Origin of the sequence: Halomonas aquatica, assembly GCF_040196335.1 — a bacterium.
In the GTDB taxonomy this organism is placed as follows: Bacteria; Pseudomonadota; Gammaproteobacteria; order Pseudomonadales; family Halomonadaceae; genus Halomonas; species Halomonas aquatica.
This window is the reverse complement of sequence record NZ_JBEGCJ010000004.1, coordinates 1-57151: the sequence shown is the minus strand read 5'-3', so window position 1 is coordinate 57151 and position 57151 is coordinate 1. Positions and strand designations below refer to the sequence as shown.

47 protein-coding genes and 1 pseudogene are annotated in these 57151 nt (G+C 66.2%); 24 read left to right on the top strand and 24 right to left on the bottom strand.

The genetic code is table 11. The features are described from left to right. The first annotated feature begins 238 nt into the window (after window positions 1-238). Window positions 239-700 carry a DUF3592 domain-containing protein gene (locus ABE960_RS09260; RefSeq protein ID WP_349761980.1) on the top strand — a complete coding sequence of 154 codons (462 nt, stop codon included), beginning with the start codon at window positions 239-241 and terminating at the stop codon, window positions 698-700. A 450-nt stretch (window positions 701-1150) separates the two neighbouring features. Here the strand turns inward: ABE960_RS09260 and ABE960_RS09255 are convergent, their stop codons facing one another. Genes ABE960_RS09255 through fabI form a run of 3 tightly spaced genes read right to left on the bottom strand, consistent with a single transcriptional unit; the run spans window position 1151 to window position 4575 of the window. Then, window positions 1151-2362, bottom strand: coding sequence for an acetate/propionate family kinase (locus ABE960_RS09255; protein WP_349761979.1), 1212 nt, complete (start codon window positions 2360-2362; stop codon window positions 1151-1153). A gap of 1 nt (window position 2363) precedes the next feature. Further along, window positions 2364-3791, bottom strand: a complete 1428-nt coding sequence (locus tag ABE960_RS09250) for a bifunctional enoyl-CoA hydratase/phosphate acetyltransferase (protein WP_349761978.1) — start codon at window positions 3789-3791, stop codon at window positions 2364-2366. A 10-nt stretch (window positions 3792-3801) separates the two neighbouring features. Next, window positions 3802-4575 carry an enoyl-ACP reductase FabI gene (gene fabI, locus ABE960_RS09245; RefSeq protein WP_349761977.1) on the bottom strand — a complete coding sequence of 258 codons (774 nt, stop codon included), beginning with the start codon at window positions 4573-4575 and terminating at the stop codon, window positions 3802-3804. 159 nt (window positions 4576-4734) lie between these two features. Between fabI and ABE960_RS09240 the strand changes: the two genes are divergently transcribed. Continuing rightward, window positions 4735-5325 (top strand): DUF4202 domain-containing protein, encoded by a 591-nt coding sequence (locus ABE960_RS09240; RefSeq protein WP_349761976.1) that lies wholly within the window; start codon window positions 4735-4737, stop codon window positions 5323-5325. 16 nt (window positions 5326-5341) lie between these two features. Here the strand turns inward: ABE960_RS09240 and ABE960_RS09235 are convergent, their stop codons facing one another. Both ABE960_RS09235 and ABE960_RS09230 read right to left on the bottom strand, forming a co-directional pair. Continuing rightward, the gene (locus tag ABE960_RS09235) at window positions 5342-6397 is read right to left on the bottom strand and encodes a C45 family autoproteolytic acyltransferase/hydrolase (protein WP_349761975.1); all 1056 of its coding nucleotides are present in this window, start codon (window positions 6395-6397) and stop codon (window positions 5342-5344) included. 159 nt (window positions 6398-6556) lie between these two features. After that, window positions 6557-7321: a dienelactone hydrolase family protein gene (locus ABE960_RS09230; protein ID WP_349761974.1), complete on the bottom strand. Its 765-nt coding sequence runs from the start codon at window positions 7319-7321 to the stop codon at window positions 6557-6559. Window positions 7322-7480: 159 nt separating this feature from the next. Here ABE960_RS09230 and ABE960_RS09225 point away from each other — a divergent pair, with 159 nt between their 5' ends. Then, window positions 7481-8686: an ABC transporter substrate-binding protein gene (locus ABE960_RS09225; RefSeq protein WP_349761973.1), complete on the top strand. Its 1206-nt coding sequence runs from the start codon at window positions 7481-7483 to the stop codon at window positions 8684-8686. Window positions 8687-8827: 141 nt separating this feature from the next. Here the strand turns inward: ABE960_RS09225 and ABE960_RS09220 are convergent, their stop codons facing one another. From ABE960_RS09220 to typA, 7 genes are all read right to left on the bottom strand, one after another. Then, window positions 8828-10126, bottom strand: coding sequence for a branched-chain amino acid ABC transporter permease (locus ABE960_RS09220; RefSeq protein WP_349761972.1), 1299 nt, complete (start codon window positions 10124-10126; stop codon window positions 8828-8830). Further along, on the bottom strand, window positions 10126-11130 hold the full coding sequence (locus tag ABE960_RS09215; RefSeq protein WP_349761971.1) for a branched-chain amino acid ABC transporter permease: 1005 nt from the start codon (window positions 11128-11130) through the stop codon (window positions 10126-10128). Before ABE960_RS09215 ends, ABE960_RS09220 begins: the two co-directional genes overlap by 1 nt. 30 nt (window positions 11131-11160) lie before the next feature. After that, entirely contained in the window at window positions 11161-11865 is a 705-nt protein-coding gene (locus ABE960_RS09210; protein ID WP_349761970.1) for an ABC transporter ATP-binding protein, read from the bottom strand. Between the two features lie 100 nt (window positions 11866-11965). Beyond that, window positions 11966-12733 carry an ABC transporter ATP-binding protein gene (locus tag ABE960_RS09205; RefSeq protein WP_349761969.1) on the bottom strand — a complete coding sequence of 256 codons (768 nt, stop codon included), beginning with the start codon at window positions 12731-12733 and terminating at the stop codon, window positions 11966-11968. A 24-nt stretch (window positions 12734-12757) separates the two neighbouring features. Then, window positions 12758-14203, bottom strand: coding sequence for a sodium-dependent transporter (locus tag ABE960_RS09200; RefSeq protein WP_349761968.1), 1446 nt, complete (start codon window positions 14201-14203; stop codon window positions 12758-12760). A 129-nt stretch (window positions 14204-14332) separates the two neighbouring features. Further along, entirely contained in the window at window positions 14333-14653 is a 321-nt protein-coding gene (locus ABE960_RS09195; protein WP_349761967.1) for a hypothetical protein, read from the bottom strand. A 124-nt stretch (window positions 14654-14777) separates the two neighbouring features. Next, complete coding sequence (gene typA, locus ABE960_RS09190; protein WP_349761966.1) at window positions 14778-16604, bottom strand: translational GTPase TypA; 1827 nt, start codon at window positions 16602-16604, stop codon at window positions 14778-14780. A gap of 547 nt (window positions 16605-17151) precedes the next feature. On the opposite strand from typA, the gene glnA reads away from it, so the two are divergent. From glnA to ABE960_RS09160, 6 genes are all read left to right on the top strand, one after another. Then, complete coding sequence (gene glnA, locus ABE960_RS09185; protein ID WP_349761965.1) at window positions 17152-18558, top strand: glutamate--ammonia ligase; 1407 nt, start codon at window positions 17152-17154, stop codon at window positions 18556-18558. A 361-nt stretch (window positions 18559-18919) separates the two neighbouring features. Further along, window positions 18920-19498 carry a DUF4124 domain-containing protein gene (locus ABE960_RS09180; RefSeq protein ID WP_349761964.1) on the top strand — a complete coding sequence of 193 codons (579 nt, stop codon included), beginning with the start codon at window positions 18920-18922 and terminating at the stop codon, window positions 19496-19498. A gap of 585 nt (window positions 19499-20083) precedes the next feature. After that, the gene (gene glnL / locus ABE960_RS09175; protein WP_349761963.1) at window positions 20084-21130 is read left to right on the top strand and encodes a nitrogen regulation protein NR(II); all 1047 of its coding nucleotides are present in this window, start codon (window positions 20084-20086) and stop codon (window positions 21128-21130) included. Next, a complete protein-coding gene (gene glnG, locus ABE960_RS09170; RefSeq protein WP_349761962.1) occupies window positions 21123-22535 on the top strand; it encodes a nitrogen regulation protein NR(I) in 1413 nt (470 codons plus the stop codon). Before glnL ends, glnG begins: the two co-directional genes overlap by 8 nt. Window positions 22536-22634: 99 nt before the next feature. After that, window positions 22635-23261, top strand: a complete 627-nt coding sequence (locus tag ABE960_RS09165; RefSeq protein WP_349761961.1) for a hydroxymethylglutaryl-CoA lyase-like TIM-barrel protein — start codon at window positions 22635-22637, stop codon at window positions 23259-23261. A 64-nt stretch (window positions 23262-23325) separates the two neighbouring features. Further along, window positions 23326-24675 (top strand): deoxyguanosinetriphosphate triphosphohydrolase, encoded by a 1350-nt coding sequence (locus ABE960_RS09160; protein WP_349761960.1) that lies wholly within the window; start codon window positions 23326-23328, stop codon window positions 24673-24675. A 70-nt stretch (window positions 24676-24745) separates the two neighbouring features. Here ABE960_RS09160 and ABE960_RS09155 read toward each other — a convergent pair whose 3' ends face one another. Continuing rightward, a complete protein-coding gene (locus ABE960_RS09155) occupies window positions 24746-25654 on the bottom strand; it encodes a nuclease-related domain-containing protein (protein WP_349761959.1) in 909 nt (302 codons plus the stop codon). Between the two features lie 157 nt (window positions 25655-25811). On the opposite strand from ABE960_RS09155, the gene ABE960_RS09150 reads away from it, so the two are divergent. Continuing rightward, entirely contained in the window at window positions 25812-26693 is an 882-nt protein-coding gene (locus ABE960_RS09150) for an NAD-dependent protein deacetylase (RefSeq protein ID WP_349761958.1), read from the top strand. Here the strand turns inward: ABE960_RS09150 and ABE960_RS09145 are convergent. Beyond that, complete coding sequence (locus ABE960_RS09145) at window positions 26674-27048, bottom strand: translation initiation factor Sui1 (protein ID WP_349761957.1); 375 nt, start codon at window positions 27046-27048, stop codon at window positions 26674-26676. The genes ABE960_RS09150 and ABE960_RS09145 overlap by 20 nt on opposite strands. A 107-nt stretch (window positions 27049-27155) precedes the next feature. Then, the gene (locus ABE960_RS09140) at window positions 27156-27839 is read right to left on the bottom strand and encodes an HAD family hydrolase (protein WP_349761956.1); all 684 of its coding nucleotides are present in this window, start codon (window positions 27837-27839) and stop codon (window positions 27156-27158) included. Window positions 27840-28093: 254 nt separating this feature from the next. Between ABE960_RS09140 and ABE960_RS09135 the strand changes: the two genes are divergently transcribed. Next, on the top strand, window positions 28094-28477 hold the full coding sequence (locus ABE960_RS09135; protein WP_349761955.1) for a DUF6394 family protein: 384 nt from the start codon (window positions 28094-28096) through the stop codon (window positions 28475-28477). Between the two features lie 66 nt (window positions 28478-28543). Continuing rightward, entirely contained in the window at window positions 28544-30304 is a 1761-nt protein-coding gene (locus tag ABE960_RS09130) for a potassium channel family protein (protein ID WP_349761954.1), read from the top strand. Between the two features lie 140 nt (window positions 30305-30444). Here ABE960_RS09130 and fba read toward each other — a convergent pair whose 3' ends face one another. From fba to ABE960_RS09115, 3 genes are all read right to left on the bottom strand, one after another. After that, window positions 30445-31509 carry a class II fructose-bisphosphate aldolase gene (fba, locus tag ABE960_RS09125; RefSeq protein ID WP_349761953.1) on the bottom strand — a complete coding sequence of 355 codons (1065 nt, stop codon included), beginning with the start codon at window positions 31507-31509 and terminating at the stop codon, window positions 30445-30447. Window positions 31510-31609: 100 nt separating this feature from the next. Continuing rightward, window positions 31610-32776 (bottom strand): phosphoglycerate kinase, encoded by a 1167-nt coding sequence (locus ABE960_RS09120; RefSeq protein ID WP_349761952.1) that lies wholly within the window; start codon window positions 32774-32776, stop codon window positions 31610-31612. Window positions 32777-32813: 37 nt separating this feature from the next. After that, entirely contained in the window at window positions 32814-33878 is a 1065-nt protein-coding gene (locus ABE960_RS09115; protein WP_349761951.1) for a type I glyceraldehyde-3-phosphate dehydrogenase, read from the bottom strand. A 233-nt stretch (window positions 33879-34111) separates the two neighbouring features. Between ABE960_RS09115 and ABE960_RS09110 the strand changes: the two genes are divergently transcribed. After that, on the top strand, window positions 34112-35164 hold the full coding sequence (locus ABE960_RS09110; RefSeq protein WP_349761950.1) for a class I fructose-bisphosphate aldolase: 1053 nt from the start codon (window positions 34112-34114) through the stop codon (window positions 35162-35164). Window positions 35165-35260: 96 nt separating this feature from the next. Here the strand turns inward: ABE960_RS09110 and tkt are convergent, their stop codons facing one another. Continuing rightward, the gene (gene tkt, locus ABE960_RS09105) at window positions 35261-37291 is read right to left on the bottom strand and encodes a transketolase (protein WP_349761949.1); all 2031 of its coding nucleotides are present in this window, start codon (window positions 37289-37291) and stop codon (window positions 35261-35263) included. Window positions 37292-37522: 231 nt separating this feature from the next. Between tkt and metK the strand changes: the two genes are divergently transcribed. The 3 genes from metK to ahcY all read left to right on the top strand — a co-directional run bounded on the left by metK (window position 37523) and on the right by ahcY (window position 42038). Beyond that, window positions 37523-38743: a methionine adenosyltransferase gene (gene metK / locus ABE960_RS09100; protein ID WP_349761948.1), complete on the top strand. Its 1221-nt coding sequence runs from the start codon at window positions 37523-37525 to the stop codon at window positions 38741-38743. A 90-nt stretch (window positions 38744-38833) separates the two neighbouring features. Then, entirely contained in the window at window positions 38834-40564 is a 1731-nt protein-coding gene (gene ligB / locus ABE960_RS09095; protein WP_349761947.1) for an NAD-dependent DNA ligase LigB, read from the top strand. A gap of 64 nt (window positions 40565-40628) precedes the next feature. Then, window positions 40629-42038 (top strand): adenosylhomocysteinase, encoded by a 1410-nt coding sequence (gene ahcY / locus ABE960_RS09090; RefSeq protein ID WP_349761946.1) that lies wholly within the window; start codon window positions 40629-40631, stop codon window positions 42036-42038. 21 nt (window positions 42039-42059) lie between these two features. Here the strand turns inward: ahcY and ABE960_RS09085 are convergent, their stop codons facing one another. Next, window positions 42060-42995: an AEC family transporter gene (locus ABE960_RS09085; RefSeq protein WP_349762347.1), complete on the bottom strand. Its 936-nt coding sequence runs from the start codon at window positions 42993-42995 to the stop codon at window positions 42060-42062. Between the two features lie 140 nt (window positions 42996-43135). Here ABE960_RS09085 and metF point away from each other — a divergent pair, with 140 nt between their 5' ends. After that, window positions 43136-43984 (top strand): methylenetetrahydrofolate reductase [NAD(P)H], encoded by an 849-nt coding sequence (metF, locus tag ABE960_RS09080; RefSeq protein ID WP_349761945.1) that lies wholly within the window; start codon window positions 43136-43138, stop codon window positions 43982-43984. 236 nt (window positions 43985-44220) lie between these two features. On the opposite strand, the gene ABE960_RS09075 is transcribed toward metF, so the two are convergent. The 3 genes from ABE960_RS09075 to prlC all read right to left on the bottom strand — a co-directional run bounded on the left by ABE960_RS09075 (window position 44221) and on the right by prlC (window position 48362). Continuing rightward, window positions 44221-45939: a Na/Pi cotransporter family protein gene (locus ABE960_RS09075; RefSeq protein ID WP_349761944.1), complete on the bottom strand. Its 1719-nt coding sequence runs from the start codon at window positions 45937-45939 to the stop codon at window positions 44221-44223. 5 nt (window positions 45940-45944) lie between these two features. Beyond that, on the bottom strand, window positions 45945-46190 hold the full coding sequence (locus ABE960_RS09070) for a YheV family putative zinc ribbon protein (protein ID WP_349761943.1): 246 nt from the start codon (window positions 46188-46190) through the stop codon (window positions 45945-45947). A 123-nt stretch (window positions 46191-46313) separates the two neighbouring features. Next, on the bottom strand, window positions 46314-48362 hold the full coding sequence (prlC, locus tag ABE960_RS09065) for an oligopeptidase A (protein ID WP_349761942.1): 2049 nt from the start codon (window positions 48360-48362) through the stop codon (window positions 46314-46316). Between the two features lie 136 nt (window positions 48363-48498). Between prlC and ABE960_RS09060 the strand changes: the two are divergent. The 3 genes and pseudogenes from ABE960_RS09060 to ABE960_RS09050 form a co-directional block, all read left to right on the top strand. Beyond that, window positions 48499-48649, top strand: a pseudogene (locus ABE960_RS09060) (sodium-dependent transporter); the annotation flags it as partial. Window positions 48650-48745: 96 nt separating this feature from the next. Then, window positions 48746-49294, top strand: a complete 549-nt coding sequence (locus ABE960_RS09055; protein ID WP_349761941.1) for a gamma carbonic anhydrase family protein — start codon at window positions 48746-48748, stop codon at window positions 49292-49294. Window positions 49295-49374: 80 nt separating this feature from the next. After that, on the top strand, window positions 49375-50046 hold the full coding sequence (locus tag ABE960_RS09050) for a metal-dependent hydrolase (RefSeq protein ID WP_349761940.1): 672 nt from the start codon (window positions 49375-49377) through the stop codon (window positions 50044-50046). 117 nt (window positions 50047-50163) lie between these two features. Here the strand turns inward: ABE960_RS09050 and ABE960_RS09045 are convergent, their stop codons facing one another. Beyond that, window positions 50164-50937: a GntR family transcriptional regulator gene (locus ABE960_RS09045; RefSeq protein WP_349761939.1), complete on the bottom strand. Its 774-nt coding sequence runs from the start codon at window positions 50935-50937 to the stop codon at window positions 50164-50166. A 346-nt stretch (window positions 50938-51283) separates the two neighbouring features. Between ABE960_RS09045 and ABE960_RS09040 the strand changes: the two genes are divergently transcribed. Genes ABE960_RS09040 through ABE960_RS09025 form a run of 4 tightly spaced genes read left to right on the top strand, consistent with a single transcriptional unit; the run spans window position 51284 to window position 57049 of the window. Beyond that, window positions 51284-52039 (top strand): (Fe-S)-binding protein, encoded by a 756-nt coding sequence (locus ABE960_RS09040; protein WP_349761938.1) that lies wholly within the window; start codon window positions 51284-51286, stop codon window positions 52037-52039. Beyond that, on the top strand, window positions 52036-53541 hold the full coding sequence (locus ABE960_RS09035; protein ID WP_349761937.1) for a LutB/LldF family L-lactate oxidation iron-sulfur protein: 1506 nt from the start codon (window positions 52036-52038) through the stop codon (window positions 53539-53541). The genes ABE960_RS09040 and ABE960_RS09035 overlap by 4 nt, the downstream gene beginning before the upstream one ends. After that, window positions 53538-54203 (top strand): LutC/YkgG family protein, encoded by a 666-nt coding sequence (locus ABE960_RS09030; protein ID WP_349761936.1) that lies wholly within the window; start codon window positions 53538-53540, stop codon window positions 54201-54203. Before ABE960_RS09035 ends, ABE960_RS09030 begins: the two co-directional genes overlap by 4 nt. 2 nt (window positions 54204-54205) lie before the next feature. Further along, window positions 54206-57049, top strand: a complete 2844-nt coding sequence (locus tag ABE960_RS09025; protein WP_349761935.1) for an FAD-binding and (Fe-S)-binding domain-containing protein — start codon at window positions 54206-54208, stop codon at window positions 57047-57049. The last annotated feature ends 102 nt before the right edge of the window (window positions 57050-57151 follow it).

The following is a 57151-nucleotide window of genomic DNA, read 5'->3' as shown; positions in this document are numbered from 1 at the left end:
CACACTGCGTTCCGGCAGGGTCGTCGGGGCGAGGGGCCATCATGCCGAGGTGGCCGATGGAATCGCAAGCCGGGTATGGCGTCTCTGCCTTGGCAGGCCGGCCCGTTGGTGGCGGGATTAGTGGCGGGTTGCTCGCCTGGGCATGCGACACGTCGACTCCATTCATGCCCCTTCCCAGTTGCCGCGTCAGCGACCATGATGTGGCTGGTCTGACTCGCTGATCCGGATACACGAGACCATGCCCGATATCCCCCTGCTGATCGCCATCGCCGCCCTGGCCGGTGCCGCCTTCTCGGCGCGCAGCGTGTGGCAGCGGCGCTGCGTGAGCCGCTGGCCCGTGGCAACGGCCACCGTGATCGATACCGAGCTCGTCGAGCTCGGCTCGCCCGTGAAGAACCGCGAGGGTCCGGATCAGGAGCGCCGCTACCTGGCCCGGGTGCATGTCGTTTTCCGGGTCGATGGCCGGGAGATCACCTCCGACAACGGCCGCTTCGATGGGGCGCCCACCTTTACCGCCCGGGGGGCGGCCGAGGCATACCTGGCCGACTATCCCCCCGGCCTGACGCTATCGATCCGCCACGACCCAGAGGCACCGTCACGGACCCAGTTCGGCTCGGCGGGCATACCGACCCGGCTCATCGGCCTGACGCTGTTCCTGCTGGGGGTGGCGGGATTCGCGCTGTTCCTCTCCCTGCGTTGATGCTCACGCACCATATCGCCTACCGGCCGTGACAGGTGTCGGAGTCGAGGAAGATCAACGGTATCGGCAATGGTCGCCTCGCCGGTATACGGCGCAGCGGACTGCTATGTAAAGGTGAGGTGTGGGTCTATGGGGGTGAGGCGTGGGCCGTGATGACGCATCGGCCGCCGTACCAGAGTCGCTATGGTGCAGGTATGGTGCAGGTGCGAAGAGCGGGAGCGATGGCCACACGAGCCATGATGCCCCGTTTATGTGTAGCCAACTGTTTTATATGGTGATTTGTAGTTATTGGCCTGTTTCTCGCATCATTCATTACAGGATCGCCATTGATGTGGCGATGCAAAAAGTGAGCTGGCGTGCTCCACAACTGGCCCCCTTCGGGGGGTCTTTTTTATGCCTGCATGAATATTAACAGCCTAGATCGCCATGGCTCTGGGCAACAACTCGACGTTAGTGGCACGCCGCCAGTCGAGCGCTGTACCAGGCGATCATGCGTTCCTCGTCGGTGGGGATGACCCAGGCGCCTATCGGGCTGTCGTGGCGGTTGATCTGCGTGGCGTGGCGCTGGTTGGCAGCGTCGTCCAGAGTCAGGCCGAGCCACTCGCAGGCCTCGCATACGGCCTGGCGCACCGGGGCGGCGTGCTCGCCGATGCCGGCAGTGAAGACCAGGTGGTCAAGGCCTCCCATGGCGGCGGCCAGGCTGCCGATCTCTCGCGCAATGCGATAGACGAACAGTTCCACGGCCTCGCGGGCAGACGCGGCGTCGCTGGCCAGCAGTTCGCGCATGTCGCTGCTGATGCCCGATACACCCAGCAGGCCCGAGCGGTTGTAGAGCAGGTCTCCGACAGCGCCCACGCTCATGCCTTCCTCGGCGAGCAGGTGCAGCACCAGGCCCGGGTCCAGACTGCCGCAGCGGGTGCCCATGGGCAGGCCTTCGAGGGCGGTGAAGCCCGTGGTGGAGGCTACGCTCCGGCCATCCTGTATGGCGCAGAGACTGGCGCCGTTGCCCAGGTGTGCCGCGATTACCCGGCCGCCGGTGTCGCCGCCCAGCCGTTTGGTCAGCATGCAGTTGATGTAGTCGTAGGAGAGGCCGTGGAAGCCATAGCGGATCAGGCCCTTCTCGGTCAGTTCCCGAGGCAGGGCGAACTGCTGGGCGATCTTGGGCTGTGTGGTATGGAAGGCGGTATCGAAGCAGGCCACCTGCATGAGCTCCGGACGCTGCCTGGCCAGACTCTTCACCGGTTCCAGGCTGTAGGGCTGGTGCAGCGGCGCCAGGGGCGAGAGTGCTTCCAACTCGGTGAGGGTCGCGTCGTCGAGGATGACGGGGGCGTGGTAGTGCTGGCCGCCGTGCACCACGCGATGGCCGACCACGGTGATGTCCTCGAGCTCGGGTGTTGCCTCGATCCAGCCGAGCAGCCGGATCAGGGCGTCGTGATGGTCCAGGTGATCGGGGAGATCGTCCATGGCGACGGATGACACACTCTTGCCGTCTGCGTCCTTCAACTTCAGGCCGGGCAAGCTCCTGCTTCTTCCTCCCAGGCCGAAGAACTGGCCCTGATAGCGCATGGCCAGGTCGGACAGGGAGGCATCGGCATGGTCAACGTCGTAGAGCGCGAACTTGATGCTCGATGAGCCGCTGTTGAGCACCAGGATACGGTTCATGTCAGGTGTCCCCCTGGCCTGAGAGCCTCTGTTGCTTCTGGTAGTCGTTGAGCAGCAGCGCCATGGCGCATGACGCCATGCGCGTGATGGCCTCGTCGGCTCGGCTGATGAGCACGATGGGTACCCGGGCGCCCAGCACCAGGCCGGCGCCGGTGGCATCGGCCAGGTAGGTAAGCTGCTTCATCAGCATGTTGGCGGCTTCCAGGTCGGGAGCGACCAGGATGTCGGCGTTTCCGGCCACCGGCGAGACGATATGCTTGGCTTTTGCGGCTGCCTCGGAAACGGCGTTGTCGAAGGCCAGCGGGCCGTCCAGGGTGCCACCGGTGATCTGGCCGCGTTCGGCCATCTTGCACAGGGCGGCCGCATCCACGGTGGAGGTGATCCGCGGGTTGATGGTCTCCACCGCCGAGAGGATGGCCACCTTGGGGTCAGCGATGCCCAGGGCGTGTGCCAGCCCGATGGCGTTCTGGGTGATGTCGCGCTTGTTGTCGATGTTCGGATAGATATTGATGGCGGCGTCGGTGATGAACAGGGGGCGCGGGTAGGTCGGCACGTCGAAGGCCATCACGTGGCTGATACAGCGTTCAGTGCGCAGGCCGCCATCACGCTTGAGCACTTCGTGCATCAGCTCATCGGTATGCAGGGCGCCTTTCATCAGCGATTCGGCGTGCCCCTCCCGCACAAGGGCCACGGCTCGTGCCGCTGCGGCGTGGCTATGTGGAACGTTCACCAGCTCAAAGTCGCTGATGTCGATTTCCGCCTCGGCGGCTGCGGCCTGGATCTTGTCGGCAGGGCCCACCAGGATCGGCGTGATCAGGCCGTGCTCTGCCGCTGCCTTGGCGCCGAGCAACGACTCGCGGTCCACAGGGTGAACCACCGCCATGGTGATCGCCGGTGGATGATCGGCAGCACTGAGGATATCGTGCAGGCGGCCGCGCTCGGTCAGGCGCACCTGGGGCAACACGGTTCGCGGGCGGCGGATCTTCTCGGTGGGGGCGATCACGCTTGCCTCGCCATCGATCACCAACTTGCCTTCCTGGTTCTCGCAGCGACACTCGAGCGTCAGCCGGTGGCGCCTCTCATCCTTGGAGGTGACCCTGACCCACACCTTGAGCACGTCGCCCAGAGTGACGGGGAGACGGAAGCTCAGGGTCTGACCGAGATAGATGGTGCCAGGCCCGGGGAGTTGGGTACCCAGCACCGTGGAGATCAGCGCGCCCCCCCACATGCCATGGGCGATCACTTCCTGGAAACGCGTGCTGCGCGCGAAGTCGTCGTCCACGTGCGCCGGATTGACGTCGCCTGACATGATGGCGAACAGCTTGATGTCTTCCATGGTCAGGCGTTTCTCGAGATGGGCCTCGTCGCCTACCTGGATCTCGTCGAAGGTACGATTCTCGATGAAGCGGTCGTCTTGTGGTGTGGCCATGGCAGCTTCCTCAGTAACGGATATGTTCGCCGGCGTCGATATAGTGAGTAGTGCCGGTGGTGGACGAACCGGCCGGCGAGGCGAGATAGACGACCGCGTTGCCGACATCACGAACCTTGACCAGTCGTTGCAGCGGCGCATGGGCCTCGCTGTGTCGGGCCAGCTCGTCGAAGTCCTTGAGGCCTGAGGCTGCCCGAGTGGGGATGGGACCGGCCGAGACGGCATGCACGCGAATCCCTTTGGGGCCCAGTTCGGTAGCCAGGTAGCGGCATGCGGATTCGAGGGCTGCCTTGACCGGCCCCATCAGGCCGTAGTGGTCCACGGCGCGTTCGGCGCCCTGGTAGGACATGCACAACAGCGTTCCACCGTCGGTCATCAGTGGCTCGGCATGCCGGGCCATGCGCAGGAAGGAGTGGCAGGACACATCCATGGCCAACTGGAAGCCCTCTCGGGAGCAGTCAACGATCCGCCCGTGCAGGTCGGCGAGGGGCGCAAAGGCGATGGAGTGGATCACGAAATCAAGGCGCCCCCAGCGCTCCCTGGCCCTGGCAAAGAGCGCTTCCAGCTGTTCGTCATCCTGCACGTCGCAGAGGTGCATCTCCGGGTAGCCCATGTCCTTGGCCAGGGGCATCACGAAGCGTTCGTGCCGAGGGCTGGCATAGCTGACCAGCATCTCCGCACCGGCATCGTGGAGCGCCTGGGCACATCCGAACGCGATGCTGTTCTCGTTGGCCAGGCCGGTGACGATGCCGACCTTGCCTTGCAGGGAAAAAGGGCTGGGCATGATGCATGGCTCCTGATGAAGTGGCGCTGCGGTGCAGCAAATTCTCCATCCAGCCTACCGCAGCCACGGTCGGCTTGCATGCCGTATCGGTGATGGACTCCTCGGCTGTTAAACTGCGGATCCGTTAATGCCATGTCCGCCGACCGGGAGGAATCCCCCATGCCCCTCGAGACCCGCTACGAGACGACCCTTGCCGCCCTGGATGCCCTTCATGGACAGGACCCTCGTGGCGTAGTGGTCGATGGCGAGTCCGTCCCCCAGGAGTTGTGGCATGCGGGGCGCATGAGCGCCTGGCTGGAGCGGCTGCACGGCGCGCCGGACGAGCTGGTGCGACTGGCGGTGCGCGGCCAGCACCTTCAGCGCTGGCAGGTGCCGCGCAGCGACTACCCGGAGGGACGGGTGGGCTACCTGACCTGGCGCCGCGACCAGGGGCAGCGTGCCGGGGAGACCACCGCCCGGCTGATGCGCGAGGCGGGCTACGGCGATGAGCAGGCCGAGCGGGTGGCAACGATGATCCGCAAGCAGGGCCTGGGGCGTGATGAGGGGGTTCAGGCGGTGGAGGACTGCGCCTGCCTGGTGTTCCTGGAGAACTACTTCGGCGACTTCTCGAAGCAGATCGATCATGACCACCTGATCCGCATCGTGCAGAAGACCTGGCGGAAGATGTCGCCGCGCGCCCACGAGCTGGCCCTCGAGCTGCCCATGACGGCCGATGCGCGGGCGCTGGTGGAGGAGGCGCTGGCGGGGTGAGGCTGCCTTTCGGCCCTCACTCGTCGCCGAACTGGATCGTCAGGCTCTCATCGCTCTCGCAGGGCTTGCCGTGACGCAGCGTCAGGCGTCGCTTGGTCAGGTTCATGACCACCGAGAACAGCGTCTCCATGCGCTCTTCCGGGGGCTGTTCGGGGTTGAAGTGGCGGCAGATGGAGAGCGGTTCGCCATCGTGGTCGCCGAGAATCGCGAACAGCTCGCCCTCGTCGATCTCGCCTCGGGGCGGCAGTCGTTCGAGCAGCAGGGCATCCAGCCGTGCCAGACGCGTGCGTGAATCGGGGCGCGGGAAGTCCTCGACCCGTGGGCTGACGGTGCGGGCATAGAGGTGGTTGGTGTGGGTGACCATACCGCGCTCGGGGGGCAGCCGCCCGGGCTCGCCGGGCTGCACCTCCAGGCCGACGGCCTGGCTCTCCTGGCTGGCGACCAGGAAGTGGGCCGGCGAGCAGACCCGGTCGCGGGTGGCCACGGCCACGGCGCTTTCCATGTCCCGGCTCTCGAGGATCTTGCGCAGGGCGATGTGGATGGGCAGCCCCTCGCCGCAGGTCCGCGAACGGATGGCGTTGAGGCACACGCCCAGGCCGTGCTCATTCATGCCGATCTTGGCCACCATGCCGGCCTCGCCGATGCTGATAAGCGCCGGGGCGTCGTGGCCGCTGATCTCGAGTGCCACCACGTTGTGCAGCTGGTCGGTCCGCCAGTCCCAGTTCTGGGCCAGCCACTGGGTGCCGTCACGGTTCAGGGCGAAGGCGGAGCAGCCGCCGCTGGCCTGGGTCAGCGAGATCTCGCTTCGGCAGTTCAGGGTCAGGATGTCCTCGAAGTCGAGTCCGGCGCCACGGGCGATGCCGTCCATCTCCTCGAGGATGGCCGGGAAGCCGCGCTCGATCATGGGCAGGAAGCGGCCGGCCTCGCGGCGCGCCCGGGTCCAGTCCAGGCCCACGAAGTCCTGGAACAGCCGGTCATAGACCTCGAGGCTGTGGGTGATCAGCCCGGCGTGGGCGCGGCCGTGGGCCTCGCCGATCTCGGCCCGGCTGCCGGAAAGGGGCGTGATATGCATGGTGACCTCGTGACTCGATGGGCATCGACAGGACCACTGTAGCACTCGGCAGGGCTGGCAGAGACCGAGTTGGCGGAGACTGAGCTGGCAGGGGCTAAGCTGGCGGGGGTGAAAAACGGCGGCGCCGGACCGGGTCCGGCGCCGCGCCTGGACGGAGGATTACAGCACGTCGTCGAGCAGTCCGATGAAGGCGGCCCAGGACTTCTCGTCGGCACGCTGCTGGTAGCGGTCGCTGCCGAAGACGGTGAAGGCATGGGGCGCGCCGGAATACACTTCGAGCTGGTAGGTGGCGCCGACGGCCTCCAGTTCCTTGCCCAGGTTGGCGACGTCGTCCAGGGAGATGGACTGGTCGGCGCCGCCATGGGCCACCAGGATCGGCGCGGTATCGGCACTGTATGACTGGCCCTCGGGGGTGGCCAGGCCGCCGTGGAAGGTGGCGTAACCGGCCACGTCCTCGGCCTCGCCGGAGCGAGCGAGCTCCAGCACCACGGCGCCCCCGAAGCAGTAACCCATCACCACGGCGGACCCGGATGCGCCCTGTGAGCGGGCCTCGGCCAGGCCGGCCAGGGTCAGGGTGCGCATGCGCTCACGATCCTGGTAGAGCTTGGCGGTCTCGGCCTTCTTGGCGGCGGTCTCCGCCGGGCGATTGCCCTGGCCATAGAGGTCGATGGCGAAGGCATTGAAGCCCTGATCGGCGAGCATGTCGGCTCGCCGCCGCTCGTAGTCGTCCAGGCCGTCCCAGTCGTGGATCACCAGCACGGTGCCGCGGGCTTCCCCCTCGGCGGTGGCCAGGTAGCCCTCGAAGGCCTCGCCGCCGACGTCATAGCTGACGTCCTGGCCGGCGGGTTCGAAGGCCTGGGCGGTGCCGATGGCCAGGCCCAGGGTGGCAGCCAGCGTCAGTTGGACATGAAACGGCTTGGTCATGATGTGTCTCTCCAGAGTCGGTGAACGCCTGTCAGTATAGGCACCCTTTCCATGGTCACCCTTTTGCCCACCGTTGGTGCTGCGGGCTTGTGTTCTGCGGACAAGAGTTACAGATTAGGACAGTGTGTTATCCGTGCAATCTGAACGAGACAAACAACCATGAAAAAACGCGTACTGGCGATGGCGGTCGCCGCGTCTACGGTAGCTCTTTCCGGAATGGCCCAGGCCGAGGTCAAGATCGGCTTCCTGGGTGGCTTCACCGGCGGTATCGAGAGCCTCACGCCACCGATCTTCGATGGTGCCCAGTTGGCCGTGAACCAGGTCAATGCGCAGGGTGGCATCCTGGGGGGTGAGGAGCTGGTGATGCCCACCGGTGACACCACCTGCTCCGATGCCTCGGCCGCCTCGAACTCCGCAGACCGCATGGTCAACACCGAGCAGGTGACGGCCATCGTCGGGGCACTGTGCACCGGTGCCACCATCGCCGCGGCCAACAACGCGGCCATCCCCGGCGGCGTGACCATGGTCTCGCCGGCCTCGACGGCGCCGGCGGTATCCGACCTCGACGACAACGACCTGGTGTTCCGTACCGTGCCCTCCGATGCCTTCCAGGGCGAGATGCTAGCCAAGCTGCTGATCTCCAAGGGCATCGAGGATGTCGTCGTCACCTACGTGAACAACGACTACGGCCGCGGCCTGTCCGATGCCTTCACCACGGCCTTCGAAGCCGAGGGTGGCATGGTGCCGGAGAGCCTCGCCCACGAGGACAACCGCGCCGACTACCGTTCGGAGCTGGGGACCCTCTCGGCCAGCGGCGTGCCGACCCTGGTGGTGCTGGCCTATGCCGACACCTCCGGCCAGACGGTGCTGCGCCAGGCCTACGAGAGCGGCATGTTCACCCAGTACGTGGGCGGCGACGGCATGGTGGGCGACAGCCTGATCGAGGCCATCGGGGCGGACGTGCTCGAGGGCATGATCGCCACCCGTCCGGGTAGCCCCGAATTGCCGGGGACCGACATGTTCAAGGCACAGGCCGAGGAGGCCGGCATCGATCCCAGTGCGGTGTTTGCCGCCCAGGCCTACGATGCCGCCTTCCTGCTGGCGATGGCCATCGAGCAGAACGGCAGTGCCGAACGCGAGGGGGTCAGTGAGGCCCTGCGCAGCGTGGCCTCCGCTCCGGGTGAAGTGATCCTGCCCGGCGAGTGGGAGAAGGCGGTGGAACTGATCGCCGCCGGCACCGAGATCGACTACCAGGGCGCCTCCGGCAACCATGAGTTCAGCGCGAAGGGTGACGTGCCCGGCGTGGTGCTGGTGATGGCGGTCGAGGACGGCACCTTCACCAGCAAGGGTCACGTCGACCTCTGAGGAATGTGACGCCTCCGCCGGCCGGAGGCGCATATGAAAAGGCGAATGAACGAAGGCCCCGGCGGGTAACCGCCGGGGCCTTTTTCGGTTCATCACCGGTCAGGCTGGCACCGGTGCTCTTCGTGGCGATGCGGCTCTGCTTCAGCCGTGGTGCTTCACCTTCTCCGGCAGCAGCCCCTTGGGCGCGTAGCGCAGCACCAGGGTGATCAGCAGCCCGATCACGAACACCCGTGCCTGCAGCGCCCGGCTGTCCATGTTGGTCGGTGTTTCCCAGCCAAGGCCTGCGCCCAGGGCCATTGCCAAGTCCATCAGGTACAGCGCCATGGGAGCCGACATGATCCAGATGATATAGACCGCCACGGCGCCGAAGATGGTGCCCAGATTGTTGCCGGGCCCGCCGAGGATGACCATCACCAGCACCAGGAAGGTGTGGTTGAGCGGCAGGTAGCCCTGGGGGTCGAACATGCTGTTGAAGCTGGCCAGCGCGGCGCCGCCGATGCCCATCAGGATGCAGCCCAGCACGAAGATCTCCAGGCGACGCTTGTTGATGTCCTTGCCCATGGCGGCGGCGGAGATCTCGTTGTCGCGGATGGCACGTATCATCCGCCCCCAGGGGGCATGGTAGGCGCGGGTGAGCAGGAAGAAGATCGCCGCGATCATCACCGCGGTCACCGAGAGGTAGAGCGCCCGGGCCAGGGTGAAGCCGACGGCCTCAGCCCCCGGTACCGGCCAGGGCAACGGCGAGACGGTGGCGGTACCGCGTGTCAGCCAGTCGGAGTTCTTGAGGAAGGCCTTGATGATCTCGGCGATGCCCAGGGTGGCGATCGCCAGGTAGTCGCTGCGCAGCCCCAGGCAGACCCGACCGATGAAGAAGCCCACGACGCCGGCGAGCGCGCCGCCGACGACCCAGCCCACGCCGACCGGCAGGCCCAGGCCGCCGATGAAGCCGGCCTGGGACTCGATCTGGTCGGTCACGCCGCGGAAGGCATTGATCACCACCAGATAGAGCACCACCCCGAGCACCACGGCGATGATGGTGCGCAGCATCTTCGGCACGCCGAGGCGGTCGAGCCGGGTGGCGCCGAAGACCAGCAGAGCGGCGGCGATCATGTAGAGCAGCACCATGCCCAGTTCTCCGGGCAGTTCGCTGCCCCAGAAGTCTGGATTTATCGGGATGCTGAAGAACATGGCGCAGAAGCCGCCCAGGGCCACGAAGCCCATCACGCCGGCGTTGAACTGCCCCGCATAGCCCCACTGGATAGTCAGGCCCAGGGCCAGGATGGCGTAGCAGGAGGCTTCCACCAGCATGCGGGTGCTGTAGGCGCTGCCCATGACGGCGTAGACCCCCAGCACGGCAACCAGCAGGGCGACGAGGAGGACCAGTTCCCGCACGGGGAAGCGGCCAGGGGCGGCGACGGTATCGGTTCGTCTCGTGTTCATCAGATCACCTTGCCCTTGAAGATGCCGGTGGGGCGCCATACCAGGATGACGACCAGGATGAAGAAGGGCACCACGATCTTGTATTCGGTGCCGACGAAGGCCAGGTTGCCGCCCTGGGTCAACCATTCCGGCAGGCTGTCACGGAAGGGCCGCAGCATCACGCTCCAGTTGAACACCGCCAGGGTCTCGGCGAAGCCCACCACGAAGCCGCCGGCGACGGCGCCGAACGGGTGGCCCACGCCGCCGACGATGGCGGCGGCGAAGATCGGCAGCAGCAGGAAGAAGCTGAGGTCGGGCTTGAAGGTCACATCCAGCGACAGCAGGGTGCCAGCGATGGCGGCGAGCCCCCCGGCGATCACCCAGGTCACGGCGACGATGGTGTTGGTGTTGATACCCGAGGCCTGGGCCAGGTCGGGGTTGTCGGACATGGCGCGCATCGCCTTGCCGAGCCGCGAGCGGGTCAGGAAGAAGTGCAGACCCACCACGGCGAGCACGGTGATCACGAAGAGATAGAGCTGCGGCTCGGTGATCACCACCGGGACCCGCACGTTCTCGAAGGGGAGAGCGAGGCGGAAGATCTCCTTGCGGTCATCGACGTAGAGGCTCTGCCCGCCGGTACCCGAGAACAGCCGGATCAGGCCCTGGAGCATCAGGGTCACCCCCAGCGAGCCGATGACCAGCACAATGGGCTTGACCCCGTGGGCGCGCAGCGGCTTGTAGAAGGCGCGGTCGATGCCCACGGCGAGCAGGGCGGTGAGCGCCATGGCCACGGGCAGCAGGACCAGGGCTGCGGGTACACCGAAGGCGTCGCCTGCGCCGGGGAAGGCGGTGCTCAACAGCAGCACCATGAAGGCGCCGAAGGTCATCATGTCGCCATGGGCGAAGTGGGCGAAGCGCATGATGCTGAAGATCAGCGTCACGCCCACCGCGCCGATGGCGTAGATCGAGCCGGTCACGCTGCCGGCAATCACCACGTTGTTGATGAAGAAGACGAGTTCGTTCACGACATTGTTCTCCAGTACTGGCTCCGGGGACTAGCCACCGAGGAAGCTCTTGGCGACTTCCGGGTCGGCCAGCAGGGCGGCACCGGTATCGGTGAATCGGTTCTGGCCGGCGGCCAGCACGAAGCCCTTGTCGGCGATGCCCAGGGCCTGCTTGGCGTTCTGCTCGACCATCAGGATGCCCACGCCGGCCGAATTGACCAGCTTCACCTGCTCGAAGATCTCGTTCATGTAGAGCGGCGAGAGGCCGGCGGTGGGCTCATCGAGCAGCAACAGGCTGGGCTCGGCCATCAGCGCCCGGCCCATGGCCACCATCTGTCGCTGGCCGCCGGAGAGTTCGCCGGCCGGCTGGTGGCGTTTGTCATAAAGCGGCGGGAAGAAGTCGAAGACCTGCTTCAGCATGCGTTTGACGTTGCCGGGCTTGAGGAAGGCTCCCATTTCCAGGTTCTCCTTCACCGAGAGGCTCGGGAAGACGTTGTTCTCCTGGGGCACGAAGCCCATGCCCTTCTGCACCAGCTTGTTGGTGGGCAGGTTCTGGATCGGCTCGCCACGCAGCAGGATCTCGCCCTGATTGACATGGAGCAGGCCGAAGACGGCCTTGAGCATGGTGGATTTGCCGGCCCCGTTGGGGCCGACGATCACGCCGATCTGGTCGGCCTCGATGGTCATGTCCACCCCATTGAGGATGTTCATGCCTCCGTAGCCACCGTACACGTCGCGTGCGTCGAGTAATGGCATGGTCAGACGTTCTCTGCGTTCGTTTTCGGGATGCGCTTCATGGGCGCGTGTCGCCGAGAGGCGTTGGTGCCGCCGGCCCCGTCAGGGCGCTGGGCTCCCATCAGGATGCTGCACCAAAGTAGGCCTCGATGACCTCGGGGTTGTTCTGGATCTCCTCGATGCTGCCCTCGACCATCACGCTGCCCTGGGCCAGCACGATCACCGGGTCACAGAGCCGCGCGATCATGTCCATGTCGTGTTCGATGACCAGGAAGGTGTAGCCCATCTCGCGGTTGAGCCGTTCGATGTTGGTCACCAGGTCGCCGAGCAGGGTGCGGTTGACGCCCGCGGCGATCTCGTCGAGCAGCACCACCCGGGCGTCGGTCATCATCGTGCGGCCGAGCTCGAGGAGCTTCTTCTGGCCCCCTGAGAGGTTGCCGGCGAGCTCGTTGCGCACATGGTGCAGGCCGATGAAGTCGATCACCTCAAGTGCGCGGCGGCGCACCTCGGCCTCCTGATGGCTTACCAGCGAGGGCTTTAGCCAGGCGTCGAAGAGGCTCTCGCCGGCCTGGGCCGGAGGCACCATCATCAGGTTCTCCAGCGCCGTCATGTGGGAGAACTCGTGGGCGATCTGGAAGGTGCGCAGCAGACCCTTGTGGAACAGCTCGTTGGCGGGACGGTTGGTGATGTCCTCGCCGTCGAGCAGGATCCGGCCGCTGTCCAGCGGCAGGGCCCCGGCCATGATGTTGAACAGCGTCGACTTGCCGGCGCCGTTGGGCCCGATCAGGCCGGTGATCGAGCCCTCCTCTACCTGGATCGAGCAGTCATTGATGACCTTGAGGCCCCCGAAGGCCTTGTGGACGTGTTGTACGTCGATGATCGCTGCCATGTCGGATTCCGTTGGTTGTTGTTCTCACAGCTCCTGGCTGTCATCGGCGAGGAAGGTGCGGCCCGCGGCGAAGGCACCGACGATCACCATGGCGCCGATGGCCGGGATCAGGTAACCCTCCACCTGAGGGATGCTGCGCAGGAAGACGAAGGCCACTGCCGCCGGCGCCACGAAGCGGACCAGGAAGCGCCAGCTGAGGAACCAGCGCTCGTTGGTATGCATCTCCTTCATCACCTCGGAGTGGGTCAGCGCCCAGCCGGCGAACAGCGCGATCAGCAGGCCGCCCAGCGGCATGAAGATGTTGGTCAGCAGCTCGATGAAGCCGAAGGCGCTGCGCCCGAAGAGGGCGTGGAAGATCGTGCCCTCGGCCCAGAGGTTGAAGCTGACCACGGTGAGCAGCCCCAGCGCCCAACTGGCGATGACCATGATGGTCACGGCCTGGGGGCGGGTCATGTCGAAGCGCTCGACCAGGAAGGCCGCCACGGGCTCGATCAGCGAGATCGACGAGCTGATGGCCGCGCCCAGCACGAGGATGAAGAAGACGCCACCGACCAGGGCCCCGCCAGGCATCTCGGCGAACGCCAGCGGCAGGGTGACGAACATCAGCCCGGGTCCCTCGCCGGGGTTCAGGCCGGAGCCGAAGACCAGCGAGAAGATCGCCAGGCCCGCCACCATGGCCACGGCGGTATCGACGATGGCAATGGCGAAGGCGGTGCGGGTCAGCGAGGACTCACCCGGCATGTAGGCGCCATAGGCCATGATCGCGCCCATGCCGAGGCTCAGGGTGAAGAAGGACTGCCCCATGGCCTGCAGCCAGCCCTCGAGGCTCAGGTCGGCGAGGTTGAAGGTGAACAGGAAGCCGGCCGCGGCGCCGATATCGCCGACGATGGCGCCATAGCCCAGCACCACCAGCAGGATCACGAACAGCGAAGGCATCAGCAGCCGCAGGCCGTTCTCGATGCCCTTGTGGATACCCAAGGCGACGATCAGTGCCGAGGCGGCGATGAACAGGGTGTGGTAGAGGGTCAGCAGCGAAGGTGAGGCGAGCAGGTCATCGAAGCTCTGGCGAGCCCCGGCGGCATCGATCTCGGTCATCCCGCCGGTCAGCATCAGCCCGGTATAGTGGATCGCCCAGCCGGCGATCACCGAGTAGAAACTCAGGATCAGGAAGGCCGAGGCGGCGCCCAGCCAGCCGATGGACTCCCAGGCCCGGGAGGTCTTGTGGGTGCGAGTCAGAAAACGCATGCCCATGATCGGGCTGCGGCGGCTGTTGCGCCCGAGCATGATCTCGGCGATCAGGATGGGGATGCCCACGGCGAAGATGGTCAGGGCATAGACCAGGATGAAGGCGCCCCCGCCGTTCTCGCCGGTCAGGTAGGGGAAACGCCACAGGTTGCCAAGTCCGACGGCCGAGCCGACGGCGGCTAGAAGAAAGGTGCCCTTGTGGGTCCAGACGTTGTGCGTGCTCATGTGAATCCAGGGTTGCCTTGGTTGGCCTTGTGGGCCTGCGTCGCCAACTTTGCGGCACAAGGGCCTTGGCTGGCTAGCTGGCCAGCGTTTAGGGGACGTTGGCGCCGGTGGTGGCCACCGACGCCAGGATCAGTCTTCCTGCTCGTCCGGCTCCTCTGGATATCGAGGCTCCAGGGCACGGTAGGCGTCGGGAAGGCGCACCGTGTCGCCGAGCGAGAGGTCGCCGACGCTCTGCTTGCGCCGGCCGTTGTCGTTGGCAATCAGCGCCACCACCTCGCCGATATTGGTGTCCTCGACCCGGGCCTCGACCTTCACTCGGACCGTGAACTCCCGGTAGAGGGCCGAGAGGATGCTGCCCGGCTGAGGCGGGCGGTAGTCGTCGGGATGGTCGGCATAGTAGCTCAGGACGCTCTCGGCGCCGGGGTCGTCCCATTCCACGTGCTTGTGCATGACGGCTCTCCTTGGTTGGGTGAATCCCGCCTCCAGCATAGCCGCCAGCGCTGCGTAAGGCAGCACGCCGAGGCTGGAAACGACAGAGCCCGCCGGGGCGGGCTCCGGAGGGTGGCGGGCCGGCTTACTTCTTGCTGGCGCGCTTGCGCTCGTTTTCGGTCAGGTGCTTCTTGCGCAGGCGGATGAAGTGGGGAGTGATTTCCACCAGTTCATCGTCGTCGAGAAACTCGATGGCCTGCTCCAGGCTGAACTTCACCGGCGGGGTCAGCACGATGTTCTCATCGTTACCCGAGGCGCGCATGTTGTCGAGCTTCTTGCCCTTGGTGGGGTTCACCACCATGTCGTTGGCCCGATTGTTGATGCCGATCAGCATGCCCTCGTAGACCTCGGTGCCATGGTCGATGATCAGCTTTCCGCGTTCCTGCAGGGCATAGAGGGCATAGGCCAGGGCCTTGCCGGGGACCATGGAGACCAGCACGCCGTTGCGCCGCTCGATGGAGGCGTCGGGCTTGAGGGGGCCGTAATGGTCGAAGCGGCTGGTGAGAATGCCCGTGCCGGAGGTCAGTGTCAGGAACTGGCCGCGGAAGCCGATCAACCCGCGGGCGGGGATGATGAAGTCCAGGCGCACGCGGCCCTTGCCGTCGGGGTTCATGTTGACCAGTTCGCCCTTGCGGTAGCCGATCTCCTCCATGACGGCGCCCTGGTGCTGCTCCTCGCAGTCGATGATCACTTCCTCGTAGGGCTCCCGCTTCTCCCCGTCGATCTCCCGGATGATCACCTCGGGGCGGCCCACGGCCAGCTCGAAGCCTTCGCGGCGCATGGTCTCGATCAGTACCGAGAGGTGCAGCTCGCCACGACCGGAAACGATGAACTTTTCCGGGCTCTCGCCCTGCTCGACCCGCAGCGCCACGTTGTGGATCAGTTCCTGCTCGAGGCGATCCTTGATGTTGCGGCTGGTGACGAACTTGCCGTCCTTGCCGGCGAAGGGCGAGTCATTGACCTGGAAGGTCATGGAGACGGTCGGCTCGTCCACGGAGAGCGGCGGCAGTGCTTCGACGGCGGCCGGATCGCAGAGAGTGTCGGAGATCGCCAGGGCGTCGATGCCGGTGATGCAGACGATGTCGCCGGTGGCGCCTTCGTCGGTTTGCACGCGCTCAAGGCCCAGGTGGGTCATGACCTGGCCGATCTTGCCCTTGCGGGTATTGCCTTCCTTGCTGATCACGGTGACCTGCTGGTTCGGCTTGACCGTGCCGCGGGTGATGCGACCCAGGCCGATGACACCCACGTAGCTGGAGTAGTCCAGGGCGGAGATCTGCATCTGGAAGGGGCCGTCGAGCTCTACCTTGGGCGGCTCGACGATGTCGACGATGGACTGGAACATCGGCGTCATGTCCTCGGCCAGTTCATCCGGATCCGGTCCGGCGATGCCGTTGAGCGCCGAGCAGTAGATGATCGGGAAGTCGAGCTGGTCGTCGCTGGCGCCGAGGTTGTCGAAGAGGTCGAAGATCTGGTCGATGACCCAGTCAGGACGCGCGCCTGGGCGATCGATCTTGTTGACCACGACGATGGGCTTGAGGCCCTGATCGAAGGCCTTCTGGGTCACGAAGCGGGTCTGCGGCATGGGGCCGTCGACGGCATCGACCAGCAGCAGTACCGAGTCCACCATGGACATGACGCGCTCGACCTCGCCGCCGAAGTCGGCGTGTCCGGGCGTGTCGACGATGTTGATGTGGTAGCCCTGGCCGTCGGGGGCCTGCCAGTGGATCGCCGTGTTCTTGGCCAGGATGGTGATGCCGCGTTCCTTCTCCTGGTCATTGGAGTCCATGATGCGCTCCTGCCCCTCGGCCTTGCGGTCCAGAGTGCCTGACTGGCTGAGCAGTTTGTCGACCAGGGTGGTCTTGCCATGGTCGACGTGAGCGATGATGGCGATGTTGCGAAGATTCTCGATCACGACGGGATCCTGCTGACAAAATTGGGGGCGCATTATAGAGGCAGGGCGATGACGGCTACCAGCCTTGTCGCCGTGAATCTTGTGCTGCGACCGTATATCAGTGGCTTGGGAGCTCGCCGAGAGCGTAAAAGTCATCGTTCGGTTCAATCTATGCCGGAAGCGACCCTCGCCTTACGTGCAGGGTATGATCGGCTGGTGCTGAGCCTGCTGTTCCAGCATGGTGCAATATTCGAGCTATTCGCACTATTGAAGTGCTTATATATGGTTAAGTCTTAGGCATGCCGGGGTGAAATGGCGATACTGGTGCATGATGTCACGGGGAGGGTGAAACTAAAGATATTTTCTATCAACAAGTTGCCATGAACATGCCGTGCGGTGGTGCAAAACTGGCACGCTGCCTGCATGATGCTTGGCAGTGCCATGCTTTCGCATGGCGGCCGTGGGCAGTGGCCCGTCGGCATGCTACAAACACGTGCTGGACTCGCCAGCACCATTGCATTACAACAGCTCAACCTTTCAAGCCTAGCTTACACAGTGGAGGACTCTAATGTCTGTCAAGACGCTCGCCCTGATTGAAGAACATGACGTGAAGTGGGTCGACCTGCGCTTCACCGATACCCGCGGCAAGGAACAGCACGTGACCATTCCGGCCCGTGATGTCGACGAGGAGTTTTTCGAGAACGGTCAGATGTTCGACGGTTCCTCCATCAACGGCTGGAAGGGCATCAACGAGTCCGACATGATCCTGCGCCCCGAGGATGGTTCCGGCTTCCTCGACCCCTTCACCGAGGACGCTACCCTGGTGCTGCGCTGCGACATCATCGAGCCGGCCACCATGCAGGGCTACGAGCGCGATCCCCGCTCCATCGCCAAGCGCGCCGAGGCCTACCTGCAGTCCACTGGGCTTGGCGACACCGCCTTCTTCGGCCCGGAGCCCGAGTTCTTCATCTTCGATGAGGTGCACTGGAAGGCCGACATCGAAGGCGCCATGTACAAGATCTCCTCCGAGGAAGGCGCCTGGGCCACCGACCGCAACATCGAGGGCGGTAACCTCGGCCACCGTCCGCGGGTCAAGGGCGGCTATTTCCCTGTCCCGCCTGTGGACAGCTTCCACGACATCCGTGGCGCCATGTGCAACACTCTGGAGGCCATCGGCCAGAGCGTCGAGGTGCACCACCACGAGGTGTCCAACGCCGGCCAGAACGAGATCGGCGTGAAGTTCAATACGCTGGTCAAGAAGGCCGACGAGGTCCAGGAGCTGAAGTACGTCATCCACAACGTGGCTCACGCCTACGGCAAGACCGCCACCTTCATGCCCAAGCCCCTGGTCGGTGACAACGGCAGCGGCATGCACGTCCACCAGTCCTTCTGGAAGGATGGCAGCAACCAGTTTGCCGGTGACGAGTACGCGGGCCTCTCCGAGATGGCGCTCTACTACATCGGTGGCATCATCAAGCACGCGCGTGCCCTGAACGCCTTCACCAACGCCTCCACCAACTCCTACAAGCGTCTGGTGCCGGGCTTCGAGGCGCCGGTGATGCTGGCCTACAGTGCCCGCAACCGCTCCGCCTCCATTCGCATCCCCTACACCGCGAGCCCCAAGGGCAAGCGCATCGAGGCCCGTTTCCCGGACCCGACCGCCAACCCCTACCTGTGCTTCGCGGCGATGCTGATGGCCGGCATCGACGGCATCAAGAACAAGATTCATCCCGGCGACGCCATGGACAAGAACCTCTATGACCTGCCGCCGGAAGAGGGCAAGTCCATCCCGACCGTGGCCGAGAGCCTGGACCAGGCCTTGGAGGCACTGGATGCCGACCGCGCCTTCCTGGTCGAGGGTGGCGTCTTCACCGACGACATGATCGATGCCTACATCGAGCTCAAGGAAGAGGACGTCGAGCGTATCCGCATGACGACCCATCCGGTCGAGTTCGACATGTACTACAGCTGCTGATCCCGCGGCGCCATGGCGCCGCGTCCAGCACCAGAAGAGGCACGCCCCTGGGGCGTGCCTCTTTTTTTTGCTACGGCAGCAGCATATGGCCGGCGATGCCCAGGGCAAATTCCATCACCGCGCCCAGCGGCGGCCCCCAGTGGCATCGCCATGCCGGCCATCAGCGTGAGGGCGACCACTGTCTGCCATGCTTCCATGCTGAATCCTCCTCGCCTTGTGGTGTCGGAAGGGTATCCTATCCACATTGGCTGTGATGTCGCATGCGGATTCCGTGACGGCCCCTGCTGGTTTAGTCTGAACGCATGTGGACGCCGCATTGCTAGGATGGTGTCTGGATGTCGATGATCCCCGGGAGGGACGCATGAAAAAGGCAGTCGTGTTACTGGCGCTGGGCCTGTCGGTGAGCGTGGTGGCTCACGCTCAGACTATCTATCGCTCCACGGATGCTCAGGGCAACGTGGTATTCACCGACAATCCGGAGGGTGGAGGCGAGGAGATGACCCTCGACCCGCTTACCGTGGTGCCCAGTACCAGCGAGCCGGCTCTCATGGCACCAGAGGTCCAGGGTGCCGAGGGAGGCGGCGGCACAGCATCGCCGGGGCAGCCGTTCATGCCCTACGATAGCTTCGGTATCCTTTCGCCTCGACAGGATGAGACCCTGCCCACCGGAGCGGCCGGGAATGTGCAGGTGAGCCTGGGGATCCAGCCGAGCCTGCGCGAGGACCATCGTGTGCGGCTGCTGGTGGACGGTCAGATCAGCCAGTCGGCCATGAACACCGATACCTTCCTGTTGAACAACCTGGAGCGCGGAGAGCACCTGCTGCAGGCCGAGCTGCTGGACGCCAGCGGGGCGGTGCGACATCGCACCTCGCCGGTGACCCTCTATGTGCAGCGAGCCAGTGTCAACCTGCCCGGGAATCCCAACAGCACAGGTAATTAGCTTTCCCGTCGCCGGCCACATCGGCCGCTTTGTCCGGACGGCACTCAAAGGCCCTGCGAGCCCCCGTCTCGAGAGGAGGACCACTTCGATGCCTTCGATCATGCCGACAGGGTGAAGGAGGGTCGCGCCTTTGATGCCCGCAGGCGGCTGCATGGGGGAGTTGCCTGGCGACGCCGTTCCTCGGTGCGCGAATGGCGTCCGGAACCGCCCCGCCGTTTGCCGTCCCACCGCCAGCCGAGCTATCACCAGCCGAGCTATCACCAGCCGAGCTATCACCAGCCGAGCTATCAGCATCCGGCCAGCCCCCAGCCCCCAGCCCCCAGCCGCCTCGCCATACGCCGCCCCAAGTCGTCTCACCACCCGAAGAGCCCCGAGGTTGATAGCGCCTCGTCCTTGCTCGGATGCACGGGAGCGGGCGCTCGGCATCTTTATGCACTAAAATGGTGCATAGTTATGGTGCGGCCTTGCCCTACAAGGGCACCAGGGGATGCGTCATGAAGTGGCGCGTTTCTTGCAGGTCTTCCTTCGATGGATGCTCAAGGCGCTTCTTCTGGAAGCGGGAAACGGATCGTGCGGGACGTCCCCATGTATCAACGCTTGATGGAACACCTCACCACTGCGGTGCTGCTGCTCGATGGCAAGCTTCGGCTGTGCTGGATGAATCCGGCCGCCGAGGCGTTGCTGGCGGTCAGCCTTGGCCGCCTGAAGGGGCAGCCCCTGCCGTCTCTGGTGACCGGTGATGAGGATATCGGGGCCCTGCTCGCCAAGGCGCTAGACGAATTCCATCCGTTCACCCAGCGCGAGGCGCGCCTGACCCTGGTCACCGGCGAGGTGCTCACCGTCGACTACACGGCCTCGCCCCTGTCCGCGGATGAACTGTTGATCGAGGTGGAGCCCCGCGACCGGCTGCTGCGGATCTCCCGCGAGGAATCGTTGCAGAGTCGCCAGGAGACCATCAAGGTGCTGGCCCGCGGGCTGGCCCATGAGGTCAAGAACCCTCTGGGCGGCATCCGTGGTGCGGCCCAGCTGCTGGAGCGAGACCTCGATGATCCCGGGCTTCAGGAGTTCACCCACATCATCATCGAAGAGGTCGACCGCCTGCGGGACCTCGTCGATTCGATGCTGGGTCCCAACCGGGTGGTCCACCACGAGCCCCTGAACATTCACAAGGTCCTGGAGCGGGTCCGCTCGCTTTTGCTCGTCGAGCATCCGTCGGTATGGATCGAGCGCGACTACGATCCCAGCCTGCCGGACCTGTCCGGCGACGAGTCGCAGATGATTCAGGCGGTCCTCAACGTGGCTCGCAATGCCGTGGAGGCGATGACCGAGTCCAGCACCACGTCGCCGCGGCTGGTGCTGCGGACCCGCGCCCGCCGCCAGTTCACCCTGGGCGCCGAACGTCACCGGCTGGTCTGCGAAGTGGCGATCATCGACAACGGCCCGGGGATCCCCAGGTCGCTGCGCGAGACGCTCTTCTACCCCATGGTCTCCGGCCGCGCCGAGGGCAGCGGCCTGGGGCTCTCCATTGCCCAGTCGATCCTGCACCAGCACCAGGGGCTGATCGAGTGCGATTCCGCGCCAGGGCACACCCAATTCCGACTGCTGATACCGCTGGAGAAGCGTCATGACTGATGTCGCACGCGTCGTGGTCGTCGACGACGATCGCGCCATTCGCTGGGTGCTGGAGCGTGCCCTGGCTCAGCCTGACCTCGAGGTCGAAGCACACGAGCGTGCCGACCATGCCCTCGAACGCCTGCTCGAGGACCCGCCGGACGTGCTGGTCACCGATATCCGCATGCCGGGGATCGATGGTCTGGACCTGATGGCCCGGGTGCGCGAGGTTCATCCGGAGCTCCCGGTGATCGTGATGACCGCACACTCGGACCTCGACAGCGCCGTGGCCTCCTATCAGGGAGGCGCCTTCGAGTACCTGCCCAAGCCCTTCGACGTGGATGAGGCACTGGCCTTGGTGCGCCGTGCGGTGGCCCATGCCCGCGAACGGCGGCGACCGGTCAGCGTCCCCGAGGGGCTCGAGGCCGAGATCATCGGCGAGGCGCCTGCCATGCAGGAGGTGTTCCGCGCCATCGGCCGACTGTCGAAATCGCACATCACGGTGCTGATCAACGGCGATTCCGGTACTGGCAAGGAGCGTGTCGCGCAAGCCTTGCACCAGCACAGTCCGCGTGCCGGCAAGCCCTTCATCGCGCTGAACATGGCCGCGATTCCCAAGGATCTGATCGAGTCGGAGCTGTTCGGCCACGAGAAGGGCGCGTTCACTGGTGCCACGGCCCAGCGTCAGGGGCGGTTCGAGCAGGCGAACGGCGGCACCCTGTTGCTCGACGAGATCGGCGACATGCCCGCCGATACCCAGACCCGCCTGCTCCGAGTGCTGGCCGATGGCGAGTTCTTCCGGGTGGGCGGCCACACCTCGGTGAAGGTGGACGTGCGGATCATCGCCGCCACTCACCAGAATCTCGAGACCCTGGTGGAGAATGGGCGTTTCCGCGAGGACCTGTTCCATCGCCTCAATGTGATACGCGTGCACCTGCCCAATCTGGCCGAGCGTCGGGAGGACATCCCGCGGCTGGCGCGCCACTTCCTGTCCGAGGCGGCCAAGGAACTCACCACCGACATCAAGGTGCTCACGGCCGAGGCCGAGGCCCATATCACCCGGCTGCCCTGGCCGGGTAACGTTCGTCAGCTTGAGAATACCTGCCGCTGGCTGACCGTGATGGCCTCCGGTCGCGAGGTGCTCATCCAGGATCTGCCGCCGGAGCTGCGCCAGCCCGGGGCCACCGAGGGCAACGTAGGTGACTGGCGAACCGCCTTCCGGGACTGGGCCGACAGGGCGCTGGCCGCCGGCCATACCCACCTGCTCGAGGAGGCCGTGCCGGACTTCGAGCGGATCCTGATCGAGACCGCGCTCAAGCACACCGGGGGTCGCAAGGGGGAGGCCGCCGAGCTGCTGGGCTGGGGCCGCAATACCCTGACCCGGAAGCTGAAGGCGCTGCTGCCGGCGCTGGCCGATGGTGAGTGAACCATCGAGGGGAGGCCGGGTACCCAGAGCGATGGCCTAGCCTGGAAGCAGATTGTCTAGCCCGGAAGCCGATGGCCGCCGACCGGTAGGCAGTTCGAGTTGACCTCCTTCGTCAGTCCCCGGGCCGTGCCGGCTCTGGCCGATGCCCGCGAGCTGATGTCTTCCCTGCGAGATACGCCAGATGTCCATTTCTTTGCGCTGGTGCCGAACCTTCGCGTTGCCGAGCGTGCCCTGGAGGCGGGGGTCGACTCGGTGGTGTTGTTCGTCTCTGCCTCGCAGACTCACAACGCCAAGAACGTCAATTGCCGCGTCGAGGACTCCTTGGCGGGTTTCGAGCAGATCGCCCGCCACCTCGAGGGCAGCGGCATCGAGGTCCGTGGAGCCATGACCACTGCCTTCGGCTGCCCCTTCGAGGGGGATATCGATGTACAAGTCATTGGCCGTATTGCCAGCCACTTCGCCGACCTTGGAGCGAACCGGCTGTCGCTGGGCCACGGGGTGCTGGGCTATTCGCTGCGCAAGCTGGAGATTCCCACGGTGCCGGTGGTGCTGGGCCTGCTGGGTGGGCAGATGGAGTTCAACCTGCGGCGTGCCATGGCGATCTCGGCCGGGGAGTGGAACATTCTGTGGAGCAGCGGTATCTCGATGGGCATCTACCTCTTCGCCGTCACCCTGATCGTCGCCGGCCTGGTCTACTCCTGGGTCGTCAGGGCGCGTCTTTCCTAGGCCGTCGGGGCTGGGCGCCGGCCCCCGGGGCTGCCAGAATGGGTCCTCCAAGGAGAGATTGCCCATGACGCAGATGAGCTGGGAGCGGTTGCTCGATCCGGGACGGCTGCATGACCGCCGCGACTCACGCCCCGGCAATGGCCGTGGCGAGATCGGCCGCAGCCCCTTCCACAAGGACCATGACCGGATCGTCTTCGCCGGCTCCTTCCGCCGCCTGGGGCGCAAGACTCAGGTACACCCGCTGACCGACAACGACCATATCCACACCCGCTTGACGCATTCGCTGGAGGTGGGCTGCGTAGGCCGCTCGCTTGGCATGATCGCCGGTGAGCTGCTGCGCGACCGCCTGCCCGACTGGATCACACCGGCAGACCTGGGGGTGATCGTCCAGGCAGCGTGCCTGGGGCATGACATCGGCAACCCACCCTTCGGTCATGCCGGCGAATACGCCATTCGCGACTGGTTCGCCCGCGCCGAGGCCGATGGCAGCGGGCTGCTGGAGGGGTTGTCGGCGCTCGAACGCCAGGACCTGCTGACCTACGAGGGCAACGCCCAGGGTTTTCGCATCGTCACCCAGATTGAATACAACCAGTTCCGTGGCGGCATGCGTCTCACCACCGCCACCCTGGGTACCCTGCTCAAGTATCCCTGGACGGTGGAGCACGGCGGGGCGGCCGGTAAGTTCGGCTGCTACCAGAGCGAGCGCGAGCTGCTGGAGGAGGTGGCCGACCGGCTCGGCCTGTTGCCCCGGGGCCAGGGGCGCTGGTGCCGTCACCCGCTGGCCTGGCTGGTCGAGGCCGCCGACGACATCTGCTATGCGCTGCTCGACCTCGAGGATGGCCTGGAGATGGGTATCCTGGGGTTCAACGAGGTGGCCGAGATTCTTACCCAGATCGCCGGCGGCGTTCCCCAGGATTATGCCGAGATGGAGCGTGATGGGGTCTCCCAGCGCCGTCGCATCGCCGCGCTGCGTGGGGCGGCCATGGAGCGGGCGGTGAACGACGTCGGTGCGGTCTTCGTGCAGCACGAGGCGGAACTGCTGGGCGGTCGCCTCAAGGACGACCTGCTGGAGCTCTGCCACCCGGACCTGGGCTGGGGGGTGAAGACGGCCAAGCAGCTGGCCCGCAAGCGGATCTTCCAGAACGAGCGCAAGGCCAAGCTGGAGATCGGCGCCCATACCACCCTGGGGATCCTGCTGGAGGCCTTCATCGGCGCCGCCCATGAACTGCATCACCATGGCCGGTCCACCTTCAAGCACCAGCGGGTGCTGGCGCTGATCGGCGAGAACACGCCGCGACCCTCATGGAGCCTCTACGACAGTTACCGGCGCATGCTCGACTTCATCGGTGGCATGACCGATCACTTCGCGGTGGACCTGGCCCAGGAAATGGGCGGTCGCCTGCGGCGGGATTGATCATGGGGCATGCAGCCTTGCACGGCTGTTGCGACAAGCCTGCAGTCGCTGCGCGACCCCCTTCGATGGATCAGCTCGAGCGATCCACCGGGGGAAGGTCCCGCCGGCTGGCGCGCTGGTGAAGGGCGACGATCACGGCGTCGTGGGCGGCGGTGTCGAGCTCTCCCAGGCGGGCCGCGGAGAGGCGCATGGCCAGGTCTCCACCACCGACCACCAGCAGGTCATCCGGCGCCGCGCTGGTGTCGATCTCCCATCCGGGCAGGGCCAGTACCCCCTTGACCGGCACTGCCGTACCGACCTGGTGTTCCAGCCAGGCCGTCAACCAGCGAGTGGCCTGGCGGGTCTTGCCCAGCGGGAGACGCTCGCTCCACCCGGGGAAGCGCAGGCGCTCGGCTTCCACGACGACGCGATTGTCCTCCTGGCCACCGGGGGTGATGGCCGGCGTGCGGGCGCGGGTCTCGACCACGAAGATGCCGTGGGGGGTGACCGCCACATGGTCGATGGTATAGCCGTCGCCCGGGACGTCGTGGAAGACGAAGTAGGGGTGCTCCTCGGGGCGGATCAGCCGCTCGAGCTCCTGGCCCACGGCGAGTTCACAGGCCAGCCCCAGCTTGAGCCGGCGGATGCGCTGGAAGTCGCGGATCAGCAGGAAGCAGAATACCAGCGCCAGCAGGGTGCAAAGCGCTCCGTAGAGCGCCCACTCGATCCAGTCCTGCTCGCTGGCGAAGAGCATGCGACCCATGCCGTAGACCAGTGGTGCCAGGGTGACGATGGGCCCGAGGGCACCGTCGAGGAACAGGTTGGCGAAGGCGCGATCGAGGCGGTCGCGCAGACTCTGGCCGGGCTCGCGCAACGGGTGAGCGTCGAATGGTGAGTGCACCCGTGCATCGTGCAGGTTGCGCAGCGCCAGCACGATGACGGCGGTGGCCGCCAGCGGAAACAGGAAGATCAGGGGTAGCAGGTATTCCAGCCAGGCCATCGGGGTTCCTTGCCCTGAAGGGGAATCCCCATTCTAGACAACCTCCCCCCCGGGGAGCCATGCTCTTTCGTCGTGATCGGCGGGGAGCCCGAAGTGAGGCGCGAGCAGTGAGGCGCAAGCAGTGGGCAGCGAGGAGGTCGGCGTGAGACACAGCAGCATGAGAACGAGCACCCTGGCAGTCAAGGACCATGACCTGGAGGCGCTGCTGGCGTTCTTCGACCGGCACCCGCGGCTCGCCGTGCTCACTGGCGCCGGCATCAGCACCGCCAGTGGCATTCCCGACTACCGGGACGATCATGGCGACTGGAAGCGGCCGCCACCGATGCAGCACCAGGTGTTCATGGCCAGCCATGCGGCGCGACAGCGTTACTGGGCGCGGGCCCTGGTGGGCTTTCGCACCCTGCAGGAGGCCAGCCCCAATGCCGCCCATGCGGCCCTGGCCCGGCTAGAGGCGCTGGGGAAGGTGAATGGAGTGATCACCCAGAACGTCGACGGCCTGCACCAGAGGGCCGGCTCCCGGCGGGTGATCGACCTGCACGGCCGGGCCGACAGGGTGCGCTGCATGAGCTGTGGCACCCGGCGCATGCGCCATGACCTGCATGCCGAACTGGCCGACCGCAATCCACACTGGCAGCAGGTCGGTGCCCGGGCGGGGCCGGATGGCGATGCCGATCTCGAGGCCGACTTCTCCGCTTTCCGGGTGCCCGGCTGCACGCGCTGCGGTGACGGCATCTACAAGCCCGATGTGGTGTTCTTCGGCGACAGCGTGCCGCGGGCCAACGTGGAGGCCGCCTTCGCCCTGCTGGGGGAGAGCGATGCCCTGCTGGTGGTGGGCTCTTCGCTGATGGTCTTTTCCGGTTTCCGCTTCGCTCGGGCCGCGGCCAGGGAGGGGCGCCCCATCGCCTGCCTCAACCTGGGCCGAACGCGAGCCGACGACCTCTATACCCTGAAGGTGGAGGCCCCGGCCGACGCCCTGTCATCGCTGTGCGAGACGCTGGAGGGCGATGCTTGCCCGGCGGTCAGCCGCCGGCCAGCTTGACCCGGTAGCCGCGCTTCTCGAGTTCGCACTTCAACAGCTCGCGATGGTCGCCCTGGATCTCGATGATGCCTTCCTTGATGGCGCCGCCAGTGCCGCAGCGCTTCTTGAGCGCCTTGGCCAGGGTCTTGAGCTCTCCTGCCGGCAGCGGGATGCCCTCCAGGGTGGTGACGCCCTTGCCCTTGCGGCCGCTGGTCTCGCGGCGAATGCGTACGGTGCCATCGAGCTCGGCAAGGCGGTCCTGCTCGGCCCGCTCGGCACAGCAGCATTCGGTCAGGGGGCGGCGGCAGTCCGGGCAGGTGTCGCCATGCTCGGTGGAATAGACCAGTCCGCCGAGCTGGTCCTTCAGGGATGCCATGTCGGCCTCCTCATGTTCGATAGTGTCGTCGCGATGATAGCCATCCCGGCAGCGGGCTGCATCCGCCGATCTTTCCACAGGCGCAAGCGAGGGAGGGGGTGTGGATATCAGGCGTGGACCGCCATGGCGCGGCCGCTTTCCAGGTGGGCGATGACGGTGGGCAACTGGAACATGTTGCTGATCATGATCGCGCCGGCGGGTGTCTGCTCAACGTCGGGGAAGCGGTTGAGATGAATCACCGTCATTCCGGCGGCCAGGGCCCCCTTGACGCCGACCATGGCATCATCGATGACCACGCAATCCTCCGGTGCGAAACCCATCAGGCGGGCGGCATGGTGGAACAGGCGGGGGTCGGGCTTCCAGCATTGGGCGGTGTAGGCACTGAACAGGCGGTCGCCGAAGACGTTGGAGAGGCCGGTGGCGGCCAGCGAGGTGCGGATCTTGTTCTCCGGGCCGTTGGAGACCACGCCCATGGGATGGCCGGCAAGGGCGGCCAGCGCCTCGGTGGCGCCATCGATCGGATTGAGTTCGTCGGCCAGGCGTCGGTTGAGGTTGGCACGCATGCGGCATTCGAGGGTGTCGAGCCGCTCCGGGTCCACGCAGCCGTGGCGGTGCTCCAGTTCGGCGACGATGTGGCGAAAGCGGGCTCCGCGGAATTCACCCATGTAGTCGCTGGCCCGGAAGGGCAGGCCGGCGTCGGTCAGGCTGGATGACATCTCGTCGGCGAGCAGCGGCTCGCTGTCGACCAGGGTGCCGTCACAATCGAAGAGCAGGCAGAGGGGGTGTGCCATCACCGGGCCTCATGAAGAATCAAAAAGTTATAACGTCATTGTTACAGATATTGCGACTTCCTGCCCATCAGTAAAGCTCAGTTTCCCTTTTTTGTGAACAGTGTTCTTCAATATCGTGATGACGAGAGCCTCGCTAGCCCGGGAAACGTCGGATGCCATCATCGCCGCTGCCCGATTCCATCACGGCGCTGGCGTTCGCAGTCACCGAGGACTCATGCCTATACTGACGGCGCGTCTCGACCAGGAGCAGGCTCATGAATTTCGAACGCGTCGTATTCGGTTTTTTCATCATTCTTGCCCTGAGCCTCAATGCCGCGTTTGTCGCGGGTGGCGTCGAGGCGGCCGCCCATCACAATGTCTGGATCCTCACGTTGACCATCATCGTCAACCTGGTCGCGATCGGCCTGAAACTGGGGGATCGTTCCCAGACCGGTGCCTTGCTCCTGGCGTCCGGTCTGGTGGCCGGCTTTCTGCTGATCACGGCACGGGTCGTCTGGATCGTTGCGGAACCCGGAAGCGGGGGCGGACCGGGGCCTGGCGAAATGGCCGATATCGTCTCGATCGCTACGGGAGCGCTGGTCGCGAACATCATCGCGACGGTGATCCTGGTCGGCGATACGCTGCTCTCGCGGCGTTAGCATGGCGCGCGGGTCGGTTCAGCGTGGCAGCCATGATCCGCAACAGGCAGACGGAGGGCTGAACGCGTGACACATACCTCCGATCTCGACCGTGTGGGGATGATCGTCCTGCGCTACATGCGCCGGCCGCTGTTCGCGCTGCTGTTCGTGTATTCGGTGGGCATCATGGGCATGGCCCTGATGCCAGGCCGGGTCGTCGATGGCGAGACGACGCACATGAATCTGTTCCATGCCTTCTATTTCTTCACCTACACGGCGACCACGACCGGTTTCGGCGAACTGCCGAATGGCTTCAGCGACGAGCAGCGCCTGTGGACGATCTTCTGCCTCTATACCGGCGTCATCGCATGGTTCTATGCGATCGGATCCCTGATCAGCCTCTTTCAGAATCCTCATTTCATCCAGTCCATGGACAGCTTCCAGTTTGCCCGCAAGGTCAAACGCAACGCGGAACCTTTCGTCATCCTCTGCGGTTTCGGCGATGCCGGCAGTCTGCTTGCCCGGGGGCTGAGCGACCACCGCATGCGTGCGGTCATCCTCGACTCCGACCCGGAACGCATCAAGGCATTGGGCGTGCGTGATTACACGGTGGCGATGCCGGGGCTCCGTGCGGACGCCAGCGCGCCGAAACACCTCCTGGCCGCGGGTGTGGAACACCCCGCATGCCGGGCCCTGGTCGCGTTGACGAACGATGACGACGTCAATCTCAAGATCGCGGTGATGGCTCGGCACCTGAGCCCGTGGCTTCGGGTCATCTGTCGTTCGACCTCGGCTCGCCATGAGGCCAATCTGCGGGCGCTGGACAATGTCACGGTCGTCGACCCGTTCGAGATTTTCGCCCAACTCGTTTACCGGGCGATCTCGCGCCCCGAACTGCACAACCTCAATGCATGGTTCGTGGGCGCACATGGCGTCGAACTCGGAGTGCCGGTCAACGTTCCGCGGGGTAACTGGATTCTATGCGGGTACGGACGGATGGGGCACTGGATCCATGGCTACCTTCGGGACCATGGAGTCGACGTGCGCATCATCGATCCGGAAGTGGACGCCAAGGTGGCCGGAGAAGGGACGGTCCTGGTCCAGGCGCATGCCGATCATTCGGCCTTGGTGACCGCAGGAATTGACGATGCTGCCGGGGTCGTCGCCGCGACGAATCACGACTCCGACAATCTCAGTACGCTGTTGTCGGTGACGGAACTCAATCCGGATGTGTTTCGCATCGTTCGCCAGAACAGTCATGAGAATCAGGTCGCGTTCGATGCCGCGCGGGCCGACCTGGTCCTCCAGCACAGCCTGACAACGGCGCGCCGGATCCTGAAGCTGCTGATCTCGCCCCTCGTCCAGGAACTGATCGACTGGCTCGCGCAGCGCGAACCGGCCCAGACTAAAGCCCTGGTGGAACGTCTTCAGGCGGCGGTAGGCACGAACCCCCCTCACCTCTGGTCGGTCAGGCTGGTGCCGGCCGAAGCGCCGGCGGTGACCGACTATCTGGATGCCGGGGAGGCGGTGGCCCTGGGGCCGCTGAGCCGCGATGCGCGTGCGTTCCCGGAAGGGCTCCCCTGCGAAGCGCTCGCCGTACGCCGTTCAGGGGAGTCGATCATGTTGCCGGATGAGGATTTTTCGCTGGCAGGTGGCGACGAGGTCCTCCTGTGCGGTGTCCAATCGGCAGAGCCGATGCTGCAGGCGACGCTCCATAACCCCTATACGCTTCGCTATGTCCTGACGGGAGTCGATGATCCGCGCGGGTACGTGTTCGCATGGCTTGAAGGCAGGAGCAGGCGGCGTCGCCGCCATCAACCGCCGAAAGGTCATCGGCCCCGGCCATGACATCACCGCCCTGGTGCGCGCCGGCAGCATTCGCTGAGGCCAGAGCCGTGCCGGAAACGACAGGGGCGGCTCGCGGCCGCCCCTGTCGTTCATGGTTTCGATCAAGGTTTCGATCCAGCCCCGTGAACCATGAGCCGTGATCACTTCACCCTGGGATCGAGTTCGCCGCGCTCGTAACGCAGGAACATCTCCTCGAGGTTGATCGGCTTGATCTTCGAGGCATTGCCGGCGGTGCCGAAGGCCTCGTAGCGGGCCTTGCAGATCTCCTTCATGGCCGCGGTGCTGGCCTTGAGGAACTTGCGCGGGTCGAACTCCGCGGGATTCTCGGCCATGAAGCGCCGCACGGCACCGGTGGAGGCCAGGCGCAGATCGGTGTCGACGTTGACCTTGCGAACGCCGTGACGGATGCCCTCGACGATCTCCTCTACCGGCACGCCGTAGGTTTCGGGGATGGCGCCGCCGAATTCGTTGATCACTGCCAGCCACTCCTGAGGCACTGAGGAGGAGCCGTGCATCACCAGGTGGGTCTCCGGGATGCGCTCATGGATCTCTTTGATGCGCTGTATGGAGAGGGTATCGCCGGTGGGCGGACGGGTGAACTTGTAGGCGCCGTGGCTCGTGCCGATGGCGATGGCCAGGGCGTCGACGCCGGTGGCCTTGACGAAGTCGGCGGCCTCTTCCGGGTCGGTGAGCAGCTGCTCCATGTCGAGCTTGCCCTCGGCGCCGATGCCGTCTTCCTCGCCGGCCATGCCGGTCTCAAGGCTGCCCAGGCAGCCCAGCTCACCCTCGACGGAGACGCCGCAGGCATGGGCCATCTCCACGGTGCGCCGGGTGACGTCGACGTTGTACTCGTAGCTGGCCGGAGTCTTGCCGTCCTCACCGAGCGAACCGTCCATCATCACCGAGGAGAAGCCCAACTGGATGGAGCGCTGGCAAACCGCGGGGCTGGTGCCGTGGTCCTGGTGCATGACCACCGGGATGTGCGGGAATTCCTCCACGGCGGCCAGGATCAGATGGCGCAGGAAGGGCGCGCCGGCATACTTGCGGGCGCCGGCAGAGGCCTGGACGATCACCGGGGAATCGGTCTCGTCGGCGGCTTCCATGATGGCGCGCATCTGCTCGAGGTTGTTGACGTTGAAGGCCGGGACGCCGTAGCCATGCTCGGCGGCGTGGTCCAGCATCTGGCGCATGCTGATCAGTGCCATGTATTCACCTTTTCTCTAGAGATAGGGGTCGTGATAGGGGTCATGCAAGGGCCATGACGTCGCGGCCTCGACGGCCCGGGTTCGGGGCGGCGCGCCTGTCTCAGCGTGCGGCGGCGTCTTCCAGGGCCTTCACCGCAGGCAGGGTCTTGCCCTCGACATACTCGAGGAAAGCGCCGCCGCCGGTGGAAATGTAGGAGACCCTATCCTCGATGCCGTACTTGTCGATGGCCGCCAGGGTGTCACCGCCGCCGGCGATGGAGAAACCGTTGCTCTCGGCGATGGCCATCGACAGCGCCTCGGTGCCCTTGCCGAACTGGTCGATCTCGAATACGCCTACAGGTCCGTTCCACAGGATGGTGCCGGCGTCCTTGAGCAGGCCGCCCAGGCGTCCGGCGGTCTCTGGGCCGATGTCGAGGATCATCTCGTCATCATTCACCTGGTCGACGGGCTTGACCACCGCGGAGGCGTTCTCGGAGAACTCGGTGGCCACCACGACGTCGGTGGGCAGCGGGATCTCGACCCTGTCCATCAGCGCCTTCGCCTGGCCGATCAGTTCGGCTTCGTGCAGCGATTTGCCGACGTTGTAGCCGGCCGCGGCGATGAAGGTGTTGGCGATGCCGCCGCCGACGATCAGTTGGTCGCATTTCTCGGACAGGGCGTTGAGCACCTCGAGCTTGGTGGAGACCTTGGAGCCCCCGACGATCGCGGCCATCGGACGCTTGGGGTTGGCCAGCGCCTTCTCCAGGGCGTCGAGCTCGGCGGCCAGCAGCGGGCCTGCACAGGCGGTGGGGGCAAAGCGCGCCACGCCATGGGTGGAGGCCTGGGCGCGGTGGGCCGTGCCGAAGGCGTCCATCACGAAGACGTCGCACAGGGCGGCGTAGTGTCTCGCCAGGGTCTCGTCATCCTGCTTCTCGCCGCGGTTGAAACGCACGTTCTCTAGCAGCACCACCTCGCCGTCGGCGACCGTGACCTCGCTGTCCAGATAGTCCGCGACCAGACGCACCGGGCGGTCCAGCAGCTCACTGAGGTGGTCGGCCACCGGGGCCAGCGAGAACTCCTCGGCCGGGTCGCCCTCGGTGGGGCGACCCAGATGGCTCATCAGCATCACTCGGGCGCCGGCATCCAGGGCGGCCTGGATGGTCGGCAGGCTGGCCCGCAGGCGAGCATCGCTGGTCACCTTGCCGTGCTTGACGGGTACGTTCAGGTCCTCGCGGATCAGTACACGCTGGCCGCTGAGGTCGAGGTCAGTCATCTTGCGCACGTTCATGGAAGCAGGTTCCTCGTCTGGGAAAGCCGAAGGGATGTCATCTGTCGGAGGGAGCGGTCGGGACCGGGGGAAGGCTGGCCATACGCCTGGTGACATCGAGCATGCGGTTGGCGAAGCCCCACTCGTTATCGAACCAGCACAGCAGCTTGATCAGGTGGCCGCCGGCCACCCGGGTCTGAGTGGCATCCACGATACCCGAGCGCGGATCGTGGTTGAAGTCGCACGAGGCCATCGGTTCCTCGGTATAGCCGAGCAGCCCCGAGAGCCGCCCGCGGCTCGCCTCGCGCAGCAGGGAGTTGACCGCTTCCGCCGAGGTGTCGCCGCGCACGCAGATCGACAGGTCCATGGTCGAGACGTTGATGGTCGGCACCCGAACATGCAGGCATTCGAAGCGCCCGGCCAGGTGGGGCATCAGGCGGTTGATGCCGCGAGCCAGGCCGGTATCGATCGGCACGATGGAGTGCATCGCCGAGCGGGTCAGGCGCAGGTCAGTCTGGTGGTAGGCGTCGATCACCGGCTGGTCGTTCATCGCCGAGTGAATGGTGGTGGTGACGCCGTGCTCGATTCCCAGTGCCTCATCAAGCACGGTGAGCACCGGCACCAGGCAGTTCGTGGTGCAGGAGGCCGCGGAGACGATGCGACACGAGGCCGTCAGTTCGGCATCGTTGATGCCGGTGACGATGGTGGCATCCACGTCGCTCTCGGCGGGCTGGGAGAACAGCAGCCGCCCGGCGCCGGAGTCGAGGTGTCGCTCGGCGGTGGCGCGATCCTTGAAGCTGCCAGAGCACTCCAGCACCAGGTCGATGCCGAGCTCTGCCCAGGGCAGCCTCGAAGGGTCGGGTTCGCATAGCACCCGGATGGCCCGGCCGTTCACCACCAGCAGGTCGTCTTCTACCTCGACGCTGCCGGGGAATCGGCCGTGGGTGGTGTCGTAGCGGGTCAGGTAGGCGATGGTGGCAAGATCCGAGAGCTCGTTGATCGCCACGACCTCGACCGCCGGCCCGCCGCGCGCGGCGGGCCGGGCAGCCTCTCCCTCGACCAGCGCGCGCAGCACGCATTGGCCGATGCGACCGTAACCGTTGATGGCAATGCGAAGGGCCATGGTGGTGACAGGGACTCCGGGACCGGGAAACACGAAGCGGGGATTCTAGCGCATCTGGCCACCGATCGTCTGCTTCAGGAACCCATCAGTCCCCAGGTGAGCGGCGGGAAGAGGGGAGCAGGTCTGAGGGCGCTCTCGTTGGCATGCACGGCGCCCTCTCGGTAAGGTCATTCACTATGGGTGATCCACTATGCTGAAAATGACGACTTCAAGGTACCAAGGAGAGGAGCGACATGAGCGATATCACCAAGCTGCTGGGCGGCGAGGCCGATGACCTGCTGGGTCACGTGTGCCGCGGCGTGCCCGCCGAGACGATCCATCCCCCCGGCCCTGATTTCGTCGACCGGGTGATGGCCCAGAGCGATCGCCGCCCCAACGTGCTGCGCAGTATGCAGGCGCTGTTCGACAACGGCCGCCTGGGGGGCACCGGCTACCTCAGCATCCTGCCAGTGGATCAGGGCATCGAGCACTCGGCAGGTGCGTCCTTCGCGCCTAACCCGCGCTATTTCGACCCGGCCAACATCGTCGAGCTGGCCATCGAGGGGGGCTGCAATGCCGTGGCCTCGACCCTCGGGGGGCTGGCCTCGGTGGCCCGCCGCTACGCCCACCGGATCCCCATGATTCTCAAGCTCAACCACAACGAGACGCTGACCTACCCGGCGGTGTATGACCAGACGCTGTTCGCCCGGGTCGACCAGGCCTTCGAGATGGGCTGCGTGGCGGTGGGGGCGACCATCTACTTCGGATCGCCGGAGAGCCGTCGCCAGATCATGGAGATCAGCGAGGCCTTCGAGCGTGCCCACCAGCTGGGCATGGTCACCGTGCTCTGGGCCTATCTGCGCAACCCTGCCTTCAAGCACGAGGGCACCGATTACCACGTGGCCGCTGACCTGACCGGTCAGGCCAACCACATGGCGGCCACGCTCAAGGCGGACATCGTCAAGCAGAAGCTGCCCGAGACCAACGCGGGCTACCGGGACATCGGCTTCGGCCACACCCATGAGCTGGTCTACAGCGACCTCGCCTCGGACCACCCCATCGACCTGGCCCGCTACCAGGTGGCCAACTGCTACCTGGGCCGTGCCGGGCTGATCAACTCCGGCGGGGGTGCCAAGGGCGCCTCCGACCTTGGCGAGGCAGTGCGCACGGCGGTGATCAACAAGCGTGCCGGCGGCATGGGGCTTATCTCGGGACGCAAGGCCTTCCAGAAGACCACGGCCGAGGGCATCGAACTGCTCAACGCTATCCAGGACGTCTATCTGTCCCCCGAGGTGACCGTCGCCTGAGGCGGCCGCCGACAACGACAGCATCGCCTACGACAGCGGGCCCGGCATCTGCCGGGCCCGCTGCGTTCTAGGCGGACCTCGCCTCGCCAGACGGGATCAGTCCAGCAGGGCGGTGGCCTCCTCGACCACGTGGTCCACGGTGAAGCCGAAGTGCTTGAACAGGTCCCCGGCCGGGGCGGACTCGCCGAAGGTGGTCATGCCGATGATGGCACCGTTCAGGCCCACGTACTTGTACCAGAAGTCGCGATGGCCGGCCTCGATGGCCAGGCGCGCGGTCACGGCGGCGGGCAGCACGGCTTCGCGATATGCGGCGTCCTGGCGGTCGAAGAGGTCGGTGGAGGGCATGGAGACCACGCGCACCGCGCGCCCCTGCTCCTCGAGCCTGGCGGCGGCATCCATGGCCAGGCCGACCTCGGAGCCGGTGGCGATCAGGATCAGCTCCGGGGTGCCCTCGCTGTCCTCGAGGGTGCTCTTCTTCAGTACATAGCCGCCACGCTGGATGTCAGTCAGCTGCTGCTTGCTGCGCGCCTGATGGGGCAGGCCCTGGCGGGAGAAGATCAGTGCGGTGGGGCCGGAGCGGCGCTTGAGGGCCGCATTCCAGGCCGCAGCGGTCTCCACGGCGTCGCATGGGCGCCAGGTGGCGAGGTTGGGCGTGGAGCGCAGGGCGGTCAGCTGTTCGATCGGCTGGTGAGTGGGGCCGTCCTCGCCCAGGCCGATGGAATCATGGGTGAATACATGGATGACCTGCTGGTTCATCAGCGCGGCCATGCGCACGGCGTTGCGCATGTATTCCGAGAAGATCAGGAAGGTCGCGCCGTAGGGCACGAAGCCGCCATGCAGGGCGATACCGTTCATCATCGCGGCCATGCCGAACTCGCGCACGCCGTAATGCAGGTAGTTGCCGCCCGGAGTGCCCTCGGCGGGGTTGTTGGAAGGGCCGGGGCCGATGGCCTGGGCGCCCTTCCAGAAGGTCAGGTTGGAGGGGGCCAGGTCGGCACTGCCGCCGAGCAGCTCGGGCAGCTGGGGGCCGAGCTCGTTGAGGCAGGCCAGGGACGCCTTGCGGCTGGCGACGCTCTCGCCCTTCGCCTGGGCCTCCTCGATCATCGCCTCGCCGGTCAGTTCCAGCGGCAGATCACCCTTGAGGCGACGCTGGAGTTCCCGGGCCAGGTCCGGGAAGGCCTCGGCGTAGCGCGCGAAACGTTGCTGCCAGGCGTCCTGGCGGGCCTGGCCGGCCTCGGTGGCGTCCCAGCCCTGGTAGATGTCCTCGGGCACGTGGAAGGGGGCGTGGGGCCAGTCGAGCCGCTTGCGCGCGGCGGCCACTTCCTCCTCGCCGAGGGCCGCACCGTGGCATTCCTCCTTGCCCTGCTTGTTGGGCGCACCGAAGCCGATGATGGTCTTGCAGATGATCAGGCTGGGCTTGTCCTCGTGACTCTTGGCGAGCTCGATGGCGGCCTTGATCTCCTCGGGCTTGTGGCCATCGACGTTGGGCACCACGTGCCAGCCGTAGGCCTCAAAGCGCGTGGCGGTGTCGTCGGTGAACCAGCCCTCCACCTCGCCGTCGATGGAGATGCCGTTGTCGTCATAGAAGGTGACCAGCTTGCCCAGGCCCTGGGTGCCGGCCAGCGAGGCGACCTCATGGGAGATGCCCTCCATCAGGCAGCCGTCGCCGACGAAACACCAGGTATGGTGATCGACGACGGTGTGGCCGGGGCGGTTGAACTGGGCCGCCAGGGTGCGCTCCGCCAGCGCCATGCCCACGGCGTTGGCCAGTCCCTGGCCCAGCGGGCCGGTGGTGGTCTCGACGCCCGGCGTATAGCCATACTCCGGGTGGCCGGGCGTCTTGGAGTGCAGCTGGCGGAAGTTCTGCAACTGCTCGAGGTCAAGCTCGTAGCCGGTCAGGTGCAGCAGGGAGTAGATCAGCATCGAGCCGTGGCCGTTGGAGAGCACGAAGCGGTCCCGGTCGGGCCAATGCGGGTCGGCGGGGTTGTGGACCAGGTAATCGTTCCACAACACCTCGGCGATGTCGGCCATGCCCATGGGAGCGCCGGGGTGGCCGGAGTTGGCCTTCTGGACGGCATCCATGGACAGGGCACGTATGGCATTGGCCAGTTCGAAACGGGACGGCATGGGTAGCTCCTCGCCTGCGGCAGAATGAAGGCCACGACACGGTCGGGCCAGGGGGACTGGCCGGACGTGGCTTCTGGCTGGGTGACGCCGCGGGACGGGGCGGCGTGGTCGAATTCGGTCGCCCATTGTCGCCGACTTGCCGCCCTGCATCAAATCGCTGATGCCCGGGAGAGCCGCAGCATGTAGACTTCGCGACTGCCTATTGCCGATAAAATGAGGGCCGAGGACGCCATGAGCGAATACTTCCTGTTTACCTCCGAATCCGTGTCCGAAGGGCATCCGGACAAGATCGCCGACCAGATCTCCGACGCGGTGCTCGATGCCATCATCGCCCGTGACAAGCACGCCCGGGTGGCCTGCGAGACGTTGGTCAAGACCGGCGTAGCCATCGTGGCCGGCGAGATCACCACCTCGGCCTGGGTCGATCTCGAGACGCTGGTGCGCGAGGTGATCACCGGCATTGGCTATACCTCCTCGGACGTCGGCTTCGACGGCCAGACCTGTGGCGTGCTCAACCTGATCGGCAAGCAGAGCGTGGACATCGCCCAGGGGGTCGATCGCAGCGAGCCCGAGGACCAGGGGGCCGGCGACCAGGGCCTGATGTTCGGCTACGCCACCAACGAGACCGACTCCTATATGCCGGCGCCGATCCACTATGCCCACCGGCTGGTGGAGCGTCAGGCCGAGCTGCGTCGGCATGGCCTGCTGCCCTGGCTGCGTCCGGACGCCAAGAGCCAGCTGACCTTCCGCTACGATGCGGAGGGCAGTCCCTGCGCCGTGGATGCGGTGGTGCTATCCACCCAGCACGACCCGGAGATTGACCAGGAGGAGCTGCGCCTGATGGTCCGGCGCGAGATCATCGAGCAGGTGATCCCCGCCGAGTGGCTGACCGCGACCACCAAGTACCACATCAACCCCACCGGCAAGTTCGTGATCGGCGGCCCGGTGGGCGACTGCGGCCTGACCGGGCGCAAGATCATCGTCGATACCTACGGCGGCATGGCCCGCCATGGCGGCGGCGCCTTCTCCGGGAAGGACCCCTCCAAGGTCGACCGCAGCGCCGCCTATGCCGGGCGCTACGTGGCCAAGAACCTGGTCGCCGCCGGCCTGGCGGAAAAGTGCGAGATCCAGATCTCCTACGCCATCGGCGTTGCCGAGCCGACCTCGGTCTCCGTCAACACCTTCGGTACCGGCAAGGTGGAGGATGCACGGATCATCGAGCTGGTGCGTCAGCATTTCGACCTGCGACCCAACGCCATCACCCACATGCTCGACCTGCTGCATCCCATGTATCAGCTGACGGCGGCCTACGGCCATTTCGGTCGCGAGCCCTTCGAGCACTCCTATACCTGGGCCGATACCCAGGGCCAGGAGCACACCGAGACCTTCACGGCCTTTCCCTGGGAGAAGACCGACCGGGCCGCTGCCCTTCACCAGGCCGCTGGCCTGTAGGCGATCGCCTACAGGCGATGACGGGCTCCGCTGGCAGCGCCAGGCGGGGCCCGTTGCTATGGTCAAGGCAGTTCACCCGCGGGAGCTGCCATGACCCCCCGACTTCAGGCCGGCTGGCTGCTGGTCCTCTGCCTGGCCTTGTCCCAGGTCCTTTCCATCCCTCCGGCCCAGGCCGCGACCTGCTCTGGAGCGGCCTACGTGCCGTCCGAGACAGAGTTCGTCGCCCTGGCCCGCCGGCTGGCGGAGTGGGACGACGCCTACTATCGCCGGGGCGAGTCTCCGGTCAGCGACGCCATCTACGACCAGGCCCGGAGGCAGTTCGAGGAATGGCAGCGCTGTTTTTCCGGTCGGGGCGAGCGGGGCGGGCACGACAGCTCGCGACCAGCCGGCCCCGTCCCGCTTCCGGTGGTCCAGACCGGGCTTGCCAAGCTCGAGGGCGAGGAGGCGGTGCGCCGCTGGCTGGCCCGGCGAGACGATGTCTGGGTGCAGCCCAAGGTGGACGGCGTGGCGGTGACCCTGGCCTACCGGGAAGGCCGGCTGTTCCGGGCGATCAGCCGCGGTGATGGCCACCATGGCCAGGACTGGACGCCGGCGGTGAGGAGGATAGCCGCCGTGCCCTCGCGGCTGCCGGAGCAGGTCGATGCGGTCCTGCAGGGGGAGCTCCATGTGCGCCTGGACGATCATGTTCAGGCCGAGGCGGGCAGTGCCGGGGCGCGCAGTGCGGTGGCCGGGCTGATGGCCCGCGATGTGCTGGCCGCCGATGCGGCGGCGCGCATCGGGCTCTTCATCTGGGACTGGCCGGATGGGCCTCCCGCCATGCGCCAGCGTCTGGAGGGGCTGGCGCGCCTGGGCTTCACCGATTCCGTCGAGCTGACCCACCGGGTCGAGACGCTGGCTGAGGTGAAACGCTGGCGGGAGCGGTGGTATCGCGGACCATTGCCCTTCGCTACCGATGGTCTGGTGCTGCGACAGGGGCGCCGCCCGCCAGGCGAGCAGTGGCAGGCCGAGCCACCGGACTGGGCCGCGGCCTGGAAACATCCGCCTCGGGAGGCCCTGGCCGAGGTGCGCGGCGTAGAGTTTCGCATCGGGCGTACCGGCCGCATCACCCCGCTGCTTCACCTTCATCCCGTCACCCTGGATGGCCGGGTGATCCGTCGCGTCAGCACCGGCTCGCTGGAGCACTGGCGCGAACTGGACATCCGCCCCGGGGACCGGGTGGCCATCGCCCTGGCCGGCCTGACCATCCCCCGGCTGGAAGGCGTGGTGTGGCACGCGACGGAGCGACCGAGTCTCTCTCCGCCCATGGCCAAGGACTACCACCCGCTGAGCTGCTTCCGGCCCACGCCGGGGTGCGAGTCGCAGTTCATCGAGCGCCTCGCCTGGCTGGGCGGCCCCGAGGGGCTCGACCTGCCCGGAGTTGGGCCCGGTACCTGGGCCGCGCTGGTCGAGGCAGGGCGCGTGACGGACCTGCTGGGCTGGCTGGATATTCAGGAACGCGAGCTTCGAAGGGTCCCGAGCATCGGGAAGGTTCGCGCTGCGCGGCTGGTGGACGTCTTCGGCCGGGCGCACCGTCGACCCTTTGCCGACTGGCTGGCGGCCCTGGGGCCGCCGCCCGGGGTCGCGTCGGGCGTCGAGTCAGCGGGCGAGGCAGGGGATGGCGAATGGTCACGTCTCGCCGGGTGGGGAGAGCCACGCTGGCGGGCCCTCTCAGGCATCGGGCCCGGGCGAGCCGGCGAGCTGGTTGCCTTCTTCTCCCACCCCGAGGTCATGGCCCTGGCGGAACGCTTGGGTGCGCGTGGGGTAGAGGGGTTCCCGCGTTGATTGTCGGCCGTCTGCTTCCTCGCCTATAGTGAAGGCCACGTTTTTCCCTGGGAAGAGGTCAAGCATGAACCACCCTGCCGTATCCGCCCCCACCGCCACCGATTGCAAGGTCGCCGACCTGTCGCTGGCCGACTGGGGACGTCGCGAGATCCGCATCGCCGAGACCGAGATGCCGGCGCTGATGACCATTCGCGACAAGTACCGCGACCATCAGCCGCTGGCCGGCGCCCGCATCGCCGGCTGCATCCACATGACCATCCAGACCGCGGTGCTGATCGAGACTCTGGTGGATCTCGGCGCCACGGTGCGCTGGTCGTCCTGCAACATCTTCTCCACCCAGGACCATGCCGCTGCCGCCATCGCCGCCGCGGGCATCCCGGTGTTCGCCTGGAAGGGCGAGACGGAGGAGGAGTTCTGGTGGTGCATCGAGCAGACCGTGGAGGGCCCAGACGACTGGACGCCCAACCTGGTGCTCGACGACGGCGGCGACCTGACGGCCCTGCTCCACGAAAAGCGCCCGGAACTGCTCGAGGCCGTGCACGGCATCTCCGAGGAGACCACCACCGGGGTGCATCGCCTGCAGGAGATGCTGCGCGACGGCCTTCTCAGGGTGCCGGCGATCAACGTCAACGATGCCGTCACCAAGTCCAAGAACGACAACAAGTACGGCTGCCGCCATTCGCTCAACGACGCCATCAAGCGCGCCACCGACCACCTGCTGGCCGGCAAGCAGGCCCTGGTGGTGGGCTACGGCGACGTGGGCAAGGGCTCGGCCGCCTCGCTGCGCCAGGAAGGCATGATCGTGCGCATCGTGGAGATCGACCCGATCTGCGCCATGCAAGCCTGCATGGATGGCTATGAGGTGGTCTCCCCCTACCGGGAGGGGCTCAACCGCGGCCCGGAGAGCATCGATCGCGATCTGCTCGCCCGGATCGACCTGGTGGTGACCGCCACCGGCAACATCCACGCCTGCGACGCGGCCATGCTCCAGGCCCTGAAACGGGGCGCCGTGGTCTGCAACATCGGCCACTTCGACAGCGAGATCGACACCGCCTACATGCGTCGCCACTGGCACTGGGAAGAGGTGAAGCCTCAGGTGCACCAGATCTATCGCGACAGCAAGCCGGGCCGGTTCGACCCCGATAGCCGCGACTACTTGATCCTGCTCTCGGAGGGGCGCCTGGTGAACCTGGGTAACGCCACCGGCCACCCCTCCCGGGTGATGGACGGCTCCTTCGCCAACCAGGTGCTGGCGCAGCTGCACCTCTTCGATGGCCGCTTCGCCGAGCTGCCCGAGGGCGACCAGCGCGATGCCCTCGGTGTGTCGGTTCTGCCGCGCCACCTCGACGAGGAGGTGGCCCGCTACATGGTGCAGGGCTTCGGCGGCGTGGTCACCCGTATGACCGAGGAGCAGGCCGACTATACCGGCGTCGCCGTCGACGGACCCTACAAGCCCGACGCCTATCGGTACTGAGCGGGGGTGCGAGGCACCGGGCTAGATTCCGGTGAGTCGCATCATCCCCCCTAGATAGAACGGGATCAGCAACGGGGTGGCCAGGGTGGTGATCAGCACCGCCAGGGCGCCCTTCTCCGGCGCGATGCCGAGCTCCATGGCCACTGCCACCACGTTGGCGGCCATCGGCACCACCCCGATCAGCAGCAGCGCCAGGGCCAGCTCGTCAGGCAGCGGGAAGAACGCCTGGAGGCCCAGTACGCCGGCCAGTGCCAGCACCGGCCAGAGCCCGAATCGGATTGCCACGCAGGCGCCGATGAACCTCAGATCCATTTCCCTCACGCTGACCCGCCCCAGGGTCATGCCGATGATCATCATGCCCAGCAGGGTATAGGTGGCCGGAAAGGCCGCCAGCCCCTCCATCACGGCGTCCGGCGGTGCGATGTCCGCCCCGCTCACCAGCAGGGCCGCCACGAAGGCGTAGACCAGCGGCAGCCGGGCGATCCTGGCCAGGCTCTGGCGAACCGAGAACTGCCCCCGGGCGCTGAGGTAGAAGCCCACCGTGAACTCGTAGAGGGTCACGCCCAGCGCACAGAACAGATAGAGCGTCACGCCCTCCGGGGGGAGCAGTACCAGGGCCACCGGCAGGCCGAAGTAGCCGGAGTTGCCGGTGCCGGCGGAAAAGGCCAGCAGGGCGCCCTCCTGGGGGGCGAAACTTCGCCTGGCCAGCCGGCGGACAGCCAGGGCGATCAGGCTGGCGACGATGAACAGCGCGGCGGTGAGCAGCAGGTAGCCGGGCGTCGGGCCACCCAGCACCAGGGCGCGAAAGAAGGTGAGCGGCGCGACCAGGTAGATCAGCAGGGTGGCGACGGGTCGCGGGTCCACCGCCAGACGTCGCGCTGCCAGCCAGCCCAGGCCGATATAGGCGAGCAGGGTCCAGAGGGGGCCCATCAGGATGCCGGGGTCGATCGACGTCATGTCCTTCCTTGGCGTGGGGGGTTGGACGGTGCGGCGCTGCATGAACAGGATCGATGCAGCATCGCGCATCTTTCATTGTTCCTTGGCGCGGTCAGGCGTCAGAATAGCCGCAATATGCACCATTTTCATGAGGTAGGCCGATGAGTACGCAGGAACATCCGCTGGGAATCAGCTTCGAGTTCTTTCCGCCCAATACCGATGCCGGGCGTGAGAAGCTGGTCGGCGTTCGCGACGCCCTGTCCAGCCGCTCGCCGCGCTTCTTCTCGGTCACCTACGGCGCCGGCGGCTCCACCCAGGACCGCACCCTGAATACCGTGCGCATGGTGCGCGAGTCGGGCTTCACCACGGCACCGCACCTCTCCTGCATCGGCAGCGACAAGGGCGCGCTGCGCGAGCTGCTCTCGCGCTACCGGGAAGATGGTATCGACAGCCTGGTGGCCCTGCGCGGCGACCTGCCGTCAGGCATGGGCGGGGGTGGCGTCGGCCAGCTGCGCTATGCCAACGAACTGGTCGAGTTCATCCGCGAGGAGACCGGCAACCATTTCGAGATCGCCGTGGCCGCCTACCCGGAGTCCCATCCCCAGGCGCCGAACTTCGAGCGTGACCTGGAGAACTTCGCCCGCAAGATGAAGGCCGGTGCCGACATCGCCATCACCCAGTACTTCTTCAGCGCCGAGTCCTACTTCCACTTCGTCGAACGGGCGCGCGCTCTGGGTGTCGAGGCGCCCATCGTGCCGGGCATCATGCCCATCACCAACTACACCAAGCTGGCGCGCTTTTCGGATGCCTGCGGGGCCGAGATCCCGCGCTGGATCCGCAAGCAGCTCGAGGCCTACGGCGACAACAGCGAGGCCATCGCCGCCTTCGGTGAGGAGGTGATCTCTCGCCTCTGCCAGCGGCTGCTCGACGGCGGGGCCCCTGGCCTGCACTTCTACACACTCAACCAGTCGAAGCCGGTGTTGCGTATCCTCGACAACATCACCAGCTGAGCGAGTCCTGGTCGGGCGTTCAGTCCGACTGCACTTCCCTCTCTACGTCGGCCTCAACCAGTCCAAGCCGGCACTGCGTATCCTCGACAACATTACCGGTTGACTGCTTCCCGTCGTGGATCGGCACGCAAAGGGCCCCGCCATGGCGGGGCCCTTTTACCTTGCCGGGATGAGGGGCTCAGCCGGTCTTGACGGGCTTTCCCTTCCGCACAGGGATAACAGGTGACGCCGGGTTGTCAGAGCTCGGTGGCGGGGGCCGGGGCGAGGGCGGCGGTCAGACGGCTGGCTTGATGGAGATCGTTCATCAGCGAGGAGGCGAGCCAGGGGTCCAGGCGCTGATGGCGCAGCCGCTCGGCCATTTCATGCTGCCAGTGGCGGCGGACCTCATCGAGGCGGACGCCGATGTCGAGGGCGGTCGGGTCGTTGGCCAGGCGGTTTAGGCCTTCGGCGACGGCCATGCGCAGGTCATCATGGGCCTCGCGCAGTGGGCTCGCCGGGGCGGCATGGCGCAGCAGGCTGCGCTGCAGCACCTCACCGAAGCGCACCGCCTCGACCAGTCGCAGCGTGCGGGCATAGAGGGCCTCGAGCCGGGCCTCCTGCGCTTCGGTGAGTGGGGTATCGATGCGCGAGTAGAAGTCGAGGATCTCCGCCATCAGCGGCTTGATGCGCTCGTGGTAGCGAGCGTTCACTGGTGGCCAGGCCTCGGGGTCGATGGGGGCATCGACCACGGCCCGGCTGGGTGGATGGCCGGTCACCTCGCCGCTCGGCACCAGGATGGCCGAGCCGAGCAGGTGGTAGGTGCGCCGCTCCAGGCGGCGACACTCCTGCTCGATGGCCGTGAGGGCCGTGTCGGCGTGCTGCAGGGCGTTGGTATCCAGATAGCGGGCCTGGGACGGGAGAAGTCTCGCCGGTTCGGGAAAGAGGCGCTCCAGGCGCTCCGCGAGCTTCGGAATCCAGGGCAGCATCAGCGCGATGCCCAGACCGTTGAAGAGCGTGTGGAAGAGTGCCAGCTTGAGCGGCCAGGCGGTGGCCGACAGGCCGATCAGCTCGGCGAGCCGGTCTACCAGCGCGGCCATCGGCAGCAGCAGTGCCAGGGCCACGGCCGCCGTGGCGAGGTTGAAGATCACGTGTGCCGCGGCCAGTCGGCGGCCGGCGGTGCTGGCGCCGAAGGCACCGATTACCGCGGTCACGGTGGTACCGATGTTGGCGCCGATGGCGATGGCCAGAGCCGGCAGGTAAGGCAACTGGCCGGAGGCCAGTGCCGTCAGGGTGATCAGCAGGGTGGCGTGGCTGGACTGCATGACCACGGTGGCTGCCACCCCGAACAGCACGAACAGCGGCCAGTGCCAGAAATAATCTCCGGCCATTCCGTCCAACGACAGGCCATCCTGCCAGGTCTCGAAGCCGAGCTTCATGAAGTCGATGCCCAGCAAGAGCATTCCCACGCCGAGCAGCAGGCCGGCGAGGACGGCGCGACTGTCCTGCAGCAGCCGTGAGCCCAGCAGGCCCATGGCCAGCAGTGGCATGGCATAGTGGGCGAGGTCGGCCTTGAGGCCAAGGCCGGCGATCAGCCAGGCCCCGGTGGTGGTGCCGAGGTTGGCGCCGAACATCAGGGCGATGGCGGCAGGGAGCGTCACCAGGCCGGCACCGACGAATGACATCGCCAGCAGAGTGACCAGCGAGCTGGACTGGACCAGGGCGGTGGTCAGGGCGCCGAAGGCGAGGGCCCGGAGGGTTCGCCGGGTGGCAGCATGCAGCCAGCGATTCAGGGTGCCGCCGGAGAGGCGCTTGATGGCCTCTTCCAGATGGGTCATGCCCCACAGGAAGAAACCGAGTCCGGCGGCCAGGGTGGCGAGGTCCAGTCGGGCGACCAGCAGGGCCGCGGCCGCGGCCAGCCCCAGCACTTCGAGCAGGCGGCGCTGCGGTATCAGGACAGCGGCGTTTCCCGGGGCCATGCTCCTCAGCGACTCCCGGGGTCGAGGATCTTCACGGCCTGCAGTTCGGAGGTCTTCTGCTCCTCGCGTTCGCGGTTGACCCGGGTCTCGAGTTCTGGCGCTACCTCGTCCTCGATGGGCAACTGCTCGAAGAAGTCACAGCTGACGCAGTCGCGGTAACGGACACCGTTCTGTTCCCAGGCGCGGATGCGGTCCATCTCGGCGCAGCGCGGGCAGATGGCGCCGGCGATAAAGCGTTTCTGGGTGGCCATGAGGGCTCCTGAAGATGCGGTATGGCGTGTTGAGGCGTCGGGGCCAGACGACGCGGCGATGTCTTCATTCTACCTCGGCGCGCCGGGGAGATGCCCCGGCGCAATGGTTCATGAGAAGCGGGCTCAGGCGGCTCGGATGCCGCTGTGGCGCAGCAGTGGCTTGACGCTGGGCTCACGGCCACGGAAGGCGCGGAACATCTCGGCGGCATCCCGCGAGCCGCCACGTTCTAGGATCTCGGTGCGGAAGCGTCGCCCGGTCTCGGGGTCGAAGATGCCAGCCTCCTCGAAGGCGCTCCAGGCATCCGCCGAGAGCACCTCGGCCCACTTGTAGCTGTAGTAGCCCGCCGCATAGCCTCCGGAAAAGATGTGCCCGAAGCCGTTCTGGAAGCGATTGAAGGAAGCCCTGGGCACCACGGAGATGGAATCGCGAACCTTGTCGAGCAGCCCCTGTATGTCGGCCGCCGAAGGGGCGGCTCCTTCCCGGTGCAGGCGAAAGTCGAACAGAGAGAATTCCAGCTGGCGCACCATGCCCATGGCGGACTGGAAGTTCTTGGCCGCCAGCAGCTTCTCGAACAGCTCCTCGGGAAGCGGCTCGCCGGTGTCCACGTGGCCGGCGATCAGTTCCAGGCCCTCGCGCTCCCAGCAGAAATTCTCCATGAACTGGCTGGGTAGTTCCACGGCGTCCCAGGCCACGCCATTGATGCCGGAGATGTCGGCAACGTTCTGGCGGGTCAGCATGTGGTGCAGCCCATGGCCGAACTCGTGGAAGAGGGTGGTGACCTCGTCGTGGGTCAGCAGGGCCGGGGCGTCGCCAACCGGGCGGGTGAAGTTGCAGGTCAGATAGGCAACGGGCAGCTGGACCTCATCGGCTTCCAGGCGCCGCACCCGGCACTCGTCCATCCAGGCACCGCCCCGCTTGCCTTCGCGGGCATAGAGGTCGAGGTAGAATCCGGCGATGGGAGCGCCCTGCTCCAGGATTCGGAAGTAACGGACGTCGGGGTGGTAGCGCGGTGCCTGCTCGTCCTCCGCGAAGGTGACGTCGTAGAGGCGCTCGACCACCCGGAACAGGCCGTCCACCACCTGCGGTGCAGGGAAGTAGGGGCGAAGCTGTTCGTCGGAGATGGCGTAGCGTGCCTCGCGAAGCTTCTCGCTGGCGAAGCCCACGTCCCAGGGCTCGAGTTCATCCATGCCCAGTTCGGCCCGAGCATAGGCGGCGAGCTCGGCATACTCCTCGCGGGCCTGGGGCACGGCGCGCTCGGCCAGGTCCTCGAGGAAGGTGATGACCTGTTCGGGCGACTCGGCCATCTTGGTGGACAACGAGTAGTCGGCATAGTCGGTGAAGCCCAGCAGCGTCGACAGCTCGTGACGCAGGGCGAGGATCTCCTCCATCACCGGGGAATTGTCGTACTCGCCGGCATTGGGGCCCTGGTCCGAGGCGCGGGTCACGAAGGCGGTATAGACCTCGCGGCGCAGCTCGCGGTCCTCGGCGTAGGTCATCACCGGGAAGAAGCTGGGGAAGTCCAGGGTGATGCGGTAGCCTGCGAGGCCCTTGGCCTCGGCGTTGGCCTTGAGGGTCACCAGGGCGCTCTCGGGCAGCCCGGCCAGCCGGCCATCGTCCGTGAGGTCCAGATGCCAGGCCTGGGTGGCGTCCAGCAGCTGGTTGGAGAAGGTGTTGGAGAGCTCGGAGAGGCGCGACTTGATCTCGCCATAGCGCTGCTTCTGCTCGGCGGGCAGGTCGACGCCGGCCAGGCGGAAGTCGCGCAGGGCGTTCTCCACGGTGCGGCGCTGGCCCTCGTCGAGGCTCGCCCGGGCTGGGCCGTCATCGAGTGCCTGCCAGGCGCGGAAGAGTCCTTCGTGCTGGCCGATCCAGGTGCTGAAGTCGGAGAGCTTGCCCAGGCAGGCCTGGTAGGCCTCGCGCAGCTCGGGATTGTTCATGGTGCCGTTGAGGTGCGATACCGGCGACCAGGCCCGTGCCAGTCGGTCGTTGAGTGCCTCCAGCGGTGCGGCCAGGCTCTCCCAGGTTGGGGGTGTCTGCTCGGCACTGGCCACGAGCGCCTCGATGGCGGCACGGTTCTCCGCCAGCAGCTCCTCCATCGCCGGCACCACATGCTCGGGACGGATCGCATCGAAGGGGGGCAGGTCGTGGGGGTCGAGTAGTGGGTTGCGGGGCATGCGCACCTCGAATCGGGATGTGGATGTGTGTTAGATGCGGGCGGTCGTGCCGGGTTTCAATATGCTGGTCATGCGCCCTTTTTGCGCCGCGCAGTCCCATGCAGTCCTAGTCAGTCGCTTGGCCACCTGGCTACCTGGCCACCTGGCCTCCCGGGCGGGGGCGTCGCGTCACTGGCGCTGGCTATTTCAGCGCCTTCACGGTCTTCTGCATCCTCTCCTTCTAATCGGTCGTGTCGGGCTGGTCCACCGAATTCCTGGTGGCATCGATCAATGGCGACTTCGTCGGGCGCACCCTGGTGCGCTGGGTGTCGATCCTGCTGACGCTGGTAGTATTGGCAGCCGGACTGATCTTAGACACCTGACCTGACAAGACGAGGTGAGCGATGAGCGAGACAAGGTGCCTGCGACCCTGGAAGGGGCATGAGCCGCAGCTGGGCGAGCGGGTCTACATCGATCCGGCCTGCATGGTGCTGGGTGACGTGGTGCTGGGCGACGACTGCTCGGTCTGGCCCATGGCGGTGGTGCGAGGCGACATGCACCGCATCCGGATCGGCGCGCGCGTCAGCGTGCAGGATGGCAGCGTGCTGCACATCACCCACGCCAGCGACTTCAACCCGGATGGCTACCCGCTGACCATCGGCGACGATGTGACCATCGGCCACAAGGCCATCCTCCACGGCTGTACCCTGGGCAACCGTATCCTGGTCGGTATGGGCGCGATCGTCATGGATGGTGCCGTGGTCGAGGACGAGGTGATCATCGCCGCTGGTGCCGTCGTGACGCCCGGCAAGCGCCTGGAGGGCGGCCACGTCTATGCCGGCAATCCCGCCAGGGCGCTGCGCCCGATCAAGGATAAGGAGCGAGCCTTCTTTCCTTATACCGCCGGCAATTATGTAAAGTTGAAGGACGAGTACCTGGCCGCCGGGGAATGATTCGCTAAACCATTGTTTCCCATTGCCGAGGCGCGCGATAATCTGGTTGTTTATCCAGTAATCGAGGGGCGCGCCCCGGCATGGCCAACTTTCGCACCCACCTCGGCGTGGCAGCCGCTGGCGGCGCCGTTCTGGCCCATGGCGGCTGGCAGGCGGGCCTGTGGGGCGCCGTGGAGAGCCTGCCCCTGCTGGCGCTGGTGACCTTCGGCGGCATCCTGCCCGACATTGATGCCGACCGCTCCAGGGCGATCCGACTGATCTTCAACCTGCTGGCCGTGTCCGCCGTGGTGGCCGGCGCCCTGATGCTCCAGGTGCGGCTGCCAACCGGCAGTCTGCTGATGGCGTGCGGCGCGATCTACCTCGCCGTACGCTACCTGGCCGGGGCGCTGTTCGCCCGCTTCACCGTGCATCGGGGGCTGTGGCACTCGCTGCTGGCGGGCGGACTCTGCGGCCTGGTGTCCGCCGCGCTGAGCCACCGGCTTTTCGGCCAGCCGGACCATCTGGCCTGGGCTCAGGGCGCGGCCCTGACACTCGGCTTCGTCATCCACCTGCTGCTCGATGAGCTATACAGCGTCGACCTGACCGGCGCGCGACTCAAGCGCTCCTTCGGCACGGCCCTCAAGCCCTTCGACTGGCGAGAACCGGGCAACTCCCTGGTGATGATGATGGCGGCGGCCAGCCTCGTGCCCTGGTTGCCGCCCTGGGGGGCTCTAAGCGAGCTTTTCCTTCAGGGGGCGTCGCTCTGGCGGTAGTCCTAGGCCTTGGTGCCGACCTTGGTGGCGTCGATCACGTGCGGGTTCAGGGGCACCTGAACCCAGAGTAGTCGGCGAAATCGGCGCCCTCGAATCGATGTCGGCATGGCCGGGACCTCAGCGGGAATCCGCGGGCATGACCTGTGACCGGCGCAGGGCGCGCTGGGCCCGGGTCTCGGCACGCTCGACCTCGAGCAGTCCCTCCTCGACGAAGGCCAGGTGTTCATGGGCCCGGGCCCGGGCGTCCTCGGCGCGTCCCTCGAGGATGGCGTCGAGCAGGGCGCGATGCTGTTCCATCAGCCGTGGGCGCGAGTCGGCCTTCTCGAACAGGTGGGCGAGGTTGTCGACGATGCTCTTCTCCAGCAGGTGGAAGATCCCGCGGATGGTGTGCAGCAGCAGGACATTGTGGGCCGATTCGGCGATGGCCATGTGGAAGGCCGCATCGGCGCGGGCCTCCAGCACCGGGTCGCGGCCCTTGAAGCACGCCTCGAGTTCCTCGAAGCGGGAAATCAGCAGGGCCTTGTCGGTGGGCGTGGAGCGCAGGGCGGCGTAGTAGGCGGAGATGCCCTCCATGGCATCCCGGAACTCGAGGAGGTCGAGTTGGAATTCCCCATGGCGGGAGAGCATCTCCAGTAACGGGTCGCTGTAGCCGCTGTTAAGCTCCTCGTTGATGAAGGTGCCGCCGCCCTGGCGGCTGGTCAGCAACCCTCGAGCCGACAGTTTCTGTATGGCCTCACGCAGGGAGGGTCGCGAGACGCCGAAGCGCTCGGCCAGTTCCCGCTCCGGCGGCAGGCGCTGGCCGGGCCTCAGGCTGCCCTCGAGGATCAGCGCCTCGAGACGCTCGGTGATGACGTCGGCGAGGCGGGGCTGCTGAACGGGTTGATAGGCCATGGGGTGCTCCGGAACACGTGGCGAGAGTCGGCATGGTAGTGGGATTGAATTGGTATTACCAAACAGCGCTATCAACGAGTGGCGACCGGCGGGCCTAGGGCGGAGAATTTTATCGGTGTATCAGGAGGTTGTAGCAAGCTTTGAAAGGACTAGACCAAAGTATAGGAGGCTGGGGGTGTGAAGACCTGGCCTTGGGTTTGACACTGCACTCAGTGCCCCATACTGTGCGGCAACGCATATTTGTCAATTGGTTTTACCAATTATTTAGGGTCTGGATTGATACAGTCCGGATCAATGACCTCAGCATGGCGCTGCCGTGACACCTGCGCTGCCCAGGATCTTGCCCATGACACCCGTCAAGCTATACCCGCCGAAGCCAGAGAAGGTCTACTTCTTCGGCACCTGCCTGATCGACCTCTTCTATCCGGAGGCCGGCCTCGATGGCATCCGCCTGCTCGAGCGCGAGGGCATCGAGGTGCTCTTCCCCGAGGACCAGACCTGCTGCGGTCAGCCGGCCTATACCTCGGGCTACCAGGACGAGGCCCGCGCCGTGGCGGCGGCCCAGCTCGACCTCTTCCCCGAGCCCTGGCCGATCGTGGTGCCCTCGGGGTCTTGCGGCGGCATGATGCGGACCCACTACCCCCAGCTCTTCGCCGGGACCGGCCAGGAGGCGAAGGCCGCTGAAGTTGCCGGCCGCGTCTTCGAGCTGACCGAGTTCCTGGTGCATGTCTGTCACCTGAAGCTCGCGGATCGCGGGCAGCCGGAGAAAGTGGCCATGCACACCTCCTGCAGCGCACGCAGGGAGATGGGAGTGGCCGAGACCGGCCCGGCCCTGCTCGCTCAGTTGGGCGAGGTCGAGCTGGTGGAGCAGGCCCGTCCGGCGGAGTGCTGCGGCTTCGGCGGAACCTTCGCCGTCCGCCACCCCGAGGTATCAGCGGCCATGGTCCAGGACAAGACACAGGCCATCGAGGCGGCGGGTGCCGAGCGCTTCGTCACCTCCGACTGCGGCTGCCTGATGAACATCGGCGGGCGTTTCGAGCACCAGAAGAAGACCGTGAAGGGCGAGCACATCGCCAGTTACCTATGGCGGAGGACCTCATGATGGACGCTACTCCTACCGTTCAGACCCCGGCGGTGCAAACCTATACTCCCCGTGAATTCCATCGCCAGGCCCATGACGCCCTGGGCAACCCCCAGATCCGTGCCAACTTCCGCAAGGCCATGGACGGGCTGATGGACAAGCGCCGCGATGTCTTCGGCGACTGGGACGTGGAGACCCTGCGCGAGCTGGGCGCCAACATCCGGCTGCGGGCGCTGGCCAAGCTGCCCGACCTGCTCGAGCAGCTGGAGGCCAACTGTGAGGCCAACGGCATCCGGGTGCACTGGGCCGAGGATGGCGAGCAGGCCTGCCGGATCATCCGCGAGCTCTGCGAGGCGCGCGATGCCAAGGCGGTGATCAAGGGCAAGTCGATGGTCACCGAGGAGATGCACCTCAATGCCCACCTGGAGGCGGCGGGTATCGAGGCGCTGGAGTCCGACCTCGGCGAGTATCTGGTGCAGCTCAACGAGCAGACCCCCTCCCACATCATCATGCCGGCGATCCATCTCAACACCGACGAGATATCCGGCATCATGCACGACAAGACCGGCATCGCCCGCACCCGTGACGTCGATGTCATGACCGCGGCGGCCCGCTCCCAACTGCGCGAGCGTTTCATGGCGGCGGACGTCGGCATCTCGGGAGTGAACTTCGCCGTGGCCGAGACGGGCACGCTCTGTCTCGTCGAAAATGAGGGCAATGGCCGGATGACCACCACGGTGCCCCCGGTGCATATCGCCGTGACCGGCATCGAGAAAGTGGTGGAGCAGCTGCGCGACGTGCCGCCGCTCTATGCACTGCTGACCCGCTCGGCCACCGGCCAGCACGCCACCACTTACTTCAACATGATCAGCTCGCCGCGCAAGTCCGGCGAGCACGATGGTCCCGAGGAGGTGCACCTGGTGCTGGTCGACAATGGCCGGTCGAACATCTACCAGGACGACGAGCTGCTCGACACCCTGCGCTGCATCCGCTGCGGCGCCTGCATGAACCACTGCCCGGTCTATACCCGGGTCGGCGGCCACACCTACGGCACCACCTACCCAGGCCCCATCGGCAGCATCCTCATGCCCCACCTGATGGGGCTTGAGGAGACCAAGGACCTGCCCACGGCCTCCAGCCTGTGCGGCGCCTGCGGCGAGGTCTGCCCGGTCAAGATCCCGATTCCCGACCTGCTGGTTCGCCTGCGCCGGGAGTCGGTGGGTGAGGGACGCGGTAACGTCCCCGGGGCCGGCGTGAAGCGCACCCGCAAGGAGGCCGCGGCCTGGAAGGGCTTCCAGTGGCTTGCCACCCACCCGAGCGTCTGGCGGGCCGGCACGGCGGTGGCCGGCAAGCTCAGGGCGCTGGCGCCGGCGCGGCTCGGGCCCTGGACCGACTATCGTACCGCGCCGAAACCGGCCGGCACCTCACTGCACGCCATTGTGAAGCGGCACCGGGCAGAGAAGGGCACAGGTGCCGACACGGAAAAGAACACAGGCAACAACACGGGAGAGAACGGCTCATGAGTGCCCGCGATACCATTCTCAGGCGGCTTCGTGAGCGAACCGATGGCCCGCTCAGCGCCCCCGAGAGCGATTTCACTGTCGTGACCCACCGCGGCTGGAGTGTTGAGGAGCGACTCGAACGCTTCGAGCGGCTCATCACCTCGGTGCATGGCGAGGTGGTGCATGTTGCGAGGGAAGATTGGACCCAGGCACTGGCAGGGGTGCTGTCCGACAAGGGCGTGAAGCGGCTGGCACTGGGCCGTGAGCATCCGGTGGCCGCCGAGGCGCGTGCGGCCCTGATGGATGGCGAGGTCGAGCTGGTGGACGTCGATCGTGACATCGAGTCCTGGCAACGCGAGCAGTTCGACCGGGTCGATGCCGGCCTTACCTCTGCGCGCGGGGCGATTGCCGAGACCGGCAGCCTGTGGCTCTGGCCGACACCAGACGAGCCTCGGCTGATCAGCCTGGTGCCTCCCCTGCATGTCGCCGTGCTGGATGCCGACACCATCGAGGACACCTTCTTCGATGTCGTCGAGGCCCACGACTGGGCCGGCGGCATGCCCACCAATGCCCTGCTGATCTCGGGCCCCAGCAAGACGGCGGATATCGAACAGACCCTGGCCTATGGTGTCCACGGTCCTCGCGAGCTGGTGGTGGTAGTGCGCCATACTAAGGGAGCCTGACCATGACCAGCGAGACTGCTTGGCAGGAACTGAAGGGGGCGCTGGCGGAGGTCATTCCCGACGAGCGCCTGATCGACGACCCGCTGCGCACCCTCGCCTACGGCACCGATGCCAGCTTCTACCGGCTGGTTCCCCGGCTGGTGGTGCGTCCCGAGAGCGAGGAGGAACTCCAGCGGGTCCTGGCGGAGTGCCGGGCCCGCCAGTTGCCAGTGACCTTCCGTGCCGCCGGCACCTCGCTCTCCGGCCAGGCGTTGACCGACTCGGTGTTGATCCAGATGGGTCGCGGCTGGCGCGACCATGCGATCCTCGACGAGGGGCAGGCCATTCGCCTGCAGCCCGGGGTCATCGGGGCCCGCGCCAACCAGCTGCTGGCGCCCTTCGGCCGCAAGATTGGCCCTGATCCGGCCTCCATCGCCAGCTGCATGATCGGTGGCATCGCCGCCAACAACGCCTCCGGCATGTGCTGCGGGACCGCCCAGAACAGTTACCGCACGGTGCGTGACATCCGGGTGATCCTGGCCGACGGCAGCCTGGTCGATACTGCCGACCCCGAGAGCGTCCGTGCCTTCCGGGCCTCCCACGTCGAACTGCTGGCTGGTCTCGAGCGGCTCTCGGCCCAGGCCCGTGACAATGAGGCCCTGGCCGAGCGGATCCGTCACAAGTACCGGCTCAAGAACACCACCGGCTATGCGCTCAACAGCCTGGTGGACTTCGAAGACGGCATCGAGATCCTCAAGCACCTCATGATCGGCTCCGAGGGTACCCTCGGCTTCATCAGCACCATCACCTACGACACCGTGGTGGATGAGCCCGAGAAGGCCGCGGCGCTGGCCTTCTTCCCGGACATGGGCACTACCTGCCGCGCGACCATCGCCCTGAAGCAGGCACCGGTCTCTGCCGTGGAGCTGATGGACCGTGCCGCTCTGCGCTCGGTGCAGGACCAGCCGGGCATGCCGGAGGCGCTCAGGCAACTGCCCGAGGGGGCGGCGGCGCTGCTGATCGACGTGCGTGGCAACGACGCCGCCGAGCTTGAGGCGCGCATGCAGGCGGTGCAGCGGGTACTAGAGGGCATCCAGACCCTCGATGTGGTCACCTTCACCCGTGATCCCGCCACCTATGCCCTCTACTGGAAGATCCGCAAGGGCCTCTTCCCGGCGGTGGGAGCCGTTCGCGAGACCGGCACCACGGTGATCATCGAAGACGTGGCCTTTCCCGTGGAGCGCCTCGACGAGGGGGTGTTGGCGCTGACCGAGACCTTCCACCGCCACGGCTACCGGGACGCCATCCTCTTCGGCCATGCCCTGGAGGGTAACCTGCACTTCGTCTTCCCCCAGGGCTTCGAGAAGCCCGGCGAGGTCGAGCGCTACCAGGCACTGATGGATGAGGTGGCGCAGCTGGTGGGCGTCGAGTACGGCGGCTCACTGAAGGCCGAACACGGCACCGGTCGCAACATGGCGCCCTATGTGGAGCTCGAGTGGGGGGCCGAGGCCTATGCATTGATGTGGGACATCAAGGCACTCTTCGATCCGCATAACCTGCTCAATCCCGAGGTCATCCTCAGTCGCAACCCCACCCTGCACCTGGAGAACCTCAAGCCTCTGCCGGAGGTGGATCCCCTCGTCGACAAGTGCATCGAGTGCGGATTCTGCGAGGCGGTCTGCCCGTCAAAGGACCTGACGCTCACCCCGCGCCAGCGCATCGTCATCGCCCGGGAGCTGGCGAGACTCGAGGCCCTGGGCGAAGCGGTCACCGATGAGGAGGCACAGCGCCTGGAGATCTTGCGGCATGACTACCGCTATGCGGGTGACGAGACCTGTGCGGCCGATGGTCTCTGCTCGACCCAGTGTCCGGTGGGTATCAATACCGGAGACCTGGTGCGCGAGATGCGACACGAGCGAGCCGCCGGCACGGCCGGGATCGCCAGGCGACTCGGCCGGCACTTCTCTGGGGTGACCCGCCTGGCCCGTGGTGGGCTGAACGCGGCGGGGGCCGCGCGAGGGCTGCTAGGTGTCAAACTGATGGGGCAGGCGAGTCGAGGCGTTCGTCGACTGAGCGGCAATCGGTTGCCCCAGTGGAGCCCGGCGCTGCCACGGTCGGCCCCGATCCGGGTCCTCGCGCAGTCGCCCACCGGCGCTGCGCATCGTGAGAAGGTGGTCTACCTGCCCTCCTGTGCGACCCGCATCTTCGGTGCCGACCATCATGACGACGAGACGCGGTCGGTCATGGAGATCACCCTGGCCTTGCTCGACAAGGCCGGCTTCGAGGTTATCCTGCCGGAGATGATCGGCCACCTCTGCTGCGGCATGGCATTTCGCTCCAAGGGGCAGTTTGAAGAGGCGACCCACAAGGGACGTGAACTCAACCGTGAGCTTTTGGTGGCCAGCCAGAACGGCCGTTATCCGATACTCTGCGACACCAGTCCCTGCACCCTGCAGATGCAGGAATACCTGGACGAGCGACTCGAGATGATGGAACCGGTCAGCTTCGCCCATGATCGCCTGCTTCCCCGCCTCGCGGTCACCCCGTTGGAGGAGCGGGTCGCCGTGCACGTGACCTGCTCGAGCACTCGCATGGGTCTCGCCGACAAGTTTGTCGGCCTGGCCAGGGCCTGTGCCCGGGAAGTGGTGGTGCCGGCGGAGATTACCTGCTGCGGCTTCGCCGGAGACAAGGGCTTCAATACCCCGGAGCTCAATGCCTCCGCCCTGGCGGGGCTGGCTGAACAGGTGGCCGATTGCAGCGCCGGATACTCGAACTCGCGCACCTGCGAGATCGGCCTGACGGAGCACGGCGGGATCCCCTACCGGTCGATTCTCTCGCTGCTCGATCGGGCCAGTCGGTCGTCGTGAAGTTTTTCCTCCTTGAGCCCTTGCAGCGTTTCGGTGAAATCCGTAGAGTACGCATCCGCTGCCGGCGACGGGCACACGTTGCGGGCGGTGGATGGTGGTAGA

Excerpts from the sequence above, each read along its gene's own strand:
- ABE960_RS09260 (WP_349761980.1), top strand. The coding sequence starts at position 239 with ATGCCCGATATCCCCCTGCTGATCGCCATCGCCGCCCTGGCCGGTGCC.
- ABE960_RS09255 (WP_349761979.1), bottom strand. The coding sequence starts at position 2,362 with ATGAACCGTATCCTGGTGCTCAACAGCGGCTCATCGAGCATCAAGTTC.
- ABE960_RS09250 (WP_349761978.1), bottom strand. The coding sequence starts at position 3,791 with ATGGCCACACCACAAGACGACCGCTTCATCGAGAATCGTACCTTCGAC.
- fabI (WP_349761977.1), bottom strand. The coding sequence starts at position 4,575 with ATGCCCAGCCCTTTTTCCCTGCAAGGCAAGGTCGGCATCGTCACCGGC.
- ABE960_RS09240 (WP_349761976.1), top strand. The coding sequence starts at position 4,735 with ATGCCCCTCGAGACCCGCTACGAGACGACCCTTGCCGCCCTGGATGCC.
- ABE960_RS09235 (WP_349761975.1), bottom strand. The coding sequence starts at position 6,397 with ATGCATATCACGCCCCTTTCCGGCAGCCGGGCCGAGATCGGCGAGGCC.
- ABE960_RS09230 (WP_349761974.1), bottom strand. The coding sequence starts at position 7,321 with ATGACCAAGCCGTTTCATGTCCAACTGACGCTGGCTGCCACCCTGGGC.
- ABE960_RS09225 (WP_349761973.1), top strand. The coding sequence starts at position 7,481 with ATGAAAAAACGCGTACTGGCGATGGCGGTCGCCGCGTCTACGGTAGCT.
- ABE960_RS09220 (WP_349761972.1), bottom strand. The coding sequence starts at position 10,126 with ATGAACACGAGACGAACCGATACCGTCGCCGCCCCTGGCCGCTTCCCC.
- ABE960_RS09210 (WP_349761970.1), bottom strand. The coding sequence starts at position 11,865 with ATGCCATTACTCGACGCACGCGACGTGTACGGTGGCTACGGAGGCATG.
- ABE960_RS09205 (WP_349761969.1), bottom strand. The coding sequence starts at position 12,733 with ATGGCAGCGATCATCGACGTACAACACGTCCACAAGGCCTTCGGGGGC.
- ABE960_RS09200 (WP_349761968.1), bottom strand. The coding sequence starts at position 14,203 with ATGAGCACGCACAACGTCTGGACCCACAAGGGCACCTTTCTTCTAGCC.
- ABE960_RS09195 (WP_349761967.1), bottom strand. The coding sequence starts at position 14,653 with ATGCACAAGCACGTGGAATGGGACGACCCCGGCGCCGAGAGCGTCCTG.
- glnA (WP_349761965.1), top strand. The coding sequence starts at position 17,152 with ATGTCTGTCAAGACGCTCGCCCTGATTGAAGAACATGACGTGAAGTGG.
- ABE960_RS09180 (WP_349761964.1), top strand. The coding sequence starts at position 18,920 with ATGAAAAAGGCAGTCGTGTTACTGGCGCTGGGCCTGTCGGTGAGCGTG.
- glnL (WP_349761963.1), top strand. The coding sequence starts at position 20,084 with ATGTATCAACGCTTGATGGAACACCTCACCACTGCGGTGCTGCTGCTC.
- glnG (WP_349761962.1), top strand. The coding sequence starts at position 21,123 with ATGACTGATGTCGCACGCGTCGTGGTCGTCGACGACGATCGCGCCATT.
- ABE960_RS09160 (WP_349761960.1), top strand. The coding sequence starts at position 23,326 with ATGACGCAGATGAGCTGGGAGCGGTTGCTCGATCCGGGACGGCTGCAT.
- ABE960_RS09155 (WP_349761959.1), bottom strand. The coding sequence starts at position 25,654 with ATGGCCTGGCTGGAATACCTGCTACCCCTGATCTTCCTGTTTCCGCTG.
- ABE960_RS09150 (WP_349761958.1), top strand. The coding sequence starts at position 25,812 with ATGAGAACGAGCACCCTGGCAGTCAAGGACCATGACCTGGAGGCGCTG.
- ABE960_RS09145 (WP_349761957.1), bottom strand. The coding sequence starts at position 27,048 with ATGGCATCCCTGAAGGACCAGCTCGGCGGACTGGTCTATTCCACCGAG.
- ABE960_RS09140 (WP_349761956.1), bottom strand. The coding sequence starts at position 27,839 with ATGGCACACCCCCTCTGCCTGCTCTTCGATTGTGACGGCACCCTGGTC.
- ABE960_RS09135 (WP_349761955.1), top strand. The coding sequence starts at position 28,094 with ATGAATTTCGAACGCGTCGTATTCGGTTTTTTCATCATTCTTGCCCTG.
- fba (WP_349761953.1), bottom strand. The coding sequence starts at position 31,509 with ATGGCACTGATCAGCATGCGCCAGATGCTGGACCACGCCGCCGAGCAT.
- ABE960_RS09120 (WP_349761952.1), bottom strand. The coding sequence starts at position 32,776 with ATGAACGTGCGCAAGATGACTGACCTCGACCTCAGCGGCCAGCGTGTA.
- ABE960_RS09115 (WP_349761951.1), bottom strand. The coding sequence starts at position 33,878 with ATGGCCCTTCGCATTGCCATCAACGGTTACGGTCGCATCGGCCAATGC.
- ABE960_RS09110 (WP_349761950.1), top strand. The coding sequence starts at position 34,112 with ATGAGCGATATCACCAAGCTGCTGGGCGGCGAGGCCGATGACCTGCTG.
- tkt (WP_349761949.1), bottom strand. The coding sequence starts at position 37,291 with ATGCCGTCCCGTTTCGAACTGGCCAATGCCATACGTGCCCTGTCCATG.
- metK (WP_349761948.1), top strand. The coding sequence starts at position 37,523 with ATGAGCGAATACTTCCTGTTTACCTCCGAATCCGTGTCCGAAGGGCAT.
- ligB (WP_349761947.1), top strand. The coding sequence starts at position 38,834 with ATGACCCCCCGACTTCAGGCCGGCTGGCTGCTGGTCCTCTGCCTGGCC.
- ahcY (WP_349761946.1), top strand. The coding sequence starts at position 40,629 with ATGAACCACCCTGCCGTATCCGCCCCCACCGCCACCGATTGCAAGGTC.
- ABE960_RS09085 (WP_349762347.1), bottom strand. The coding sequence starts at position 42,995 with ATGACGTCGATCGACCCCGGCATCCTGATGGGCCCCCTCTGGACCCTG.
- metF (WP_349761945.1), top strand. The coding sequence starts at position 43,136 with ATGAGTACGCAGGAACATCCGCTGGGAATCAGCTTCGAGTTCTTTCCG.
- ABE960_RS09075 (WP_349761944.1), bottom strand. The coding sequence starts at position 45,939 with ATGGCCCCGGGAAACGCCGCTGTCCTGATACCGCAGCGCCGCCTGCTC.
- ABE960_RS09070 (WP_349761943.1), bottom strand. The coding sequence starts at position 46,190 with ATGGCCACCCAGAAACGCTTTATCGCCGGCGCCATCTGCCCGCGCTGC.
- prlC (WP_349761942.1), bottom strand. The coding sequence starts at position 48,362 with ATGCCCCGCAACCCACTACTCGACCCCCACGACCTGCCCCCCTTCGAT.
- ABE960_RS09055 (WP_349761941.1), top strand. The coding sequence starts at position 48,746 with ATGAGCGAGACAAGGTGCCTGCGACCCTGGAAGGGGCATGAGCCGCAG.
- ABE960_RS09050 (WP_349761940.1), top strand. The coding sequence starts at position 49,375 with ATGGCCAACTTTCGCACCCACCTCGGCGTGGCAGCCGCTGGCGGCGCC.
- ABE960_RS09045 (WP_349761939.1), bottom strand. The coding sequence starts at position 50,937 with ATGGCCTATCAACCCGTTCAGCAGCCCCGCCTCGCCGACGTCATCACC.
- ABE960_RS09040 (WP_349761938.1), top strand. The coding sequence starts at position 51,284 with ATGACACCCGTCAAGCTATACCCGCCGAAGCCAGAGAAGGTCTACTTC.
- ABE960_RS09035 (WP_349761937.1), top strand. The coding sequence starts at position 52,036 with ATGATGGACGCTACTCCTACCGTTCAGACCCCGGCGGTGCAAACCTAT.
- ABE960_RS09030 (WP_349761936.1), top strand. The coding sequence starts at position 53,538 with ATGAGTGCCCGCGATACCATTCTCAGGCGGCTTCGTGAGCGAACCGAT.
- ABE960_RS09025 (WP_349761935.1), top strand. The coding sequence starts at position 54,206 with ATGACCAGCGAGACTGCTTGGCAGGAACTGAAGGGGGCGCTGGCGGAG.